Source organism: Rossellomorea sp. LjRoot5 (genome assembly GCF_964253455.1).
In the GTDB taxonomy this organism is placed as follows: domain Bacteria; phylum Bacillota; class Bacilli; order Bacillales; family Bacillaceae_B; genus Rossellomorea.
Window position 1 is genome coordinate 3,732,207 of record NZ_CAXUQN020000001.1, and the last position, 55,196, is coordinate 3,787,402.

Below are 55,196 nucleotides of genomic sequence, written 5' to 3' on the forward strand. Positions count from 1 at the left end.
CCGGCGAATCACTTCGTCAAATCCAAAGATGTCGGTTTTATTGCTTTGAGCCTGTTCAATCGCTTTTTTTATTTCTCCTTTAATCTCTTCCTCCACCTTTTGTTCCATCTGAGAAATCATCTTTCCATCCGTGATATCGACCGGCACCTCCATTTCACCTATGCTTCCTTCCACACGGGTATGAATCGAGATATGAGGCTGACCATTCTTCACTTCCCCGGACACGTTCGTCTTTTGCCGGTCCGTTTGATAGGCAATGACTTCTTTCTTTTCTTTCCAATCGATGTTGATGTCTGTGCCTTGGATCTCATCCCTGATCCATACAGTCCCCCTTGCCGTTTTCCCGTATGACCAATCCACTAATTTCCCATCTTTTATAATGGCGATCCCACTCGCTTGGAGTGTGGATTCAGGTTCACTTTCCTGAATGTTCTCAAGCTGGCTGGCATGCTTGGGATTGCCTACAATGCGGAATCCGGATACCACGGTTGCCCTATCAGATGACTGCAATCCTTTCATAACGTCCTGAATCGACGTCTTCACGTTCTGCCCCCATTTTTTCTGTGAAAATTCCAATGTTTTCAGTACTTTATTTGCTGGGATTTTATCAACCGGAGTTAAGGTTCTGAGCAAATCTTCTGCCGTTGAATGATTCGCAATCACCATGGTGGTCGTGATCCGGAATTCATGATCCCGGTCGATGGCATCAATTAACATCGTTACCCCTTCTTCTCTTGCAAAATCCTCCCCGACGACCACCAGATTGGTGTGAGCATAATATAATCTTCGGGAAATCTTGCTTGAGGCACGCCTGCTTGCTTCTACTAAATTATCCCCGGTAGACGAATAGATTGTAACAGGAGGGCTCTGTGTCCCTCCTCCACCTCCACGCATGCCCCCGGCCACGTTCCCGGGATTGATGATTTGCAGTGTCATGGTATATTTTCCATCCTCGGTCTTATCTACGCCCAAGGCTGCCACAATGGCAAGATCCGTTAGCTCTTTCTTACTCCAACACCCGGAAAGGAAAAGGGTCAAGCTCATCATTAAGATAATAAAAGTCACTTTACGATTCACGGTTGCCACCTTCTTTCCCCTCTGCAGTGACCATTGCCCTGGATGAAGGCGTCACGGGACCTTGGTTCGTTCCTTCCCGTATCGTATTCGCGCTTATGAGGCGTGGTCTTTGTCTGAGTGTCCACCATGGCAGCCGTACAAATGTATCCTTATTATTCACCGGTATAAACGGAGCAAACGGAGCCATATAAGGCACGCCAAATGAACGCAGACTGCATAAATGTACGACCATCATCAGGAAGATCAAAATGATTCCGTAAAATCCAAAGGTCGCTGCACCGATCATGAATAAGAATCGGATGAGCCGGGCAGAAATCGCCATATCAAACGATGGCGTGGCAAAACTCGCGATCGCCGTGATCGATACGATGATGACCATCGCCGGTGACACGATGCTCGCCTGAACGGCTGCCTGCCCAATGACAAGGGCCCCGACGATCGATACGGCAGAACCGATCGCTTTCGGCAGTCGTATTCCCGCTTCCCGCAAGATTTCAAACGTGATTTCCATCAGGAGGGCTTCCACGAATGCCGGGAAGGGGACCGCTTCCCTCTGTGCTGCAATCGCGACGATGAGCGTCGTCGGCACCATCTCCTGGTGAAAGGTGGTGACCGCCACAAAGGTTGCAGGGGCTATCAGCGAAATCGTGAACATCAATATTCTTAAAAGCCGGATCGATGTCGCAATATCGAATCGGGCGTAATAATCCTCTGCCGACTGGAAAAATTGAATGAACAGAGCAGGGGCAATCAAGACAAAGGGAGTTCCATCGACAAAGATGGCGATCCGCCCCTCAAACAGATTCCCTGCGACCACATCAGGTCGTTCGGTGTTAAAAATCGTCGGAAACGACGTCATCGTTTGATCTTCTATCAGTTGTTCGATATACCCCGATTCCAAAATGCTGTCGATGTCAATCTTCTTTAACCGCTGGCGTATTTCCTCGATCACTTCTTCATTGGCAATGCCATGTATGTACATAAGGGTCACATCGGTCTTCGTTACCCGGCCGATCTTCGTGGTCTCCATCCATAAATCAGGCGTCTTGATGATACGTCGGATCATCGACGTATTGGTTTCAATCGACTCTGTGAACGCCCCTTTTGGACCTCGGACCACCATTTGCGTCGTCGATTCTGAGATGGCACGCTTTTCCCCGCCTTTCGTGCAAGCACTCAAAGCCTTCCCGACCCCATCCACGAGGATAATGGTATCCCCTTCCATCAAGGATGAAAACAGCTCCTCCCATTTATCGAAAGAGGACACATTCCCAACCGTCATCATGTCATCCGAAATCAGATTCAACGCATCGTGCTTATTCAACTCTTCTTTATGATCATCCTTCATCATCGACTGCAGCAGGAACTCCTGAATCGATTGATTATCCACAATCCCTTCCACATAGACTATTGCCGTTTCAATGTCGGCATTCTTCCCCATTTTCAACCGGCGGACAACGACGTCAGAACTGTTCCCTGTTTTCTGGCGGATGATAGCAAGGTTGCCTGATAATGAATTCTGTATATGTTCTTTCGAAGTATCAGAAGCTTGTGATTCCGACTGTTGATCCTTCTTTGGTTTTCGACCTTTAAAGAACGAAGGCATAAATTCTGGCACCCTTCTCTTATTTTTTATTACTTTAACCATATGAGGGTTTTTTATGTAATTTTTAACAAAGGGAAGTGCTGCATGAACCAACACCTAAGAGAAGAACCTAAGAGGAGGAGCGTGATCAGCATGAAAATCATGGGTATTACCTTTTTAATGATGGGATGTTTAATGGCCTTTTCTTTAGGTCTCGATATTCTCCAGGGTTACGACCTATCAGATGCCTGGCAAAATGCCATCAGCCCCTTCCGCGTATTGGAAGTGGCAGAATTGGTTGTGCTCTTCTTTCTTCTCTTTCTCTTTTTTGGTGAAACGGCCTATAATTTTTTCAAAAAAAGAAAGAAAGGATCTACAAAACAATAAGCCCTCCCACGCAACTTCCCCTCCTTTCCCCTCTTCACAACCACGTATTATTCACTTCTTGTTAAAATTCACCATTCAAAGAAGATTCACGCTTTCAATAACCATTCCAATCTTTTATAATGATAATTAAGAATTATTATAATTATCACACTATTTATGTGGTAGTTGCTTTCCCCTAATTTTTTGGAACAGGAAGGTGAATCGTAATGGAAAAAGAGAATCGCCCTGATCAAAAGGATCACTCTGCAGCATCTGGAGAATGCCCCTTCACACATCACAAGGATAGCGCCATCACGACAACGACGGCTCCTGGAGGTATGACGAACAAAGAATGGTGGCCGAATATGCTGAACCTGAGCATCCTTCGCCAGCACGACCGGAAAGCGAATCCCATGGGAGAAGACTTCCACTATAAGGAAGAGTTCTCGAAGCTCGATTACGACGCCCTGAAGCAGGATCTTCACAATCTGATGACAGACAGTCAGGATTGGTGGCCCGCCGACTACGGTCACTACGGCCCCTTCTTCATCCGTATGTCTTGGCACGCAGCAGGTACATACCGCGAAACGGACGGTCGCGGAGGCGGTTCATCAGGCTCACAGCGCTTTGCGCCACTGAACAGCTGGCCGGATAACGTCAACCTCGATAAAGCCCGCCGCCTGTTATGGCCGATCAAGCAAAAGTATGGCAACATGATTTCGTGGGCTGACCTGCTCGTCCTGACGGGGAACGTCGCCCTTGAATCCATGGGCTTGAAGACCTTCGGATTCGGTGCCGGCCGCGAAGACATCTGGCATCCTGAAGAAGACGTCTATTGGGGAAATGAGAAAGAATGGCTGGCCGACAACCGTTACTCCGGTGACCGGGAGCTTGAGAATCCACTCGCTGCCGTGCAGATGGGTCTCATCTACGTGAACCCGGAAGGCCCGAACGGCGAACCGGATCCACTGGGAAGTGCCCGTGACATCCGCGACACATTCGGACGCATGGGGATGAACGACTACGAAACCGTCGCCCTGATCGCAGGCGGTCACACATTCGGGAAAGCCCACGGAGCGGGAGACGCTTCCCTTGTCGGAGATGATCCGGAAGCTGCCGACATTGAAAACCAGGGACTCGGCTGGCTCAGCTCATACGGCAGCGGAAAAGGACGTGACACGATTTCAAGCGGTGTCGATGGTGCCTGGACGTCGAATCCGACGAAGTGGGATAACGGCTACTTCGACCTTCTATTCGGCTACGAGTGGGAGAAAACGAAGAGTGCAGCCGGCGCTTCCCAATGGACACCGGTCGGCATGACCGAAGAACATATGGCACCTGATGCCGAGGATCCGTCCATTAAAGTGAAGACGATGATGACGACCGCCGATATGGCACTCCGCATGGATCCTGATTACGAAAAGATTTCCCGTCATTTCCATGAAAATCCGGAAGAATTCGCCGATGCCTTCTCCCGTGCCTGGTTCAAGCTTCTTCACCGCGATATGGGGCCGAAAGCACGCTATTGGGGTCCAGAGGTTCCGGACGAAGAATTGATCTGGCAGGACCCGGTTCCAGCCGTGGACTACGATCTTTCCGACAGTGAAGTCGCTTCGCTGAAACAACAGATCCTCGACACCGGCTTAACCGTAAGTGAGCTCGTGAAAACCGCCTGGGCCTCCGCCAGCACATACCGCGGTTCCGACATGCGCGGGGGCGCGAACGGTGCACGAATCCGTCTCGCTCCTCAGAAGGACTGGGAAGTGAACGAGCCCGCTCAGCTTGAGAAAGTCCTTGGTGTCTACGAAGATCTACAAAGCAAGCTCGATAAAAAAGTCAGCCTTGCGGATCTGATCGTATTAGGCGGAAACGCAGGCGTTGAAAAAGCCGCCCGTGACTCAGGCTTCGACGTAACCGTTCCATTCTCACCTGGACGCGGCGACGCAACGGCCGAGCAGACTGACCCCGACAGCTTCGGCGTTTTGGAGCCCGTTTCAGACGGCTTCCGCAACTACCAGAAGCAGGAATACGCCGTCAGCCCTGAAGAAATGCTTGTGGACAAATCACAGCTCTTAGGATTGACCGCTCCTGAAATGACCGTCTTGATCGGCGGCATGCGTTCATTAGGCGCCAACCACGGCGGAACGGAGCATGGCGTCTTTTCAGACCGCGTCGGTACCCTAAACAACGACTTCTTCGTCAACCTGTTGGACATGGGGATCGAATGGAAGCCGGCCGGATTCAATCAGTATGAAGGCCGCGACCGCAAGTCCGGTGAAGTCGTCAGAACGGCTACCCGCTTTGACCTTGTATTCGGTTCGAATTCTGTTCTGCGTGCACTGGCTGAAGTATACGCGCAGAATGATAATCAAGAAAAATTCGTCCGTGACTTTGTTACCGCGTGGGTGAAGGTGATGGATGCAGATCGGTTTGATTTGAGATAATGAGTAGTGGGCCTCTTCCTTGTTTGGAAGGGGCTTTTTTTGCACAGACCTCCTTCATCTCTCCCACAATTTCATTGACAAATCCCCACCTCTCCATTATTATCAATATCGATAACAATCACAAAAGGATGTAATCGAATGACCCAAATAGATACCGACCTATTCCTCCACCCGATCCGGATGCGGATCATACAGCATCTCTCCAAAGGAGCGGCGACGGTACACGAGCTGAAGGAATGGATGACAGATGTCCCCCAGGCCACCCTTTACCGGCATTTGAATCGACTGACCCAAAACAAGATCATTCATATCGTCGATGAACGGAAAATTCGGGGGGCCGTCGAGAAAACCTATGCCATGCAGGAAGACAGTCCTTATATGACCGTTGAAGAATTGGAGCAGCTGTCAGGGGAAGAACATCTTAAACTGTTCATGACCTTCCTATCCTCTGTGACAGGTCAGGCAAGGAACTATCTTCTGAACGACCCGGATCTTGCCCGGAATTTCTTCGGATATAACCAGCTGGACCTTCACCTGACACCCGTCGAGCTTAAGGAATTGACTGAAGGCATGAATGAGCTTCTGAGTAAATTCAAATCGAACCGACCGACGGATGAAAACGAAAAGATTTCCTTCATCCAAATGCTTATCCCAGAACCCAAAGGACGTGACCACATATGATCAGATCAAAATTTTACCGAAAAGTATTCGAACTGAACGGCCATCCCATCATCGCAAAAGGATTGCGCTCATTCGCCCAATCCAAGGTGAGCAAACCGTTTATCGCTTCTTTTGCCAAACTCTATAAACTGAACATGGAAGAAGCCACGCGCGGACTCCGTGACTACGGCACCCTTCATGACATTTTCACACGGGAGCTGAAAGCCGATGCGCGGCCGGTCTCAGGTTCTGAAGGTGCATTCGTCAGCCCGTGCGACGGCTATTTATCCGTCGTCGACGACTTGACTATGGAAAGCACGTTCACGGTCAAAGGTCAGGATTATACGGTGGAAGAACTGCTAGGGTCCCCGGTTAAGGCAGAAGCATATGCCGGCGGGAAGGTTCTCATCTTTTACTTAAGTCCGACCGATTATCACCGGGTCCACGTCCCGATCGATGCGACGGTCGAGGAAGTCTACACACTCGGTAGGCACGCAGATCCCGTCAACGAACTCGGACTCACGCACGGTGTCCGTCCCCTTACCCGGAATTACCGGCTCGTCTCCCGCTTTGATGTGGCAGGATCCCCTCTTGCCCACGTCATGGTCGGGGCGTTGAATGTGAACTCGATTGTGAGGACGAATATGAGTGACGTCGTTCACCGGGGAGATCCGTACGGGTACTTTTCATTCGGATCGACAGTCGTGGTTGGTGTGCCGGAAGGAAAGTTCAGCTTCACCCGGGAAAAAGGACCAGTGAAAATGGGTGAAGAAATTGGGAAGTGGCATTCTTAAAAAAGGTGACTGCTCCCCATTATGGTGGGTCTCACTTATCGGTTAGGAGATCAGGTTAAGCACCAGACCAGAGCGGATAAATAAACGGAATATCTCCGCTTAATTCATAATGAATAAGTTAAAAAGGCTGAAATAGACGGAAAAATTCCGCCTATTTTGTCAAAAAATACAATTAGGGGTGGCTTTTCTTGGTGTAAGCGGAATATTTCCGCTTATTCACCCCAAAAACAACTTCCATTCTAAATGTAACCGGAAAATCTCCGCTTATTTTTCTTTTTGCCGGTCCCTCTATATAGGGGGATTAGAAGATTATTCCTAAAAAATTCTTCAAATGTACAATCCTACTACAACCGTCATTTAAAAAGCGCCCGCTCCCCACAAGAGACAGGCGCTTTTCCTATGTGACCGGGCATCACGCCCCGAGACTCTCCCGTACTTCTTCCTCTTTCTCTTCCGTCCGCTTCTCCAACTTATACACAAGCACCCCACCAATCAACAACGCTATCCCAAGGAGCTTTTCCCAGGACAATGAGGACGGTTCAAACCCGAACCAGCCTCCCGTGTTGACGATGAACGCGATCGTGATCTGCGAAATAAGTGCGATGGAAATCGCATAGGCTGGGCCGATCAACGTGACTCCCCTCATGAGGAAGAATACGATCCCGACTCCGAACACTCCGCTGAAAAGGAACACGGGATTGACGCCGCTGAAGTCGAATAGACTCTTATCTTCCATTGTATAAAAAACCGGCAGTGAACAGACGAGACCGAGTCCGAGCACCAGGCTCGTCGTGGCCCATGGTCCAGTCTTTTCGCTGACCCGTGCATTGAATACGTTTTGTAAACTGATCAAAATACCTGCGATGATGGCTAATCCGACTCCGAACATGTGAGACCCTCCTTATTCATAGATGTTTCCTTTTGCAAGGGTGCTGAGTTTTTCCAGATCCTTGATGGTGATGGAGCCGTTGACCCGCTCGATGAGGTCATCCGTCGCCATCTTTTTCAGTACCCGGTTCAGGTGGCGGTAGCTCGTGCCGATCCATTCGGCGAGCTCCATAAGATTGGACGTATGCATCTCCTGATGAAACATGGTCCCTTCCCCCGCTTCCGAAATCGACAGCAAGTAGCTTGCCAGGCGCACTTCAACGGGATACAGCATGTGCATGCTTGTGATATGGGATTCCGTGTAAAACTTATGGGCCACCGTATCAAACAGAAAGCGCATGATCGCGGAATTCTCCTTCTCAAGAGCAGCCAAATCCTCGAAACACACCGAGAGGAACACCCCGTCCGTGACGGCTTCCACCGAATTGAGAACCGCTGTGCCCTTCGAATATTCCACATCCCCGATCAGGGCCAGGGGCCGCTTGAACCGGTTGATTAACAGCTTCCCTTCCGGCGTATGGGTGAAAATCTTGATTTTTCCTTCCATAAGGAAATACAGTTCGTCGAGCTCTTCCCCCGTTGAAAAAAGCACATCCCCTTTTTCAAAGGAATAGATTTTGATATGTTTTCTGAATTCAGCCGGAAATAAATCATCCAGCTCGAATTGAGTAATATAACGGTCTGGATTTGCACCTTGCATTTCTTTCATCATCCGACTCCTTTTCTACAGTTGAAACAAAATGACCCCTGCAAGCATCATCGTAAGTCCGACAACCTGTCGCGTTGTGACCGGGATTTTCTTTTCCCCGAACCACCCCTTCGATTCAATGAGGAAAGCCGTTCCGATCTGGGCCACAAGCAGGATGGCAATCGCCGCTGCCGGCCCGATGCTGTGGATCGCCGTCAGTTCCGAGAAGACGACAATCACGCCGAACGTACCTCCAATCAAGTACAGAAACGGCACCTCTCTGAAGCTTTTCCCTTTTCCATCCCTGGTTTTCATATATATCGTCATCGAAATCGCAAACGCCACCAGGTGGACCATCGACGTCGTATGCCACCCGCCGATCGTGTCACTCATCCGTGCATTGAATATTCCCTGCATCGTAATGCAAAGACCTCCAAACAGAGCAAATAAAGCACCTTTCATCGTTCATCCTCCTATTCTTTGTTCTATTAAATAGGAGGTTGTGGTTTTGCGAAAGGACATATGTCCTAAGGTTGTGCTGATGGGGGATTGGGTATGCGTTTTCATGTATGATTCCTGGCGCGCAGGGATCATTTATCGGCGAAATGTTGATTTTATCATAAGCGTAAAAAGATCCACACCTTCAAATGAAGATGCGGATCTTTTTACGCCATACGCGAAATTCTAGATATATCAGCGACTCTCACTTTATCAGCGATTGCCCATATAACGGTCACAGCCAATAAGCGCACCTGCCGTTCACGGAGAACCCGGAGGATTATACTTCGGCGGAACCCGCAGCCAGCCCCTTGATATCATCACGTTCTTTAATGGTGCGGCGATTTTCATCAGGTTGATCTGGATGGAAAAGAACATCAGTCCGACATCGGTCCGGACGGTCTTGGACATGGCCTGAGCGCAATAAGTGATGGATGCTGCCACCTTAACTGAGATGAGATTTGCAATCTCATCATCCGACAGCCTGACCCCTTCCGGCACGGCGCTTTGTTCCGACTGTGGTTTCTTTGGATTGACCAAGGGCAATGGGACCCCTTCTTTTAAAAGGAACTTCTCTATTTTTTTCGTATCCAGCATGCTTCCTTCCAATGCGCTTTCCAGTACATTTTGTAAATCCTTGTCCGTCGTGGTGTTCAGTCCCACCTGATAGAGGGCGTGGGCTTCGTGAAATGCCGTGAAGGCCGTCCAAAGGTCCATCACTTCACCGACATGGAGCGGGGGCTTGGGGGCTTCATCTGTGAAATTTTTTATGATAGCGGAAATCGCTTCGAATACATTGGTCATCATGTAACCTCCTGATGCTTGTTGCTATTATTATTCGCTATACATTCAGATTGGATACATGTTTAAAGGGCATAAAAAAAAACAGACCGTTGACCGGCCTGCTGAAGGGGATGAAACTTTGCTTCCAATGGGCTCTGGATTCCTCTCAACGGAAAATGAAACACACGCATACTTCCCCTACTCATCCAACACCCAATCCCCACTTCACATACCCCATCAACCACTCCGTCTGTTCCTTCAACTGAATCGTCTCAGAGTCCAGAATCGCATGGTCCATCGCCATCCCATCGATATGGGAGATGATCCCCTTGGCAATGACTTCAGGTTCAAACCGGGGTGAGAATTCCCCTGCCTTAACGCCTTCTTCGATGATGTTGACGGTCATTTGGTAGGCCTGCAGGAATCGTTTCCTCGCGTGCTTCTTCCTGCTTTCATCATTGCGACCAGTGATGAAGTATTCCAGCTTGGAAGGGGCCAGGGCGTCCATGTCATTGGTTGCATGCTTGCTTTCCCCGAGGAAGCTCATGAGCAGGACATCCCAATAAGAACCCTGCTGCTTCCTCATCTCCTGAATGGATCCTTCTACAACCTCCATCAGCTCATCTTCAATCAAGGCTTCAAAGAGATCCTCTTTATTTTCAAAATATTGATACAATCCTCCCCTGCTTACGCCGGCCCGTTCCATGACGTGCTTCATGGTGGTGTTTTCATAGCCGTGCTCGCAGAAGACTTCCCGTGCGGCTTTCAATAAGTTAGAGCGGCGTTGCTCCTTGTGCTCCTGACTGACTTTCGGTGACATCCGTCTCCTCCTCTACTTTATGTCTTACTGCAATCGATACGAAGAATAATGCGATCAATAATGAACCGGTGATGATGAAAGACGGGATGATCCCTATCACGGTGGCAAGGGCTCCCCCTGCGAGCGGTCCGATGATCGTGGCCGTCGTCGTGGTGCTGTTGACGACACCGAATACCCTGCCCGTCATATGAACCGGCGTTTTCTCCTGGGTCGCTGCCTGGAACGGGATGAAGACGAGGCCGGCAGATGCCCCGGCCATCAATCCAAGAGCGGGGACCCACAGCATGGATAGACTCAGATCATAATGCGTCAGGACCCCCATCAAACCGAATCCCAACCCGATTCCGAATACCCCGACACACATATAGACGAATGCGTTATAATCGGTCTTTTTCGAAAGATAGATGCCTGTGATCAGCATTCCGACACCTGCACTTGCCACCAGGTACCCCAGAAGATTGGGTGAGACATCCGTCAACTGGCGCAACAGTACGATGAACTGAGAATCCGATAGTTGGAGGATCAGTAAGCTAATCCCCAGCAAGAATAATCCATATAATAAGAAACGGCTTTTCTTAATGAATGAGAATCCGACTTTGATCTCTTCCTTGAAGGAAGGTCCGTCCCTCTTCTCCACTTCGACTTTCACTTCTTTCACGGCTTTTGGCAAAAGGAAGATGAAGATCGCCGACAGGAAGAAGGTGGCGGAGTCTAAATAGAAGACGTTGTACGTTCCAATCAGGGAAACGAGGATCCCGCTCACGAGGGGCCCGATGACCTTCGTGCCCGAATCGATGGTGGACGAAAGCGACATGGCTCCCTTGATGTTCTCATCTGCCACAAGTTCCTTCAACTTCCCATTCTTCGCCGGAATGAACACAGAAGAGAAGATCCCCGTCAGGAACAAACAGCCGTACACCATCCACACATTCGTGGCCAGCGTCAGGAGCAGAATCAGCACACCCCTCACCACATCGGAAAACACCATCAGCGTCTTCCTCTCCATCCGGTCCGCAATCGTTCCCGTGATTGGTCCGAATAAAGCCATCGGCAGCGCAAGACTCAAGATGATCAACGACATCTGCATCGGTGTTGCTTCCCATTTTAACCCAACCAGCGTAATGATCGCCACAATACTCAACCAATCCCCAATCCCCGAAATCGCCTGCGCCGTCATCAACGTGATGAACCCCTTATTTTTCCGTAAAGAAGATCCCATTTCCCATCGCCCCTTTATTAAAAATGACATTAGTATCGTTTTATTAATCTTAGTATATCGACACGAGTGTCATTTTGCAACCGGCTTTTTAAATTTTTTAAAAAATAGGTATACTTATCTTATAAGAAAAGGGGGTTCACATATGCCTAAGCCGGTAAATCTTGATATGTTGATTGGAGAAATGGAATCGCAGTTTGAGGGATTTCACTATTATTTTCACCTCGAGACGGGGTCGGTCGTCATGGTGTCTACTGAGATTCTAAGTCAAGCGGAAGAAGAAGAGCCGATTGACGGGCTTGAGGAGTGGGAACAGACTGAATATGCCCAGGCTGTGGATATTCTTGAGCATCCTTCCCACTATCTGGACCTGCCTGACAGGGAAGAAATCAATGAGTATCGCATGATGGAAAATTTCTGTTATTCCCTGGACGAGGGTCACGAGAAACAACGGTTGATCTCAGCCATACAAGGACGGGGAGCGTTTAGGAGATTCAAGGATCAGGTGGATCAGTTGGGGTTGAGGGAAGAATGGTTTTCGTTCAGGAGGGAGTGTTACAGGGAGGAAGCTAGGGATTGGTGTGAGGTTCATGGGGTGGAGTATGAACAACGATAAAGCTTGCCGTAGATAGAAAGGTCGGTTCCTTAGCTCTAAAATGAAGTGCGAAGGAACCGACCGACTTTAGTGGTATGATTTGAGGAAACATTTGACAGATAATCTAAATGAATTGAAGAGGCAATAACTTATCAGATTCTGATTTGTTATAGTTCTCGTTTTTTATTACTTCTCCTACCACCTTGATTTTGACTTTAAGTTGGGGAATTGCATTAAAGTCTATTTTTGTAATCTTTGCCAAGTATGCATAACCTTCATCCAAAATGTCTGTCATAAATTCACTATAAAATGCCGGTACATATCCCAGGAGATGTTGATCCATGGTTTTAACCATAACGGCAAAAGAATCATATGAATTCGAAGCTTCACTTTCAAATATTACTTGAGTATCTTCAGCTAAAAGATTAAGATTTTCTTCACCATCATGATATCTTCATCCAGCTACATAGAAATTGAAATTAAAATGATCATCTTCAATATAAACAGGATCTACAAATTAACGAGTTTTCCCCTTCTATCATCGTGAACCGGTACCTCCCATTTCCCTTTCCTGGATGACAGATTTTGTCGCTGCAAGGATATGTAGTGGAATCAATGTTACCATTACTGTGATTAAGACTAGTTTTTTCAACATGGAATTCTCCCCTTCCTAAACCTCGATCTTTTCCCTTGACAAAAAAACGCATTTATATAATAATGAATATCGAATTAGAATTATTACAATCTGTTAATGATTCTCAATCACATACCACTACTAGGAGGAATTTACACTATGTCATTAATCGGTTCACAAGTCGTACCATTTAAAGCAGAAGCATTCAAAGACGGTGAGTTCATCACTGTTACAGACGAAAGCCTGAAAGGTCAATGGAGCATTTTCTGCTTCTACCCTGCAGACTTCACATTTGTATGCCCGACAGAACTTGAAGATCTTCAAAATAACTATGAAACTCTTAAAGAGCTTGGCGTAGAAGTGTACTCAGTTTCTACGGACACTCACTTTACACATAAAGGCTGGCATGACAGCTCAGAAAAAATCGGTAAAATCAAATACGCAATGATCGGTGATCCGTCACAACGCATCACTCGCGGTTTCGATGTATTAAATGAAGAAGATGGTCTTGCTGACCGCGGAACATTCATCATCGACCCGGATGGCGTCATCCAAGCAGTTGAAATCAACGCTGGCGGAATCGGCCGTGATGCAGATATTCTAGTAAGCAAAATCAAGGCGGCACAATATGTGCGCAACAACCCAGGCGAAGTTTGCCCGGCTAAATGGCAGGAAGGTTCTGAAACACTTAAGCCAAGCCTTGATCTAGTTGGTAAATTATAAGGAGTGCTAAAACATGCTCGAAGCAGATATTAAAGCACAATTAGAACAATACCTGCAAATGATGGAAGGCGACATCGTTCTGAAAGTCAGTGCAGGTGACGATGACACGTCGAAGGAGATGCTCTCTCTTGTTGAAGAGCTCTCTTCCATGTCATCCCGCATCTCAGTGGAAACAGCAGAACTGACAAGAACACCAAGCTTCAGCGTGAATCGTCCTGGTGAGGAGACCGGCATCACTTTTGCCGGGATTCCTCTTGGACATGAATTCACTTCCCTGGTCCTTGCCCTCCTGCAAGTGAGCGGCAGAGCGCCGAAAGTGGATCAAAGCGTCATCGATCAGATCAAGAGTGTCAAAGGTGAACATCACTTCGAGACGTATGTCAGCCTAAGCTGTCATAACTGTCCTGACGTGGTGCAGGCACTGAACATTATGAGTGTCCTGAACCCGAACATCACACATACGATGATCGACGGAGCTGCGTTCAAGGAAGAAGTGGAACGCAAGAACGTCATGGCCGTTCCTGCAGTCTACCTGAATGCGGAATTCTTCAACGGCGGACGTACGACGTTAGAAGAAATCCTATCTAAAATCGTGGAAGGTCCCGGTGCGGATGAGCTAACGGATAAAGATCCGTATGACGTCCTTGTCGTCGGTGGCGGACCAGCGGGAGCAAGTGCCGCGATCTACGCTGCACGTAAAGGAATCCGTACAGGAATCGTTGCAGAACGCTTCGGTGGTCAGGTCCTTGACACGATGAGCATCGAGAACTTCATCAGCGTGAAGCAGACGGAAGGTCCGAAACTTGTGGCGAGTCTTGAAGAGCATGTGAAGGATTACGGCATCGATGTCATGAACCTTCAGCGTGCAAAACGCCTCGAGAAGAAAGATCTTGTGGAGCTTGAGCTTGAAAACGGTGCAGTCCTGAAGAGTAAGAGTCTGATCATCTCGACAGGTGCTCGCTGGCGCAACATCAACGTTCCTGGTGAACAGGAGTTCAAGAACAAAGGAGTGGCATACTGCCCTCACTGTGACGGACCACTGTTCGAAGGCAAAGATGTCGCTGTCATCGGTGGAGGAAACTCCGGAATCGAAGCAGCCATCGACCTTGCAGGAATCGTCAAGCACGTCACGGTCCTTGAGTTTAACTCAGAACTGAAAGCTGACGACGTGTTACAGAAACGTCTATTCAGCCTGCCGAACGTGACCGTGATCACGAACGCACAAACCCAAGAAATCACCGGTACGGATAAGGTGAACGGCATTACCTACACCGACCGTGATACTCATGAAGAGAAACACATCGAACTGCAAGGCGTATTCGTGCAAATCGGTCTCGTGCCAAACACAGACTGGCTCGGCGACCTTGTTGAACGCACGAAATTCGGTGAAATCATCGTGGACAAACACGGTGCTACCAACGTCCCTGGCGTATTCGCCGCAGGAGACTGCACAGACAACGCCTACAACCAAATCATCATCTCCATGGGATCAGGAGCCACCGCCTCACTCGGCGCATTCGACTACCTGATTCGTAACTAAGATGATTTCTTACTGAGGTCCGTCCCTCGATTTGAGGGACGGACCTCTTTATGTTTTTATGCCCCTCACTTCTCGTTTTAAAGCGGCAGTCCTAGCATCATCTATTTTCCTTCGTTATCAATCTACGAAATTTTAATATATACATTCTACCATTGCCTGCTAACACGGGAGGGACGGACCCTCTGTTTCACTGAAACAGAGGGTCCGTCCCTCCCGCAAAGTTTATGAAGACTTTTACATCTGTTAAAGCCCTTATACAATATGTTCATTGCTTAATCCGTTAATACTTTGAAACTAGTTGATGGTAACCCCTGCACTCGCGTAGCCTATTACGGTACCTACGAGTGTAATTCCTGTTACAGTAGCAGAGAACACCATTAATAGCCTGTCCCCCTGATTAACAGTGACAGCTAGATTCGATAGTGCTCCTCTACTGACATCACCAAGGGTAATAGGGGCAGTAATAGTTGGATTTAAGGAAACAAGAGTCTCGGGGATCGGATCGAATGTATTCGTGGAAGGATCGGCTGAACGATATAACTGAGCTATGATAGTGGTATCGCCCACAAGGGCTACGGAGGCAGTCGCACTAAAGAATGCAGACATGGAAGTGATGGTCCCATCCCTGGGAACTGAGAAGGCAAAGTTTAGTAGCGTTCCTCCAGCTCCGGTAAGGTCAATTTGTCCACTTTCAAGAAGTGTCACTCCGGTAATACTGTTACCAAAACCTACAAGACTTGTCGTACCTACCAATCCTCCTGCAATGGTGGTCAATGCAACTGGAAGTCCAGAAGCATAGGGAATAATAGAGCCCGCGCCTGGGAGTCCTGTATCTCCAGTGGCTCCGGTTTGACCTGTTTCACCTTGGGGTCCTTGGGGTCCTTGGGGTCCTTGTGGCCCTGTGGCTCCTGTTGGACCAGGAGGACAATTGCATTCATATGGAAAGATATCGCAACTCTCAGGAAAGAAACTTGCGCTTGCTGGAAAATTAGTCCCTCTCCTTAACCTCGGTAATCCATTTCTAAATTGTTCTCTCAATTCTTTCACTCCTATTTGAAAAGATTTATTAAACTTCAAGATTTACTCTTTCCCAGCCCACCCTTTCTTTATTAGTATTGAAAAAAACACTTGTGCACTTACACCCCATCCTGATAATTGATAACACATTTTTGGTGGTATTTTCTTAACCACCTTTCTCTATTACTCTATCCTATGTAACGGAAATAGAAAAAACCGTCATATCGTCTATATAACGGTGCCCATTTTCAAATCTATTCCATTTTAACAATCCTAATCAATTAATTCCTACTTTATAAATAGGAAGACTAGGGACAGACCTCCATTCTCCCGAGAGGAAAATCTTCGAGAGTCTGTTTGGAGATCCGTCCCTCAAACCAGTCCCTTAACTAGAGTTCGAAGTCTATGATTATGCTTGCTTTGTCGTCACTTTTTTTGAATCTGGGGTATGTAATGCATTCGGGGTCTGATTCTTCGAGGTCAATCAGGTCGGCAGCATATTCCCCTATACCTTTTTCAAGAATACTGGACGCTATGAATTCCCAATACGATTCTCCCTCTGGTATCGATTCCGCCGGAAGGAATAATCCGTCGGTCAAGAGGATCAGATGCGTCAGCCCGACTTTGTTGAACTTCCCGTATTCAAAATACTTGACCGCTTCCGGCTTCCCGTTCAGAACTCCATATCCCCCTTCCGCATTACTCAGCTGCCTGTTCGCAATCAGTTGCTCCTTCACATGGGGCATGATTTCATCCTTCGTCCTGAACCCCTGTCGAATGCACTCCCTCCACATTTCAATCGCCGCCTCTTCCAGATGTTCCACCTGCAGCCTCGTTAAGGGACGGACCTCGCCGCTCTCATAGACGGCAAGTATCATACAATCCCCGGTCTGGATGAACTCGATCCCGTTATCCTGCACGCGGACTGCTGCAACAGCCGTCCCCCACAGCTCCTCTTTCCGATTACTGTCTATTTGGTATTCTGTCATTTTCATATGTAAATGTTCATTGATCCTAGTCAATGCTCCATATAGTGACTGACCCCCCGAATCCATGGATTCCAATGCATCCTTCACCGTATGGGAAGCGATGTAACCTCCTGAAAGATTCTCATTTGAGGCGAACGGAACGAGGGAAGATACCCCGTCGGCGACGCCGAATATGGACTGTTGATCATTGAAGATCAATGCATCTTCGTTAAGAGGTCCGTCCCCTTTTATGGTGATGTGGTGTAGTTTCATGTGAACACGTCCTTACTAGAAATATACTTCTGAGAAAATGACCCTCAGGAGTTACTTATCAGCGATACTTACAATATATCAGCGAATCTATGAATCAATCAGCGATTCCTAAATCCGAGTCACTTCGGGACCACATCCCGATACAAAAAGCGGTCCCGACCCGTCACCACGTCTGCAGTCACTCTTTCTTCCCCAAGCTCGTATCGGAGCGGAAACCCAAAGTTCGGACCTTCAAATACAAACGTATGGAATTCCCCATTCTCCCCACAGATATCGCAGTTCTCAGGATAATCACTTAGAAAATCCTCGTCATATACTCTCCCCGCAAACGAATGGTCCAGCTGATCCATGTCGATACAGGTGAGCACAGTCTTGAATCCACGATCGATAAATTCACGACCCAGTTCTCCAACCTCACGACCCCACAACGGAAAAATCGGCGTAATACCTGTCCCTTCAAGCATCTTCTCCCGATACGCCCGTACATCCTCCAGGTGAATATCCCCGAAGACCATATGCGTGACCTCGTCCTCCAGCATCCCGGAGACCGCTTTTCCCATCCGATCCTGATACACTTCATTCGGGCAATCCTGGGGTATCCATACCTCACGCAGCGGAATCCCGAGAGATTTCGACTGCCTCTTCAACATCTCATACCGGACTCCGTGGATCGATATTCGATCAAAGCCTTCCGTCAGCGTCACGAGGAGTGAATCCACCTCGTACTCAGGATTTTGCTGTATTTTATATAATGCCAGAGTGGAATCCTTTCCACCGCTGTATGCTATGACTGTTTTCATCTTGGCCTCCCTGTTTCCACAATGAATTTTCTCACTATTCATTATTCCAAACCTGGACGTGGAACTCAAACTTCTTGGCGTAAAAAAAAGAGGCTATTAAGCCCCTTTTAGTTGATGATCTTATTCTTAATATAAATCTCCCCTACTCCTCCCTATACTTATCCTTCACCACGCCAGAACCGAATCCCCCGCCCAGCATAAGAATCAGTGGACCGAAATTCCACAAAAATGAACCGCCATATAAAGCCGCATCCATCGAGGTGAAATGGTTCACCCCCAGGACGATCAATTTGATGACAAGTAATATGAGGCCTATTAAAAACAACACGTCGAACATAAATTTAACCCTCGGATAAGCGAGTTGTTTACTGTCTTGAATGACCTTCTCCGTCAATTCTTCATCACTCCTCAATAATTCATCGATCGTCACGCCGAACAAGTCGCTCAATCGGATAATGATTTCGATACTCGGATAATTCTGACCGTTCTCCCATTTCGAAACCGATTGTCTGCTGACAAACAATTGCTCTGCCAATTCACCCTGGGACCACCCTTTATTGGTTCTCTCCCTCTTTAACTTCTCACCGAAAACCATTCCATCAGTCACCTTTCGCTGTTGATAGTTTCATTGTTGCCCAACATCTTTTAAACGTAAAGAACGGGATCGTTGCACACACCCGCAACCCCACGTTGACATGGGGAAATCCCTGTTATATCAATGATATTGAGATCATTTTTCACAGAAAAAAAGCGGCCAAGATCACCTTCATTGGTGCCGGAAATCAAATTCCTCACCAGGAACATTCAGCGTTACTCCATTTATCACGACCGTATCCTTATCCGTCCACGAAATCTCGGCCGTCTCTTCCCGATAGTGCCAATAAATATTTTTCGTCTTGTTCTCTTTTTCGTTATCAACCAATTCGCCTCTAACCCCATAGGAAGTCGTTGCTCCCCCATTCGTGACATATGCCCGTAGCGTGTATTTCCCATCAGGAGATGCTTCTTCTGTCAGAAACTCTCCTTCCGGCAGCCTGTTCATATCATAAAATGCCCAATAGACTGCATAGATCCCAAATCCAATCACACAAATAGCAAAGAGACCCAAAACAGTAAAGACCACTTTCTTTTCAGTTTCAACACCGCGATTTGAACCCATCTTATGTACTCCTTATAAACTATTATTCTTTCATTTATCCGTTTCCCTCAGCAAAAATGCCGACTTCAGTAAAAACCATTGAGGGACGGACCTCAAATCTCCCCATTCCCCAACTCTCAGAGACCCATTTTGAGGTCCGTCCCTCTAACACGTACCCCAGTCTCAATATAACTCCTTACTAATTTCCAACCTTCTTCTCGTTTCTTAAAGGTGTTGAAGAACATGTTTCCGGTCTCCATGGGCTTTCCGTCCAAGACGATCGTGGCATAGAGGATCGCCATCCTTTCATCCTCTTTCAGAGGAATGACCGACATTTCGCGGATTGCCCATTCTGCCTGTTGCTCTTTCACGTAGGCAAATCCATGCTTCCAGCCTTCTACCGACTCCTCATATCCGAATGCCTCGATTTCTTCATCCCTGACTTCCCTTGCTTGATAATCGGCGGAAATGAATGTCTCCAATTCTATGAGTGATGAATTCTCCCATGCTCGTAAAAATGCGTCAAGAGCTACTCTAAATTGATTGTCCATTGTAACCTCCTACTCTTTGTCTCTACCAATTATTTCAAATCGCAGTCATAATCTCAATCCCCATAAAAGAGAGCTATTTCCAATTTTTTCTTAAAAAAAGAAAACGAATGTGCTGTCCACCGTTTATTGTGATTCTTATAGGGAAACACACTACCACAACCACAAAAGGAGGAATTCATTATCGCACACGATCCAAAACAAGCAGCGGCAAAAATGAATGAAGACAAAAAGGAAGATATTCTACAGCACTTCGATTCGTTCAAGGATTATTTGGGTAATCAGGTTCAGAAGGGTGAAAAGCTGGGTCTAGGGGAGGAAGCTCTTTCAAAGGGGGCTAAGCGCGTGGCCGATTATTTAGCCGAGCACGAGGAACCGCGTAACCGCGAGCAGAAGGTGCTAAATGAAATGTGGCATGTAGCCAATAAGGAAGAGCGTGAGCATATGGCTCATGTGTTAGTGAAACTTGCAGATCAAACCAATTAAGGAACACAGTTCCGAACCCCCAATAGAGTAATCGTTGGGGGCTTTTCCTATGATTAATTCTGTTCTTGTAAAATCATGCCGATTTGCGCCAGGGCCTCTTTCACGGTAGCCACTGTTGGAATCTTGGATAAATCGATCCCCACCTCGATCGCTTCAACGGCTAATTCCGGTCTTACTCCTGATATGATGGAACGTACACCGAGCAGAGATAAAACGTTGTTAATCTTGAAAAGATAATCGATAACCATACGATCAAGGGCATAAACACCGGAGAAATCAATGATTAAGCGATTGATGTTTTGTTCCTTTACTTTACCAGGGATTAATTCCAGGAGGGTCATGGCTTTCTCTTGACCTATTTTCCCTCTCAGTGGAAGCACGGCCACATCATCCAATAACGGAACAAGGGTCGCTGATAATTCATTGATTTCCTCATTCATGTCATGCTGATTCTTTTCCGTTTCCCTCCGTTTGGAGATATCCCAGACATATGTCTGAATGGCCTTAGTATCCCCGATTTTCACAGGATGACAATACAATTCGGCCACTACACTCGTTCCATCCATCCGGTAGACTGTTTCTTCAATGATATCTGCCGGCTTTCCATACGCCGACTGAATTCTCCGACTGATGGCTGCCTTTGAGCTTTCTTGGAAAATATCGAGGGGACTCGCACCGATCATGCTCTCTTTGTTGCTCCTGAAGAACTCTTCCGCTGCATGATTTATATACAGGACCTTATAGTCCGTGTGGATGATGAGTGGGTCCCGTGAATATTCCATCACTTCTATATAATCTACTTCTTCAATTGAAACATTCACATTGTCACTCCCTTTCCTTCTACGATACAGATTGTTTTACTATATAGCAAGAATGTTGGCAGCACTTGCCAATTTATTGAAAACGAGAAAAAAGCCAACGCTGCACGTTAGCCTTTCTACCCATTATGTTCACGACTCTGGATCCTTTTTTCTGAAAATATACTCCATCAATCCTCTGATCAAATAGGAAAGGACAAAATAGATCACAAATGACCACCACATTTTCCAGTGATAGGTCTCGTAAATATGCAACCATTCAAATAGCGTTTCTGCAATAAACGATGCTCCTCCCGAAAGAATGAGGGTGGCATAAAAGAACGGCTTACCCTTAGGAAAGTATGTATATAGCAACATGAAGGTGACCGGTATCAAGGCATAGTCGAATAAGTATGCTTTTGGAAGAATCGGAATCAGTTGTCCAGGGTATCCCCACATTCCGAGATCAAACCCAAACCCGTCTAAGTTTGCGGCGACGATGACCCATACAAGGCCCAGAAATAGAATTTTAGGCTTATTCGTTTCGTTTCTCGTTAAACGGACAAACACCACCCAGCTCAGTATAAAAAGTATGAGAATAAACCACCAGCGCGGAGAAAGAAAACAATACTCCAGCCAATAGTCGATATTCTCCCGGGTCACTTCCAAAGACTTTTCTCTTATTTGATCATATCGTTCTTGCATACACTATCCCCTTTTTAAAAAAAGCCCTCATAGATGGTCTAGGAGGACTCTTTAATGCAGGTTATATTCCGATTATAGTATTTGCCAATCAAGAGAGAATATTCTCTGTCATGATACAAATTCCCTATTCTCCACTATTTTCTAAATTTTTCGTTTAAACGATGAGAATTAGAGGTAGGGTATGTATGGAAAGGCTTACCGTCCTATTTTCGAGGGACGGACCTTGCGAAATGAAGAAAGGGGGATTCCATGAAGCGTCTTTGTTTCGGTATAATGCTTGCCGTATTGTTCCTCACCGGCTGCAGTTCCTTAAAGGTACTCGACCCGAAAGGAACGGTGGCCGAACTTCAATTGAACTTATTCCAAATTTCCATTGCGATTATGTTGTTCGTCTTTTTTGTCGTGTTTTCCATGTTCGTGTACTTCACATGGAAGTACCGAGAAACACCGGAGCGCCGACACCTCACCCCTTCATACATCAAAGGGAATAAGAAGCTTGAAGTGACGTGGACCGTCATTCCCATTCTCTTATTGGTGATCCTCGCCGTCCCTACCGTGAAAGGAACCTTTTCCCTCGCCGAATCGGATGAAAACAATGAAAACCCACTGAAGATTGTTGTTACGGGACACCAGTATTGGTGGGAAGTCCATTATCCCGATCAGGGCATCACCCTGACCAATGAAGCATACATACCAGTGGATCGTCCTGTCGTATTCAAGTTGAAATCCGACGATGTCATTCATTCCTTTTGGATGCCAAGGCTTGGTGGGAAAAAAGATCTGATACCAGGGAAGACGAATACTCTTACGTTGAATGCCTCAGAGGAAGGCGTCTACAAAGGACAATGTGCGGAGCTCTGCGGGGCTTCCCATTCCTATATGAGATTCCAGGTTCACGCAGTCGGGAAACAAAAGTTCAGTCAGTGGGTCGATCAAATGTCTCAGAAAAAGGAACCTGAAACCCTCGATCCGACAGCTGAAAAAGGAAAGAAACTATTTATCTCCAAATGCTTAACCTGTCATGCCGTATCACCTGCAGAAAGAAGCAAGGGACCGAATCTTTCCGGTTTTGCAGGTAAAGAGCGGGTCGGGAATGTCCTTTTGAACACAGACGAAAATGTACAGAAATGGATCAGGGACCCGTCCTCATTCAAACCGGATGTCAATATGCCTCCGTTTCCTGATCTGACAGAAGAAGACCTTAACGCATTAAGCTCGTATCTTTCACAATTAGAATAGGAGGTGGAGAATATGGATATCAAGTACACCTTTTTCGGACGGGAATTCGTATTCCCCTCTGATATCATTGCGGCAGACATCTCGATATTCCTCATGGCAGTGGCTGCCCTGTTCTTGTTGACACGTTATAAAAAGTGGAAGTGGGCATGGGAATGGGCTACCTCCACTCACCATCATAAAGTCGGAATCTTATATCTCGCGGCAGGAGGGGCCTTCTTCCTCCGCGGTGGTCTTGATGCCCTGATCATACGGCTTCAGCTCGCACTCCCGGAGAATCAGTTCTGGGTCTTCCAGGGTGAAAAATATAACCAAATGATGACCACCCATGGGACGACGATGATATTCTTCGTCGCAATGCCATTATTGATCGGCCTCATGAATGTCGCCGTCCCCCTTCAAATCGGGGCAAGGGACTTGGCATTCCCCCACCTCAACTTGTTGAGCTTTTGGCTGTTTCTCGTCGGAGGGGCATTGGTCAATATCAGCTTCGTGCTCGGTGGATCCCCTTCTGCAGGCTGGACGGGCTATGCTCCCTTAAGCCTGGATGTGTATACTCCTGGCCCCGGTCTCAATTATTATGCCATCGGAATCCAGATCGCCGGTGCCGGGACGATCATGTCCGCCATTAATTTCCTGGTGACCATCATACGGAAACGGGCTCCAGGGCTCACTTTTATGAGAATGCCGTTATTCACGTGGTCTGCATTTGTTACATCGATCTTGATATTATTCGCTTTTCCTGCCTTGACCGTCGCCCTGTTACTCATGACGATGGACCGGGTCTATGGGACGGCTTTTCTGACGGGGACAGAGGGAAACCCCATCATATGGCAGCATTTATTCTGGATCTTCGGTCATCCGGAAGTATATATTTTGATTTTGCCGGCGTTCGGCATTTTTTCTGATGTGATCACCACCTTCTCAAGAAGAAATCTGTTTGCCTATCCTGCCATGGTCTTTGCCCTGGTCCTGATTGGGTTTCTCGGATTCATGGTGTGGATCCATCACATGTTCACCGTGGGACTCGGGCCGATCTCCAACGCCATATTCGCCCTCTCGACCATGTCGATTGCGGTTCCGACGGGCATAAAAATTTTCAACTGGCTCTTCACACTCCGGGGAGGGGTCATCCGCTTTAAGACCGCCATGCTATTTTCACTGGCGTTCATCCCTACCTTTCTCATCGGCGGAGCCACCGGTGTCATGCTTTCATCGGCACCTGCCGACTATCAGTACCACGACAGTTATTTCGTCGTCGGACACTTTCACTATGTGATCGTCGGTGGGACTGTCCTCGGAATCTTTGCAGGAGTGTATTATTGGTGGCCGAAAATGTTCGGCTTCCTACTCAATGAAGCTTTGGGAAAATGGCATTTCTGGCTGTTCACCATCGGCTTTCATGTCACTTTTTTCCCGATGCATCTCATGGGATTGAACGGGATGCCCCGCCGTGTGTTTACGTATTTAAAAAGCGACGGATTAGGGACCTTGAATCTCATCAGTACAATCGGAGCCTTCCTCATGGCGCTGGCCGTGATGATCTTTCTTTGGAACATTTTCTGGAGTTACCGAAACGAAAAGCGTGACCTCACCGGTGACCCCTGGGAGGGACGGACACTTGAATGGTCGATTCCATCACCGCCTCCCCTGGGCAATTTCATCAAGCGCCCTCTCGTCACCACCATTGATCAGCTTTGGTATGAAAAGCAGGAAGGGAATGGAACCATTCGAACGGCAGAGGAAGAAGAAGAGATCATTTACGTATCGAATCCTACGGCACAGCCACTGATGCTCGCAGGAGCCCTTTTCCTCTCTTCCTTTGGATTCATCTTTGGTTTTCCACCCCTGCAATGGTTCGGTTTTGCCAGTGTAATTGCAATGCTGACGCTGCGCTCCTTCACCGCCGGACGCACATGGACGCCTTATACGCCTGATGAACTGCGGGCAGAAAGGAGGAAAGGGTCCCAATGAATCAACATGCTTTCGAAATCGAACAACAGCAGGACAAGAAGCTTGCCATGTGGTTCTTTATTGCGGCGGAGGTTGTCATCTTCGCCTCCCTGTTCGGGGTGTATTTAACCCTCAAATCCCATCTATCCGACGGTCCATCCAGTAAAGAAATGCTGGAGCTGAAGAGTGTCATGATCTCGACGGTCCTTCTTCTATCAAGCAGCTTCACCATCTATGCCTGTGTCAGCTCGAGTGAAAAGGGAAAAACGAGGCAGACCCTCCTCTTATTACTACTGACCCTTCTCCTGGGAGGCGTCTTTTTGATAATGGAATCAAGGGAGTTCATCCACTACTATGAAAAAGGATTTGAACTGGACACCAGTCCATTCCTATCCTCCTTCTATCTATTAGTCGGGACCCACGGAATGCATGTCCTGGCAGGTGTCATCTGGATGGGAATCCTACTCATACACTTTGGGGTGAAAGGAGTTTGCTGGGAAACATCCTCAAGACTTTCGGTGTTCTCCCTTTATTGGCACTTCGTGGACCTCGTATGGGTCTTGATCTTCACCCTTGTCTATCTGTTTGGAAAGGTGGGATAAGCGTGAAAAAAGCTGCGTTCTTCTTCCTTTATATCATTGTGATCGGTTCCGCCATCGGTGGATATGTACTCGTAGAATACAGCAGGGAACAATTTAATCGTTCAACCCTTCTCCTCCTGCTCTTATCCCTTGCCATTTTATCCATCAGCCTGCAGCTGACAGTATTGATGAAAACGAAAGCACCCCTGACAAAGTGGAAGTGGCTTTCTTTATCGAGCGGGCTGCTTATCGGGGGCCTGACTTTTGTTTATTTATTTCTTCTAAAATAAGTTAAAAAGGGAGCTGGCATGCTCCCTTTTCCATTTCACCCGTAACATTTCTTTCCCTTCCGCTATTAACATGTATGTAAAACATGACTTTTCGCCCTTCCCTACCTCTATCACTCATGTTAAAATAATCCAAAATCAGACAAATATTTTTCCCTTTATTGAAAGGAGATGTAGATAATGTCAGAAAATAATGAGCTGTACACCATTTTAAGGACACTTGAAACCTATTCCCAATGTGACATTACCCATTCATTTTCTGAACATGATACTGACCTCTTGAAGGTTTCTTATTCCCATGAATCAAAAGTGTTTGTCATCACCCAACACGACTCAGTGGAAACCTATCAGGATATACCTTCCGCTTTAGCCAGGTTAGAATCACTAATAGACGTTTTAAAAAGCCTTGCCCGTTAAAAAAGCATGCAATTCCACAAAAAAAAGACCCGTCGCTATCAATCGACAGGTCTTCTTTCGTTTCCGGAAACCACCTGGTGCTAGTTATTGTTGTTTGAATTGTTTGAGCGGCTTGAATTGCTTGAATTACTTGAATTGCTTGAGTTGCTTGAGTTGCTTGAGTTACCCGAGTTGCTTGAGTTACTGGACTGACTTCCGCCCTTCGCTCCGATTTCCTGATAAAATTTCTTATCGTGATTATCCGACGTGGCTTCTCCGCCTTTTTCACCAATCTCCTGGTAGAATTCCTTGTCATGATTCTTCGCTGTTTGTTCCCCGCCTTTACGGCCGGCTTCTTCGTAGCTCATTTTGTTGCTGTTGCTGCTGTTGCTACTGTTGCTGCTGTTGCTGTTGTTGTTGCTGTTGTTGCTGTTGTTGCTGTTGTTGCTGTTGTTGCTGTTGTTGCTGTTGTTGCTGTTGTTGCTGTTGTTGTTGTTGCTGCTGCTGTTGTTGCTGTTGTTGCTGTTGTTGTTGCTGTTCCTGCTGTTGCTATTATTGTTGTTGCTGTTATTGTTACCACTATTGTTATTGTTGTTGTTTGCCATAAATAAAATCCTCCTTAGTGTTAGTTGGTGGTGTTTTATGCTTGTACAGTGGTTATATACCTCGTTAGATGAGCGGTAAACGCTAATGGGGGTTTTTAACATTTCTGTAATTTAATTTATACCAGTGAGAATCCGGGAGAAGTGATGCCTCCCAATAGAAGTGCTTTGTAAAGAGGTGTATCATGGAGGGAGAATGATTACAAAAAGGAGTATTGTGACATGGAATACATCATGCGGGGAACCCAGGCGTTCAAGAATGCCAACCTGGCTTTGTTTGCAGGAGGCTTCAGTACGTTCGCGATTCTGTGGGGAACGCAGCCTCTGCTTCCGGAAATCGCCAGTGAGTTCAATGTCTCCCCGGCCACATCGAGTCTCAGCCAATCATCCACCACCATCGCCCTGGCAATCAGTCTGCTGATTGCGGGGTCGTTATCGGATGTGTACGGCCGGAAATCCGTGATGACCTTCTCGTTACTGGCTTCTTCCATCCTTGCCATCTGTACGGGATTTGCATCAGGCTTTCATATGCTCGTCATTGGCCGGATCCTCCAGGGGATTACGCTTGCAGGTCTTCCCGCCGTCGCCATGGCTTATCTGGGTGAAGAAATCGAAGCGAAGAGCCTCGGAATGGCCATGGGATTGTACATCAGCGGGAACTCCATCGGAGGCATGTCTGGCCGGATCATCAGCGGCGTCCTCACCGATTATTTCAGCTGGCATATTGCCTTGATGGGAATCGGGGTCATCAGCCTGTTTTCAAGCATCATCTTTATCATTCTGCTTCCGAGACCTGCCCATTTCGAACCCCAGAACTTTAAGCTCACGTCCCTGGCAGGTTCCCTGTTCAGTCAGTTCAAGGTCCCGGGACTCACGTATCTTTTCTCCATCGGATTTCTCTTGATGAGCGGATTCGTCTCACTCTACAATTACATCGGATTCGAGCTGATCGCACCACCCTACTCACTCAGCCAAACCGTCGTCGGCTTCATCTTCATCGTCTACATTGTCGGCACCTTCAGCTCGACGTGGATGGGAATGCTCGCAGATCAATATGGAAAAAAGAAAATCCTGCCTTTGTCGCTCGTCATCATGTTAACAGGCGTCGTAACGACACTGCACCCGAATCTATGGGTGAAAATCATCGGAATCGCCGTCTTCACATACGGATTCTTCGCCGGACATTCGATTGCCAGCAGCTGGGTCGGACGATTAGCCTTGCATGACAAAGCACAGGCATCTGCACTCTATTTATCTGCTTATTATGCCGGATCAAGTGTCGGTGGTACCGTTAGTGGAAGTTTCTATCATCAGTGGGACTGGCCAGGTGTCGTGTGGATGATTGTTGCCCTTTCTGTGATTTCGATTGGGATATCGTTTAAGTTGAGGAGGCGGGACCCAGTACGATCAATATAAAAGAGGACTTGCGATGAAGTCCTCTTTCTTAGGGGCGGGGTAGATATGATCCTCTTTCCAAATATATGAGCACTTTGTCGAAAAATCTTCACCGTAGAGTCACTCATCATTAAGCCTGGCGCATCCATGCTCAAAAATCGGCCTCCACCATTTCCCGATACGTCATGCCCAGATATTCATATTCGATCAACACACGCCGTACCTTCTCATCATGAAACACGTTGACGGCGTAAATCATGTCTTCCTTTGTAGCTGTCCCGGCATCTACACTATCCAATTGTTCCGCATTAGTGAGACCCGCTTTAATCGTTACTTCCTCTACATTTTTGAACCTGATGCCTTCCGGGAGCTTATCCCCCGGTCCATCGGTGATCGCATACCCCGTCAGGAGATTACTCACCTGCATCTTCACTTCACCAGGAACTTCATCATGATTGACGGTGACCCCTGTTACTTTCGCATCTTTCCATCCATGGTTGGTCACTTCCACGAGGACGGACGTCCCAGTCGCATTTTGAGCAACGACTCCAACCTCTATTGGTGGGTTCTTTTTTATCCAGAAATAGCCTCCTACCACCACAACTGCCACCATCAAAAACAGAATAGCCATCACAAAGCGCTTCTTCATCCATCTATCTCCTTAGGCTGCTCCTTATTTCCTGTGATAAGAGTTCGGAATTCCATCGCTATCAAAAAAACAGTTATTTCCTCATGTCCTTCTCCATTCATACCGAATATCCGGCAAATTCTCCTCGTTTTCATGACCTCTGCCGATCACGACAAACCCGTTCTTTTCATAAAACATCTGCGCATTTCGATTCACTTCAAAGGTGTATAGAGTCAAGCGCCCACCGGACTTCGCCTTTGCTTTTTCCAGTAACATCCGGCCGATTCCTCGTCCTTGATACTCTACGTGAATGTAAAGCTGACTGATTTCCGTTTCATTATATGCGCTCATCCCGACGACCTTTCCATCAAGCAGTGCCAAATCGATTTCAAACTCTTCATGCAGGATTTGGCTTAAAAAGTAGAGATGACTTTCCACGCTGTGCTTTTCTTTTTGGCCAATGGCACGTTCTTTGCTTTCCCGCCACATAGCCACCGTTTCTTCGGCATACTGCGGGTCGAAGGAAATGATGTCTGCTTTCATTCAAGCACCTCCAATGAGCCTTCCACCAATCGTTTCATCGTAGTCCACCTCAACCCTTCTTTTTCTCTTTTAAAATGTTTTTCTAATTATTTCAAATAATGGAATCTTTATCAATCTTTTTTTGAAGCAGAAAAAGAGCTTACCCGCCAAAGGTAAGCTCTCACATTTATTCTTTCCGTATGATCTTAAGCTTCTCCAACACATCGACCGTCACATTCTTTGCTTCTGTTCCGCTTCCAGCAAGATTGACGGCAAATACCCAGTCTCCCTTGTCCGTTTCCACATAGCCCGTGTACCAGCCGAGCCCATAATCCGTTAGCCGGGTGCCGGTTTTGCCGTGAATGGTATAATGATTCTGTTCGTCATTGATCATCATGCGCTTCACCGTTCTCATCTGCTGTTTATCATAGGGAAGGCTTTCTTCTACAAGATCTTCGAAAAAGTCGGTCTGTTCCCGGGCGGATATTTTCAAACTACTGTCGAGCCAGAAGGTGTCGATACCTCCTGAGATGTCTTCATTTCCGTAATCCATCAGCTTCAGATTTTCCTGCATTCTCTCTTCTCCGATGTCCCGCGCCATTGATTGATAGTACCAGATGACGGAGTATCTCATGCCGGATGCGAGACTATGGTCCCGGTTCCAGTCCGGAAACTCCCTCACCGTTCCGTCCCATCTTTTCACCTCATATTCATCCCTGACGGCTCCCGTCGACAATCCAATCAGTGCGTGAGGCACTTTATACGTCGACTCCGGGGTGAATCGCTGCTCACTCCGTTGCTTGTTATAGATGAACTCTTTATCCGTTTTCACATTACGGATGATGATCGTTGCGTCTTTTCCGTTCAGCATGTCGGTAATCTCTGTTTGAATATTTGTCTTGGCCTCGGCGTAATTTCCTCCCATGATGATCAGGGCAAAACTCAGTACTAGTGCAGCGATTCGTTTCATTGCAATCCACTCCTTATGGTTTACTAGAATGACAAGCCTATCGTTCTTGATTTTTAGTATACTGACAGAAACGAGATCGCCCAACGCCGTTTTTCATAGACTGTACCCTTACAGATAGGAGGAAACAATTAATGCCACCTGCTAAATTTGAAGAAATCATCCATTACATTGAGAAGCTGGCCGAAACCGGTCACCTCAAACCCGGCAGCCGCCTGCCATCGATCCGATCCCTTGCGAACGAGTTCTCCTGCAGCTTGAATACCGTTATCAAAGCGTACAAAGAATTGGAATTCAGCCATAAGATTTATGCGGTGAGTAAAAGCGGCTATTATCTGGTTGAAGATTTCCCTTATAAAAAACAACGTGATTCCGAGGCACCTGTCTATGACTTCCTATCCGCAGGTCCCGATAAACATGCAATGCCCTACCTCGATTACAAACACTGCATGAACCAGGCCATCGACCGGTATAAAGAAGATATGTTCACCTACTCGGAACTTCTCGGGCTATGCTCCCTGCGCGCAGAACTCGCCCGGCATCTGCGTGATCTCCAAGTGTTTACCACGCCGGAACGAATTGCAGTGACGACCGGATCCCAACAGGCTCTCCATCTATTGATCCGCCTACCATTTCCGAATGGAAAGCAGGTAATCCTGACCGAGCAGCCCGCCCATCCCAGTTTCATAGAGTCGGTGAAGGACCAGCCAAGTTTAGGTATCGAAATCGGGAGGGACGGACCTGACTTCCAGCGGCTCGAAACGCTTTTTAAATATGAAAATATAAAGTTCTTCTACATGGTATCGAGGTTCCATAATCCCACCGGGCACAGTTACACGAATGAAGAAAGAAGGAAAATCGTCGAACTGGCTGAACGGTATGATGTGTATATCGTAGAGGACGACTATATGGGCGATCTGGATCCCGATTTGAAGCAAGACCCCATGTTTGCTTATCAACCGAACGGGAGGGTCATTTATACAAAGAGCTTTTCTAAAACCCTATTGCCGGGTTTACGTCTCGGGCTTGCTGTTCTTCCTCCAGAGCTGATCGAAGGATTCACACGTGCCAAGTTTGCCGCAGACGTCCATACACCGGTCATCACTCAGGGGGCCTTGGAAATCTATTTAAAAAACGGGATGTTCGCTTCCCATATTGAAAAAATCCGGAAGCTATACCGACAAAAAGGTGAGGTGCTTCATGAGGCGTATCGAACGTTCATGCCGGAGGGGACGGTTTATACTTGCCCAGCCTCGGGGTTCTACTCTACGGTGAGGCTGCCTTCTCCATTAAAAGCAGGAGAGTTCATCCACCGGTTAAAGGAGAAAAATGTATTGGCTCAGAGTACGGAATCGATGTACCTTGACGATTTCATGAGACATGACGAGCTCCGGCTCAGTGTTTCCCACGTGGAAGATTACATGATTGGCGAAGGAATCGAGCGGATCGCAGAAACCATTCAGGAAATGATGAATGAGCGAAAAAAAGGGCTGTATTGGAGATGATCGGGGCTAGTTTTAATAGGGGTGGTCCCAAACTTATGCCAATTCCTAAAAAACGATTCTACTAAAATCAAAAGCCGGAAGACTCCCCTCTTCCGGCTTCACTCTCCATTATTTTATAATCGTGGATCCCTGCAACAGTTCCGGCTTCGCGCCAAGGATCAATAAGAATAATTTCGAGTCACTGATTTGTCTGTGCTTTTTCATGATGTCTTTCAGCTGAACGATATTCGGGTGTTCTTTCAGCTTCCGGACCTCATCCTGATAGAGTGAGAGGATGGAGTCCCGGACAAACTGTGGTTCGTAATCCGGCAACTCTTTGTCCCGTAACAAGGACCCCATATAGCCGTACTTCAGCTGCAGCTGTCGCGTCAGGCTGGTCACATGGACGAGCTGATCATTCAGTTCAGGGTAATCCTGTTTCAGGGCCTCTACATCTTTTTTTGCTTCGTGAAGTTCGTTCATTCCTGCTACCATCATGCTCATGATGCCTCCCCTCCCATGTTCCAAGGTTTTTCGAGTCCGATGATGTCATTCAGGATCTTACTCTGTTTGCGGCGGACCCTTCTTCTTTCCGCACGTTCTTTTCCTGATTCGAACAAGAATCTCTCTTCTTCCGTTTCCGGTACGATTTCCGGTACCTTGACGGGGTTTTTATTTTCATCAAGCGCGACAAAGGTTAGGAAAGCTGTCGCTGCCATTCGTCTTTCTCCTGTGATCATATCTTCTGCGATCACTTTGCAGAAGATTTCCATCGATTTATTCCCTACATAGGAGACGAAAGATTCGACACATACAGAATCACTTTGATGGATCGGATACAGGAAGTCGATGGAATCGGTTGACGCCGTTACACATTCCTTCACCCGTGCATGACGTCTAGCAGATAGCGTCGCATTATTATCAAGCTTCTTCATCAAAACCCCGCCGAACAGGGTGTTGTAGTTGTTTAAATCATTGATCATGACCTGGTCCGTACTGACGACCAGACTCTCTTTCGGATGCTTCTTGTTTGGCATGAAGAATAAGTCCCTTCTGTTTGTGTATTGGTATTTCAAACGTTTGATACCCAAAGTGTACGCCCCGAATCAGGATAAGTGAAATGAATGTTCCTTATCATCAGCATAGATACTGTCTATGCAATGGCTTACAATTGAATGGTATCAATACCCATTTTTCCTAAATCGGGGCAAAAAAAAGAGCATCCCTCAGTCAGAAATGCTCCCCATTAATCGTTCCTGGGTAAAGGTGAGCCACTCTTTCGTGGCATACGATAAGTATTGATTTTTCCTCCAAATGATGGCGAGGTCCCACTCGATGACAGGTTTAACGACACGGATGGAAACCAAATCCTCCTTCAACTGTTCATACACGCTGTAAGGCAGGATCGAAATTCCAAGCTTAGCCTCGATCATTTTCCCGATAAAGTCCCATTGGGAGCTTTCTGATACCACTTTCGGAAGAAATCCGGCTTCTTTGCATGCCTCACGGATTCGGTCATTCAACGCGAAGTCCTTGTTAAAAAGAATAAGTTGTTCATCTTCTAGCTCCATTAATTTCACTTGCTTCCTGCCCGCTAACCGGTGCGTCCTCGGCACTACAACCCGGAGTTCTTCCCTCATAAATGAAAAATGATGAAAATCCTCCTCAGCGGCAGGCAGCACCCCGACTCCGACATCCAATTGATCGGCAAGGATATCCTCTTCAATCCGCTTCGTCCCGTTCTCGATCAGCTGGAACGTGATGCCCGGATAGAGCGCATGGAACTCCCCGAGAACCTTGATGAACTGACCCGCATCCATGATGGGCGGCAGTCCAATTCGGATATGTCCCCGCTGGAGGCCGATCAGGTCATCTAGCTCATGTTGAACATTCTCGAACGCCTTATCGATCGTCTGTGCCTGTGTCAAAATCGCCCGCCCCGCATCCGTCAGAACAAGCTGTTTCCGGGAACGGTCGAACAGCTCCACTCCGAGCTCATCCTCTAAGTTCCGGATCATCTTGCTGATCGTCGGCTGCGTGACAAACAAATGATCCGCCGCACGGGTGAAACTTTTGAATCTCGTTACTTCTATAAAATATTTTAAGTGTCTGATGTCCACTTGAGCACCTTCTTTTCCGATATCCATTCCTTTATAATAATAACAAACTCATTATAAATGTTAAGGACGGCGAATTGATTGACGACCAAACTTTGACGAGTTACTTTCATACTTGTGATACTTTTCATCCTAATCTATTAAATAGATGAACCACCCAAAGGAAAATAAGCGGAGTTTTTCCGCTTACTTTCAGAATGGACCTTGTTTTTGGGGTGAATAAGCGGAATTTTTCCGCTTACGCACAGAAAAATCACCTATTTTTGTACTTTGAATCTTAATAGGCGGAATCTTTCCGTCTATTTCAGCCTTTTTTATCTAGTAATGACTAATTAAGCGGAATTATGAGACTGTCGATTAATTAAAATGTGAAACTTTTACTTGACCTCACTGAATCTCAACTGCTATTTTAATGCACTAGAGAGTCACGATCGTTTACAAAAATCCCCTTGAGACTTTAAATCGATTTTCAGACAGTTAAGGCTAAAAAAGGGGTCAAGATACTCTGGGTAATACTAAATTGATCATTGAAACCTAACGAAATTTTAAATTTTTATTTGTCTAAAATATGGAGCATTTATTAAAAGTAGTTAATCGACGGTCTCATTATTCCGTCTATTTGTCAGCCTTGTCTTATCTCCCAACCGATAAGTGCTGTCCCTCTTTTTAACTGGATTTCGCAAAAACCTTGATATATAAAGAAAAAGACGTATACTCATCATTCATACGTCAACTACTGTTTCGTATAATAACAAAGCATCCGTCTCGAAGCTTTTTTACTTCAACGATATTTCCTTTCTCTACTCTTTCTTCCAAACATATCTTTTCCCGACCAGTTCATATCTCGTATTCGAATTCGATCATAGTCTTGTATACCTTCGTACTGCCTATGTATGATCGACATATTTCCTCACCCCTCCCCTCTAAACCCCAACCCCTTCTCTCCAAGAACCTTCCGAAGCTTCGGTATCGAAGACGGTCCCATCCCGTGAAAAGCAAGAATCTCCTTCTCACTTAATCCAGCCAGTTCTTCAAGCGTCGTGATCCCGTTATTCTCCAACGCTCTTCTTGCCGGGCTTGAGAGAATCGATAGAAATCCTGTGTCAGGTTTCCGTTCTTTTTCGCAAACGGGACAAGTCGGGCAATCCCTTTTTTTCACATAGGTATGCCCGTTGTCGCATATCTTCACTTTTTCCTTAGAAGTCAAATCACTTCCCCCTCTTTTACCTTGTTCCTTGATCTCCACAGCCATGAAGTGAAAAGAAGAACCACCCCAACACATGTTGCAATCAGATGGTACACAAGTAGATCTCCCGTTTTTATATAAACAATCGCAAGTGTCCCACCAAAGATGACCATGATGGAAAACGACAGGCGTATAAGATACGCATTTATTTTCACATTTCCCCTCCTCACTTTCATTATTCCAAAATATGTTATTCTGTTCAATCCTTTCCTCATGGTAAAATAGAAAATATAACCAAAGGAGTCTGGTAATGTGAAATACATCATGATCGGGACGGCTTGTCTGATGGTCATCGGGATCATCGCAGGCACGTACTTTTTTGAAAAAGAGCCTAATGTAAGCAAACCGGAGACACCGGAAATAAGTGATCCCGGCCCCCCTCCACTTCAATCGGTGGATGAAACAGCACCTGTCGGATATTCGCTTCAACAGGATCAGCTGCAGATCACCTACAACAATGGAGCAAAGTGGATTCAAGTACCTGTGGAAAAAGATAATTTATTTCAAGGGGAGTATTCCGGGAGTGAAGATGAGCTGATAGAGGATAGTTATATTCTGACAGAAGATCTTGCTGCCTTCTTATATGCCGGTGATTATTCCGTCGATAAAAGCGTCCAATTACTTTTTTCAAAGGACAAAGGGGCGACATGGGAAGAGGCCAAGGTCACAGCTTCTTCTCCTCCACTCCGTTTCAGGAAAGTCGGCTTTCTCAATGAATCCTTCGGCTATGTGATCCTCTCTGCCGACCGGACGATGTCACAGGAAATGATCACCGTCTACTTATCGAAAGATGGCGGGAAGACCTGGAAGGAGATGCCCCGACCGGACATCACCCGACTCATTTACGACGGGGGCTTTATAGAAGAAGATACCGGCTTCCTCTCATTCGGCATCCTTAACCCGGAAGAACCGGACCTTCATGTCACACAAGACGGGGGAAAATCGTGGAGCAAGGCAACGATTGAGATTCCGGATCAGTATAAAAGGACCTTTGTCATAGCGGAAGTACCATTCAAAGAAGAAGATCACCTGGCCGTCTACGTCAATCAAGGTCCGAACGGTGATTATGAAGGCGGAAAGGTTAAAGGGAAATTCATCTCAGAAGATCAGGGACGGACCTGGTCATTCCAGAAGGAGGTTCGGCCTGATGAAACCAACTAAGAAGATAACCGGGCGTATGCTTTTCGTCTTATCCATCGTCTTATTCATTTTCCAGATGGGATACCTCTTCCTCCACGCGACATATGAATTGGAATACATCGATAATCGTCTATTCTATGCAATAAATATCCTAATCGTGGCGGGCATGGCTGCTTCTATCTTACTTCTCTTTTCCATTCCGAAAACGTGGAAGATCATCTCATACGTGATAGTGGGTATTCTTATCCTCCTTCAAGGGGGACTCATCCTGAACCATAGTCAGCAAACAAAGCAGATTGTAAGCTTTTCACCAGACATGAAAAATCAGTTCGTCTTAAAAGAAAACAGAAAAACGGGTGAAGCCGTCTATTACAGAACCTATTACCGGCTCTTCGCCCGACCGAAAGAAGTCCTTCCCTACGAAACACAAGGGAAATTCAAGCTGAAGTGGCTTGAAAATGACATTGCGGCGTTGACCTATCAAGCCGCTGACAAAAGCATTCACCAGTACATCGGCACATACGGCGCAAGAGATTCAGGCATTTCCTACACGTATGTCGGTCCGACGATTCAGGGTCAATGGGAAGGAAACGGTGCAAGAATCGAAAGCAGACCAGACGGAATCTCCGTCAACTACAATGGAAAATCCGGAGAGTATAGCTGGGACAATGTCGTCCAATTCGGAACTATTGCCATCGTTCTGATGCATAATGGGGAAGCGGAATGGACCATTGGATTAAATGAAAATTTCCAAAGTCATTCGAATGATCCGAAGCCTCCAGCAGGTGATATAACTCTATATCAAGTAACTATGAAATCTGTAAGGCCCATCAGACTTACGTATGTGGAATGAAAAAGGCAGTCGTGATCGTGTAGACGATTACGACTGCCTTATATCTTGGTTTACACCTCTGCCTTGGCAGAAACTCTCCTCGCAAGACCTTAATCCACCTCTACTTTTTCAGAAGGATCGGATTCCTTATCCTCAATGTTCACCGTAGTGATGTAATATGAATCTCCCTTTTCGGCTTCTTCATCAAAGAAGCTCTTTCGTTCATGTGCAGAAATACTTGCAATATGTTTGTACTCTTTCGCATCCACAGCCTTTTTATAGACTCTATATCCCATGACGGTATCACTTTTTACCGAATGCCATGAAACCGACCCTGTATCTACCTGAACAGTCGTTGGAGGTTCTGGCGCTTTCACTTCATTGACGTTTGTTTCAGAGATGAGTTCTGTATACACGACCAGCCGATCCGGATAGAGATGCTTGTCATGATTGAACGTACCTGTGCATGTAATGACATTCAGGTTCCGTTTATCCGATGGACCGAAGATTTTCTCGATTGGCGCTTCGTCACTCGGATAGCTTTCCTTTGATTTCACCTCAAACGTTCGCTTCATTCCTTCTTCATCTGTGACGATGACCTTTTCCCCTATCTCGATGTTCTTTAGATAAAAGAAGATTGCCGGTCCTTCTTTACTATCGACATGACCAGCAAGGACAGCATTCCCCTTGGCTCCGACCTTTACACCACGATCATACCAGCCAACGACATCCGTTTCTTCCGGAACTTCCATTTCCCCGTTCTCAAGTAGTCCGACTGGGATGACGTTCGTATCGATGTCCATGCTCGGGATCTGGACATGGGAAGGCGTAATTCCTTCTTCTTGAACCTTTACCTGCTCTTCAAGCTCTGTCTTCTTCTTCTTTAAAGAGTCAAGAAGAACAAATTCTTCTTCCTTGTGGGCGGTACCCACCCCGCTTTTGGTTTTTTCTTTGTTCACTGTCGGTTTCTCGACGGATTGGGCGGTGCTGGTATCTTTCTCAGGTTCATTTTTGGCGATTGCCTGAAAGCCCACTGCACCAATCATCAAGACTGCAATCAGTATGATAAGCATTCGTTTCTTCATCGTTTTCCCTCCACTTAAGAGAAGAGAGAAGAGCGTGATCCCGCTCTCCTCATGGCTCTATGTTTATTGTTGATCCGCAAACTTCTTCTTGATGATGATTCCGCCAGCCATCATTGCTACCGCTACAAATGTGATCCATGCGGCCATCGGCATTCCTTCATCGGCTGCTCCACCCATTCCGGTGTTTGGCATTTGTTCCGGCATGTCACTTGAAGCGAACTTCTCAGGATTCTGCTTCACAATCGCGTCCCCAAGAGCTTTCCCTACACCGAACATGAATGCATAACCTTCACGGAATGTATCGGTGCTTGCTTTATAATCTTCCGCTACATACGAGTCGAACGCTTTCACGACTTGATCTTCATGTGTTTTCAAAGAAGAGATGGCCGCGTCTTTCGGAAGATTTCCTTCTGTTGCCGTTGCCAGGAACGTACCGAATTCTTCTGTGAACATACCGAGGCTGTCTTTCGCTGCCTTCACCCCTTCATCGTCACCTGCCAGTGTCGCGCTCACAAGATCTGCCTGTGCATTGATGTGCTCACTTGTCCATAATTTCTTGAATTTTGCCGCACCTTCTTCACCATAAATGGATCCGATTGCTTTCGTCCAAGCTTCGGTGTTCATATCTTCTGCCCAAGTCGCTGTATCATAATCAGGCGCTTCGTTGACACCTTTTTGCATGCTCATCGCTGCCAGTGCAAAGTGTTCTGCAGCCAGATTATTGAGTGTAGAGCGTAATTCCGCTGCCGGTGCATCTACTTTCGTGTTGTTGAATTTATCCGGCATCTGCGTCACGATCGCTCCGGATAATGCTTTCGAGATATCGAACATTCTGTCGTACCCTTCTTTGAAGTTCGTTTGATATCCTTTGTAGTCTTCTTCTACATAGCTGTCAAATGCTTCGATGACATCCATTTCATGTGCTGTTAATACTTCTTTCGCTGCCGCTTCAGGAAGATTTCCTTCTGTTGCTGTTGAAAGAAAGCTTGAGAATTCGTTGACGAAATCTTTCACTTCGGCTTCAGCCGCTTTTCTCATATCTGCGTCGTCTGATTTTGCTGCTTCAACGAAATCCGGTGAGTATTCATTATGCCCTGCAAAAATTTCTTCGAATTTCTGAGCACCTTCTTTACCATAAATCGACTCAATCGCCGGTGTCATATCCAGTGCATTTTGATTAAGTGCTTCATATGCCTCTTTCTCATCCGGTGCATCCTTGTAATCCTTCACCATAGCGTTGACCGCTAATACATAGTGTTCAGATAGTAATTGATCCAGTGTGGAACGAAGATCGGAAGCCGGCGTCACCGCTGTCGGTGTTTCTGCCGCGAAACTTGCCGTTGGAGCGAGTAGAGATAATCCTAACATCGGTGCTGCGATTTTCTTAAGTAGTTTTGTTTTTTTCATTTTTTAAACTCTCCTTTTTCGTTTTGTTTTTTTATTCTGGTAAGATAACGCAGCGTATTTTGATATGGATCACTTTTTTATAAAAAAATTTTATACTGAATAGGAGAGTTTACTTTTTTAAAAAAGAACTCTGAATTACAGACAATTCACAAAAACCCAAGAACGCAATTAAGAACAAATACCCTCTTATTCCCAATATAATGGGTTGTCACACCCACCTACCGCTTGAGCCACCTACCCCATGAATAAAGAACTTTCCAGGTACAGAACCGTTCAGCACGTTCTCAATAACACGTCTTCATTACTGGAATTTTCGGAATACGGTAATCATTATTAACATACCAACCTTAAGACCGATAACTACTATATAAAATAGGAGGTGTTTTTTATTATTATTTTAGAAAACCAAATTGTTTCACCTTTATTACTAAAGACCGCAATTGATTTAAAGCTGCCGATCTACTACGATACGGACGGGCGACATCCGGCGATCCGTGAAGAGGATAAGGTGCTGACCAATTCTGAAAGCTGCTTGACCGTTTTGGAAAAAGAGGCTCCTTCCCATCCTTTTACCACCGCATCCAAGTTGGTGAAGAACAAGGCCCGCTTCCGTCAATTCTTATCAAGTGTGTACCCCGACTATTACTTTCGCCTCGTCTCACTTGAAGAGTTACTTCAGTTGAACAAGGAAAAAATCCCTTTCCCGGTCGTTATTAAACCGAATAAGGGATACTCGAGTATCGGTGTTTATATAATCGAAACGGAACAAGAGTGGGACCAGGCAGTGGAAGGCTTATATGCAGACCTGCTACTCACGAAAAATACATATTCCAATACGGTTGTTAACGGTGAAGAAATCATCATAGAAGAATGGATCGATGGAGACGAGTATGCCGTGGATTGTTATGTCACTCCTTCAGGTAAACCAGTGGTCCTGAACATTCTCAAAAGGACTTTCATAAATAACCGGGACACATCAGACAGGATATACTTTACGTCGAAACAAGTGATCAACGAGATCAAGGAAGAAATCGAGGACTTCCTCCATATGCTAAGTGAACGAATGGACGTAAAGAACTTCCCCTTCCACCTTGAGGTGAGAAAAAGCCGGAAAGGGATCAGAGCCATCGAACTGAATCCACTCCGGTTTGCAGGAGCTGGAACGACTGACTTGAGTCATCACGCATTCGGAATCAATGGCGCGGAACATTATTTTCAAAATAAAGAACCCGATTGGGAAGACCTTTTATCTCAAAAGGGAACTGAGGTTTACGGGTTCTTCTGTGCAGAGATCCCTTTGGAAATCAGTAAGCATTTTGTTGAATCGATTGACCATGAAGGGCTTATGGACAAATTCAGCCAAGTCCTTGAATACCGGGCTATTCAGGCGTCAAATGATCGGACTTTTGCCGTGATTTTCTTCCAAACGTCCGATATGGATGAATTGCAAGCGTTACTGCATCTGGATTTATCCACATTCATCAGGTTAAAACAAACAGAGGAGACCGCCGTATGATGAAGAATTTATTCAATCCGAAAAAATCGATTCAAGCGCAATTATTTTTAAGCTTCATTATCCCATTTTTTATTTTAGGCGCACTTATCTTTTTATTTATCCGTTTCTTGACTGGGTACATTTTTGAAGAGCACGTATTGCCTCAATTTGATCAGCTGTTGACGATAAATGGAGAAAATTTGGCTAGGTCAATCGATGAAACAGTCGTGAATGACATCATCCAAAATGAGGATAAAAGCAACGGAGCCATGGGAAATGAGTTAGACCAGTTTATTGAAGGAAAAGAAGGCATTGAGTATGTGTATGTTCTCACACAAAAAAACGGGAAGGATTTCATCGTAGGACTGAACGACAGCCCTGACACAATGGTCGAATCCCCCTTCACCGACGATCAGGCAAAGGCATTCTCCAACCGGGAGCCTGTCCTTTCATCGATTTATTCAGATGAGTGGGGAACGCATAAATCCTATTTCGTCCCACTTGAAGGAACGAATGCCATTGTCGGCATCGACATGAGTGCTCAATTTATATCAGACTTAAAAAGGAATATTACAATATTCCAATCCATCTTCATCGGGATTGCTCTTCTCCTCGGTGCAATCTTATCGTATATCATCGGCAGAAGAATGAAGAAAAACTTTGAACAGCTTTTGTCTTCCATGAGTAAGGTCACCAATGGCGACCTAACGGAAAGCATCACCACTGACCGGGCAGACGAAATCGGTACCCTGGCCGCCCGGTACGAAGAAATGAGAACGAGCTTGAAACAGGTGATTCACCATGTACAGGGCAACGCCAACCAGATCAATGACACAAGCGCCGTCCTATTGACAGCCTTTGATGAGTTAGCCGACGGTTCCAATCAAATTGCCATCGGAACAAGCGAAGAAGCCAATGCTACCGAAAGCCGTTCCGCCCATATTGATAAAATATCTAATGGTTCGACTCTCATGTCCAACAAAATTACCAGCGTAGCCAATCAAACAAAACAAATTGATCAATTCACACGAAGCACCGGTCAAATCGCCAAAGAAGGAACCGGAAAAATCAAGAAAATCCAAGACCAGATGAACAAAATCAGATCCAACGGGGAAATCAATTCCACTAAATTGACTCAACTTGATGGAAAGATTTCTCAAATCAACCGGGACATCGATCTCATTAAAGACGTCGCAGATCAAACAAATCTGCTTTCCCTCAATGCTTCCATAGAGGCTGCTCGTGCAGGAGAAGCAGGAAAAGGATTCTCCATCGTCGCCCAAGAAGTGCAGAAATTGGCGAGCCTTACCGATGAAAACGTCAAAACCATCAATGCTGTACTGAAAGACATCACGGACCAGACAAATGAAATGTTGCACGCTAATAAAGAAATCAACACAGATATCAAAGATGGTGCCGACCTTGTTTCAACAAGCGGAGAATTGTTCCAACAGATTTTCCAAGCCGTAGATTCCCTGACTGACCAGGTAGCTACCATGGTAGAAGATGTGGCGGACATACAAGACACCTCCCAAAGGACAGTCGAATCCATCCATGAAGTAGCCGCCATTTCCGAAGAAGGTGTCGCCACCATCCAGGAAATCTCAGCTGCCTCTCAACAACAACATTCCACCGTCAGCATGTTACGAAATCAAAATCAGGACCTTAAAGAATTGGCAGATTCCTTAAAGAAACTTGTCCAGAACTACAAGCTGTCATAATGAAAATAGAAAGCTCCCGGCAGATACAGTGTTGCCGGGAGCTTTTATGTCATTACACCAACTGTCCGCCTCCGTATCCCGAATACCATTCCCCAAACTTCTTCATCCCCGAATCCTCTTTCACCCGGTTGTATTCGATAAAATCACCTTCATCAAATTCAGCCATCGTTTTATGAAAATGGCGCGGAATAAAGATATACCAAAGATCGGACCAGCTATTCACATTCTCGGATCCCCTTATTTTTTCTGAGATGACACCCGGAGATTCACTCTCAAAGAATCTCATTTCCTCCCCGTCATAGTAAGCCAGACAGGACCTGAATTCACATGCTCTGTTCTCCTCCCCATGCATCAACTTTAAAATTCCCTCGATGCCGATCGTGTCCAGCATATGATTCACATATGCCCTCGGGAAACCATTCAATGCCGAGATGAAAAAGCCGGAATCCAGCGCTATGCATGGCTTTTTCACGATGGAGTATGCCTGCAACACTTTTTGTTTTGCGATTTCCTTGATGTCATCACTTCTCGGTTCACTTAATTCTGCCTCGATCGGCAACACCTTTATGTTCGCCAACTCCTTTTGGGCAGAAGCAATTTTCCCTTTGTTAGTGGTGACTAAGATGATTTCTTTCATGGTTTTCTCTTTCGTTGTTATCACATTTCCTCCTCCCGATCCTGAATGCTTTCATCCAGCTGTGAGTCGCTGACTTTTTTCAATTGAAGCTGATGATACCCTAAGACAATAGCTAACGCGCCCATCACAAATAAGATGCTTCCTCCCACCAAATAGGTATTGATATAGCCTTTTAAAATAACGTTATAATTTAGAGCGTCGCTTCCATTATTGAATAACTGTGCCTTCGCAGTGGCAGTCCCAAAATAAACATTAAAGAAAAACATGATAAAACCCACTATCGTTGACAAAATACCCAGGATGATGACAAGAGTCAAGTTATCCTTTGACATGGGCGTTTCCCCTTTCGTAATCCTCTATTGATCAATCCGCACCGGCACCTCCACCGCCTCCGCCATCAAAGCCGCCTCCACCACTGGAATATCCACCATCAGACGAACCCGATGATGCGCTCGGAGGAGGACCGCTCCACTTCCATGAATTCGTCAGAAACTCGTGAGGATTCTGGCCCGATAGGATAAGGGCTGTAAGGGGTGCTGCTGAAAACAATGTACTGTCTTCCATACCTGCACCCGATATTCTTTTCAGTTTCCTCTTTCGTTCAAACAAAAGGGTCCGGATCATCCACACATCTATTTCCTCGCTAGTCCCCTTAGGGTACCCTTCTCTCTTCACATGTTTTCGGAATCGGCGGATGCCCTCTTTTACATCAAGTGCCGGTCCTGATAACGTATGGCGTGGGACGAAGAATAAGAGAAATAAAGTTATGAAAAGGCATAAAAGCAGGAGAAAAATGGCGGTTTCATCCTTGAGTTGAGCAACCGCAAAAAATGAAATAACACCAAAAACGAGTACCGGCCACTTCTTTTCATTCTTCCACCATAATAAAACAATGGACCCACAACCAATAATTCCATAAAACCACATGGCAAACATCGATTGCATGTCAAAATAATATGCACATAAAGTTCCGACTACAACGGATAGAGGGGTAAGTTTCGTAATGAAGTGGAACCAGCGATCATGGAGGAGTCCCGCTTCCTTCGCTTCTTTCAACACTTCTGCAAACCACTCTCTTTCCTGTTCCTTCAGTGTCTTGACCTTCGTATGATACTTTTTCACATGGCGGCTGAGATCTTTCTCACTCTTTGTCGCCCCAGCAAGATCGGTCATAGCAAAGGATGCGGAACCGTTCTTTCCTCTTCTTTTAAAAATCCAGGACACCAGCTTTTCTTCCATCGTCGATAAGTGACTTTCAGAGGTTAAGGTAAAGAACAAGGTTTCATCCGGTGACCGGGCATCGCTGAGAAAACGGGTCGTCGTTTTCTGTCTGTGGACCGTTGCCTTCCCTCTTTCCACAAGGGAGTATAATCCTGCCATCAATGCTCCATGGGTGAACTTCCCCCGCCTATGGACCATATATAAAAGAAGGGGATCCGACTCCTGTACATCCCTCGTTCGCCCACTGCCTCTTATTCGGCCAAGCATGAATCCAAGCATCATGATGAATAAAACGGCACCTAGGGTGAGTGCGAGCCCACCCAGCACTTTATTGTATGTTTTCATTTGAGCTTCCCTGTGAGCGACAAGGGCCGCACGGTCTTCTTCTTCCTGGATGGCAGCTTCCAACGATTTTGGAGCCGCGATCTTTTCCTGCTCACTCATAACTGAAGAAGGGAAAAGCACACGGGTTTCCGTTAAGGAATACATATCGGAAACAGGGGTGGTAAAGCGCACCACCTCTGGCCCCTCCTCTTCCACCTTTCCCTTTGGACCGTGAAAGAAAGCGTGATACTCTGCCGGGTCGAGTTTTTCAGGAAAAACAAAATCAATCGTTACATTATGTAAATCAATATCATGATTGCTATCCGTTCCGAAAAAAGGAACCGTCACATCGCTATATGAATCATACGATTTCACGGCACCCTTCAACTCATACGCAAATAAAATGGTCTTCGTGGCGTCCTCCACGGGGAATGGTGAACGATACGTGCCATCCTCCCGTTTCACATCAAGCTGACGGAGATCCCCGTCCTCGATGAAGCCAAGCTCAGCCTCATCATTGATCAGTTCAGAGGCTTTAAACCACTGCACTCCCTCATGGTGATCCCCATGGATGGCCCTTCTGACACTCTTGTACTTTCCATCGAACGTGTACGTGAACAATTCATTGACCAGCAGATTCCCATTCGGCTGGATCCACGCACGGATTTGTACTTCATCAATACTATAGGACTTCGCATAAGCCGTCTGTCCAAAGGAGAAGAGCAGGATAAATAGGATGGCTAATTTCTTGAACATACGCTTTACTCCTCTTCATTAAAAAATCAGGACTTATGATAAAAAGAACCTTCTTACTTCATTCCAATTCTCCACGCGTACATATCCCGACTCATACCGGTTATGAGGAGCTGAAAATAATATCCCCTCTCCCTTAAAGTCTTTAAAATGCCTTGGGCTGTCGTCTATCAAATAGTCTGCATGAATAATGCTTTTGTTACCGCAGAAAACAAATTGTAAGTCTGATAGAAACGGGAAATGTTCTTTTAACCATTCGTATTTTGCCGTAAAAGAAGTAGGATGCTCCATTGCCGCAGTCGTGATGTAAATGTCATAGAATTCACTCAGCTCTTTGATCACTTCCTGACTCCCTTCCATTACTTCTAAATCCCTAAAGAAAGTCGGGTCATCAATATGCGAAAGGATGTCATCGGCATCATGGGGACGGATCTTCCAAAGTCTTGTCCCCAATAAGTCCTCTGGAGTCAAACTCTCGTTATATTTCTCATTAAATATATTCAGGTGCTTTTTATGTAAATCAGCGATTACTTCATCCATATCAATGGCTATCCTTTTCATACGTCCCCTTCCCTCTGGAGAAGATATTCTTCACGCAGAAGCCCATACACCGCACAATCCTTATATTGATCCTTAGCATTGCGGATCATATGCCAGATGACGCCTTCCTGCTTCATTCCGGCTTTTTCCATGATCCTGCCTGAAGCGGGATTATCCGTATTATGGGCGGCGGATAATTTGTGTACATTCATGTGGATAAAAGCAAATTCCACCACGGCTTTCAACGCCTCGGTCCCATACCCCTTATTCCACCAATCATATCCAATGGAATAACTGACCTCACAATTTCCTGTAGATGAATCAAAATCATATAAATCAATCTCTCCGATCAAGCCAGGGGAATCCTTGAGTTCGATTCCCCAGTGACAAAACTCTTTTGCAATGTACCCATCCACAGTCTTCTCCATTCGCTTATGTGTTTCAGCAATGGTCTTGTGCGCCGGACTAACACGTTGATCGGAAATCCGTTCATCAGATAACCATCGATCAAAGGCTCTCTGCGTATCGTCCATACACATCCTTCGAAGATTCAGTCGATCAGTTTCTAATGCAGGTGTACCGATAAATCGAAACATGCCTTCACTCCAATCCCATATAGACGCTCGTTAAAAATAAGTCACCATCATCACAACAAAACTAATAACCGTAAACAATAGGACACCATAAAACACGGAACCTACATTGGATTTCAGCTCATTATCCTTCTGAATCTTCCACCCTGCCTGACTTGCTCCAAGCGTAGCGTTTTTGGATAACGCACCGCCACTGCTATTAAAAAAGAAAAGTCCCACTGTTAATCCAAGACCGATGAAAAAGCTCCATTCGCCGAAAGAAAATGAGAACAGAAGACTTCCGATCCAAATCGCAACGGCAAGGATCACGGCCGTCACTAAAGATGTTCTTGTGAAGAATTTTTTCATGTCAATTCCCCCTTGTATTATTTATACTTACGTTCGGGGATTGTAAAAAGTTTCAAATTCCAGTCAAAACGAAGTCACTGACTAGTGGATTAGATAACTTCCCAATACTCTTCACGATTCAAATTCTCCACACACCACTGATAATGGCCATCCTCACACGTTGGAGAATAAAGATTCGCGGTCATCAAACTGTAGAGTAAGACATAGAAATATAACTCTCTCCGTATCCCTTCTCCCAAGGTGGAAACAATGATTTCCAGATATCTTTCGCGAAGATTGGCATTCAGCTGATTATACATGTCCAGGCACACCCATCCGATCGCCACATCAAACAAATAATCCCCATACATGGTCAGCATTCCAAAATCAATCAGCCCTGTTACCTCATGTTTTTCATTGATTAAGATATTCCCAGGGTAGAAGTCTCCATGGATGATGGAATAATCCCCTTCATATCCCGCTGCCAGTCTTTCCATAATGAGAGTAAGCTTTCCCTCATAATCCCGGACATCCCTCTCAAAATAAGGTTTCAACTCAGACTGCTTCAGCTTTATCGTTTCACTTAATAGATCATACCAATTATCCATCCTGCCTAATGACAAACGGTGGTCATGAAATAGTTGGAATCCTTCCATCGTTGAGCTTCCTTGAAGGGATTGCAGTTCCACACTTGCCTGAAGATACGTTTTCATCATGTTTGTCTGCTCGTCATGGGTCATCCCCGCAAGCCTGTTTTGCATATCGCTTCCCTGTATCCTCTTTTCAATCGTCACTAACGTTCCATTCTCTACTAAGATTTCGTGAATATAGGGAAGCTCATAGCTCAGGTGATCCGCCTTTAGTCCGGAATAGAAATCTCTTAGCCTCTTTTGCTTCGCTGCATCGGACAAATCATTATATACTTTCAACACTTTTTCATCATTTAAAGCATATACTTCCGCTTCCATACCGGAACCAAGAAAATCGGCACCGGAAATACTGAACCTGGCAAAGAGGTTAGATTTCATGGTGTCTTTATTCATTTTTGTCACCTCTCTACTATGAATGTCTTTGAAGGCAGCTCTGTAAGCCCCTCTATTGTCCATTCACTATTATCATTCATATACCACTCAATCAGGTGATAGCCTAATGAATATCCTCCCCAAAAAGGGAGTTGCATTTCTTTATCCCCAAACATGTAGGAACCTGTTATGTTCCCTCTATCATGGATATGATGCCTAAACGTTGTGTCCCACAGTTGTTGTGCTTCCTTTTCTGAGAGCACACTTTTATAAGGACCCAGGAAAGCATCACCCAATTCAATCCTTACAAAATGCTCTGCCAATCCTTCTAAAACCAATCGGTCCAGCAGCGTCTCATTTCCTTCTGTCATATTGAGTTTACTCATTCTCCAGTGATGATGGTACTCGTGAAAAATCACCGACTTCAATGTGTCTCTCACACCTTCATCGGCTTCCACGATAAAACACATATGACCGTCCCATTCGGTAAAGGCAGAAACCCCGCCAAGCTTTTTTTTCACAAACTCATCATGCTGGTCTAAGATCAACAACTCAAATTGAATTGGTTTTCCTGACGGATATGTTGCTTGTAAACTTGTCAATTCGTTTTGAATATAAGACTCATAATCACATAGACTTATTCTATTTAATTGCCGCTGTAAAAAATCCGCATCTGAATGAAGATCAAACATTCCGAAAAATAATCTGGTATCAAGTTCATCTTTTTGAAGTTGGAACGTTTCCAGGAATAGCTTTTCTCTATCTCTTGTCACATCTACGTTTATTTGGTCAAGGAATCGTTGCATCTGAGTTAACATTGATATTTTTTCAACTGAACTCACTTTAAGTTCCCCTTACTTTAGGTAATATCCGACGTTTTCTAAAATTCCACAAAAAACGGATGCTGCCCCTCATCCAAACAGTACTCAATCCGCTCTCTGAAATTTGAATGCGTCACCATTTTGAGCGCCTCATGGATCGGGAAAAATGCTACCTCCAGACTCTCAGGTGAAGTAGTTGGCACTCCTCCAACGGGCTTTGCGAGAAATAGGGTATTACAGATGGACCGTTTCACATTCTGAAATACCCCGCAAAAAGCCAACACCTCTATATCAATGCCTGTCTCCTCTTTCGTCTCCCTGATCGCCGCATCCTTTAACGACTCTCCTTCTTCCACCTGACCGCCGGGCATTTCCCAACCACGTCTTGGTCCCTTTATTAATAAGATCTCCCGGTTTTCATTAATAACAATCGTAGCCGCTGAAACGATATGTTTTGGCGGTGTATATGTTTGTTGTGTCATAATGCTTCCCCCTTCATTTTAAAAGGAGCTTACCTTTCACGATAAACTCCCAATACTTATTGTTTTATATAGGCTGACCTCTTTCAACAGTCGTGAAAAATGCCCCTTTCACATAAACCGTATAGATCAAGACAATCACCGAAAAAACAACATTCCCTATGAAAGGTTGCTGAGGCTGGTTCGTTGCGATAACCGAACTGATCAGACCAAACAGCACTGAATACGAGACGAATAACCAGAATCCCCATCTTTTCAACTTCATGTACCCATACACCATCAATAGAGAAAACAGTGCCAAGACGATTCTCATCATCCTTTCAGGCAGGATCGATACACCAAAGCGTTCCGAAATGCTGATGGCGTCAGCATCAGCCTGATAAAAAATGGCGGTGAATAATAACACCACTGCTCCAAAAATATAGAAATATCCTATAAGGGATACACCTAAAGGTCTCTTCAACTCTTCCGCCACCCCATCGTTTAATCGTATATTCCATCACTACCAATTATGTCAAAATAAACCATTATACTCAATTACTATTTCATTTTTAAATCATTCTTCTTTAGACCAAATTCTTCTCCACCCAATACCCCTCATCCGAATTCCTCACCACCACATCAAAGAGTTCACTCTTCGGATGCATAAATACTTCATATTGAACCCTCCGCTCGTCATGGGTTTTCCGCAAATATCCTACTTCCATCCCTCTTTCGTTCACATCACGGATGCCCCTTCTCATGAGCTCTGTCTCCCCATCTGTGTAGAAATAGATTTTCAGATCGTATAAATCCGGTTTGCTGAACGCGACGGACATCCCTTCTACAATCGTCAGGTTGTTGTGGGAAGAGATGAGCCGGCTTGGATCATAGGGTACGTCCAACGTATAGAAATCCATTCCCTCCCTCACCATCCGGATGTCCCGGTCAAGGGCGAATAAATGATGAGCGTCCGGATGACATGCGGTCATTTTGGACTGATGCTTTTCATTTCTGTATTCATATTCTATAAAGGAGTGCCTCCTGACAGCCGAACTCACGATATACGGATCGGTGTTGATATAATTGGCTTCTCCTAGCAGCTTCAGCAGTTTCTTCGCAAATGTCGTTTTACCCGAAGCACCGTGCCCTGAGATGCCAATAACCATTTTTCCTTCCTGCTTCGTCAAGCGATCTGCTATGGTATGTAAGATTTTATCCATGGTTTTACTCCTTCTCTCAACTAATAGTCTTCTCCGCTGATATCGATCTCAGTATCGTCTTCACCCACACCGTCCGGATGCCTCATTTCATACATCTGCCCACGCATCCTGAATTGTTTGATCATCAAGGCCAGGGAGACGCCGAGCAACGATAGATAAACGAAGAAATCGAGGGAAGCGCTATGAGTAGCTGAAGCTTCTTCATTGTGACCCTGCTTCATGACGAGTTCTTCTGCCGACATACTTCCCCTAATCCCAGAGATTCGCCCTCGTAATCCCACCTGTTCGCAAATAATCCAATAACTGACCGGCGTGAACGGATTCGTGATAAGCGATTCTCATCAGCATATCGCCCATTTCTCTCACATATCCTACATCGGAACGATCAATCTTAACTGCAGATAAAGACTCTTCGTTCAATTCCGAAACATACTCCAGAAAACTTTTTCTGAACGGCTCGGCAAGCTCCAACTCGTTTTCCACTGAAATGTACGGCTTACCTGCAAAGGGTGATTCGAATTCACTTAAACTCCCTCCATTGATTAACGCCAAGTGATAATAATGTTCACTTTCCAACACATGACGAACCATCTCGATACAAGACATGGCCTCACCATCTGGCTTCCAGTGTAAAAAGTCCTTTGGAATGCCCGACCAAAGCTTTACGCTTCTCCGTCTTACTTCTTCCAAATTGAGTGTGATTAATTGAATTGCATTCATCTAATAACCCCCTAACAAACGTATGTTCTAATTTTACCTTATTTTCTACTATCTTCCAAATTTTATTTGTCCTAAAATTCAAAATAAACTATACTTTGTTCATACTACTGAATCGGAGGATCATATTCATGCCAACCATCACTTTAGCACTGTATAAACAATCATACGAACGTAACCTGAGCGATTTTCACCTCCCTGAGGACCAGCGCCAATTCACGAGCCTGCCCCTCGATAAAATCCATAATCCCACCATCTCCAAAGACACTCGTCACATAGTGATACTGAGTGATGACGCACCTGTCGGTTATTTCGCGTTGGAGAACGGGGATAAGCTTCGTAAATATTCGACTAACCCTAAAGCAAGACTCTTAACCTCTTTTTCTATCGATGTAAGACACCAGGGACAAGGCATCGCCAAGGAAGGGCTTAACCAACTGCCAAACTTCATCAGGGAACATCTTCCCGATACGGATGAAGTGGTCCTCGGCGTCAACAAACGGAACCAGGCAGCCATCAGTCTCTACCTGAAGACTGGCTTCACTGACGATGACGAAGTATATGTGGGGCCTAAAGGACCTCAGCATGTTCTTCATTTGAAAATATAAAAACAGGAATGCCCTTTAGCCTGGGCATTCCTGTTTCATTATCCCGTACAGATCATCACCCGATTTCCATCGGGATCCTGAATGACGAAAAAGGAAAAATCATCAAATCTTGTGATCTCCGAGACAACCTCATACTTCAACCGTTCCACGTACGAATAGGCTTCTTCAATATTTTCAGTGTGAAAATTAAAAAGAGGATGTTTACTCTGATTAGCTTCTTTCATGACACCCGCTGGCCCTGCATCCAGGGTCAATCCGGTAAAATGATTGATGGCCAGGTTATAGACGGGCTCTTCCACCTGCTCGAGATTATACACCTGACCCAGTAACTCGGAGTACCATCGGACGGATTCCTTCAGATTGCTAACATGGACGAACACCGTATTGATTTGATTTAAAATCGGACTTTTCATTGAACTCACTCTCCTTTAGTGTTTTTGTAGAATTAATAAGAAATGCCTTTAGACGAATTCCTTTGCACACCTCTACCACCTGAAAGAATCGTAGATCTTCTTCTTAGGTAATCCCCATCCATAAGGGAACGAATGCCGTTTGTCACCAGGGTCAGTGACACAATCAGAAGGGTCAGCATGAGGACCGGGAAGAAAACAATCCATGGAGACAGCATCAATTCATAGTAGTTGCTTCCGATGAATGCCGTCCATCCAGGAATATAAAAACCAAGGATCGACACGTGCATCATCAGTGTCAGCACAGCAATCATTTGACCGCTGACCATCAACAGGAACTTCCCTCTCACACTCGGGAGGACATGCTTTACAAGAATGTGAAGATGTCTGCCTCCCAGCACCCGGGCACCCTGGATGAATTCCTGTTGCATGGCCAGAAAGGTTTCTTTTCCGATCAGCTGGGATAATGAAGGGATACCGACTCCGATCAAGATCCACGTGGTCATGGTCCACCTGAAGTCAGGATAATCCATAAATAGATTAAAATCCATTAATCTCATACTGTAGAGTAATAGAAAGGCGAGAAGCGTAGTCGGGACAAAATGAAACCCTTCTATGAAAACATCCAACCATTTCAGCCATCGATAAAGGAGTCCGTAAAGAAGTCCCAATACCAGGGAAATAAGCATTCTCCCACCTGTCACAACAAGGGCAAACTTCAGAGTCGTCATAGTTTGACCTAAAGTTGCGTCAAACATATCCATCCCTCCGGTCGAAGTGCCAAAAGGATGTTCCCATGTGGGAGGGGCAGGCTTTTTGTTATTGTAATCTTCTTGCGAAATCTTCCCTATATCTTCTTTAAAGAAGTGAGTATTCACATAGCTTGTCCCTAACAGGAGGACCAGTAACACAAGACCCGCTATAAGGCTTCCATGCTTACATAGCCTTCTGATCATCATACATCACTCCTTTCGGCAGAAATGATTGAATCAAGAAAAAGACGATCGACAAAGGGAGTGTGAGTAAGATCAAGCCGGCCGATATGATTTCGTAGCTCGGATGATTAGTCATGAATTGTAAAATGCCGTAGATGTTATACATGTATTCGAGGATGATCATGTTGGATAGAAGCAGTAGATACATGTATTTCAAGTTATAAAAAAATGAATAAAGCACGTTGGGGAAAACATGTCGGATCAAGATGTACAGCTTCCCCATCCCCTTTGCCACCCCAAGCTCGACATAAGGTTTACCGAGTTCATTCTCATACATCAAAATCGTATTTTTATAGAGATAAATCATGGGAATCAAGGATAGCGTGAGTATCGGCAGAAAATAGATCTTTTGTCCGGATAATGAATAGGGCTCTGTCACAAGTAGATTCGTATGTTTAAATACCCAAATGGCCCCCAACTGCAAGGAGAAAATCACAAATACATCGGGTAGCGCCTCTAGAACCGTAAGGATGGTTTTTACTGCTTCCTGCATCTTTCGGGGTAAATAAAACGTACCCGTCGTAAAAATAACAGCGAATACTAAGGCAATGAAGAGTGAGACAAAAAGCAGAAGAAGTGAATAGACATAGGATTCCAGTATGTATGGAAAAATCGTCCTCTCGACATTGGTCCCCTGTGCCACATAGCTTATCTCCTTAAAGTGCAACAGCTCACTAAACGTTTTCTTTAATTCAATGAAGTAGTTCCCAGGAAAAAAACCTAATTCTTTTGTTACCATCGCAAAAGGTTGATCAGCCGGTGGCGGAATGTCTTTAAACAGAAGTGCTGGAATATGGCAAATACAGATGACGCTTAATGTAATGGCTACTAAAACAATCAAAAAACGAGCGAATTTATGCACCATTCAATCCCCCCTGACACTTATGGAAAACAAATCCAATTTATTATCATGTTAATACAAAGTTTAAGGTGATGACAACCTCTTTCCGAAAAATCAAAGGAGGGAATTCCCCTAACCGTCTTGAAATAGTTAATGATGAAACCAAAGGAGATGAGACAATGAACGTCCAAGACGTGCTTGAACAATACAAAGATGCGATTCACGAAAGAGATATTGAAGGCTTCCTATCCATCTATGATCCCGCTGTCCATATCTATGACTGCTGGGGGAAATGGGAGTGTATCGGACTCGCTTCATGGCAGGAGAATGTGACGGAATGGTTCATCGGGTTAAAGGCTGATGGAGAAATTCTGAAAGTCGACTTTCAAGACGTGGTGATGGAGGAAAATACCAGTCTCGCTTTTGCCCACTGTGCCGTAACATTCGCTGCCCACAAAGAAGAATCCGGGGAGAAACTTCGCCAGATGACGAACCGCTTTACATTCTGTATGGAAAAAGTAAAGGATACATGGCTGATCACTCACGAACATTCTTCATTGCCGATCAGT

The 55,196-nt window shown here is 45.7% G+C and carries 64 protein-coding genes and 2 pseudogenes (2 of these 66 cut by a window edge); 22 read left to right on the plus strand and 44 right to left on the minus strand.

Annotated elements, in window-relative coordinates; genetic code table 11:
• Together ACSQ2E_RS19120 and ACSQ2E_RS19125 are read right to left on the minus strand one after the other, a co-directional pair.
• A protein-coding gene (locus ACSQ2E_RS19120) for a Ger(x)C family spore germination protein (RefSeq protein ID WP_435993175.1) crosses the window boundary here: on the minus strand, positions 1-1,077 show its 5' portion. It extends 147 nt beyond the left edge of the window; the window shows 1,077 of its 1,224 coding nt (coding positions 1-1,077); it begins with the start codon at positions 1,075-1,077; its stop codon lies off the left edge, out of view.
• A complete protein-coding gene (locus ACSQ2E_RS19125; RefSeq protein WP_435993177.1) occupies positions 1,067-2,683 on the minus strand; it encodes a spore germination protein in 1,617 nt (538 codons plus the stop codon). The genes ACSQ2E_RS19120 and ACSQ2E_RS19125 overlap by 11 nt, the downstream gene beginning before the upstream one ends.
• A 132-nt stretch (positions 2,684-2,815) precedes the next feature.
• Between ACSQ2E_RS19125 and ACSQ2E_RS19130 the strand changes: the two genes are divergently transcribed.
• The 4 genes from ACSQ2E_RS19130 to ACSQ2E_RS19145 all read left to right on the plus strand — a co-directional run bounded on the left by ACSQ2E_RS19130 (position 2,816) and on the right by ACSQ2E_RS19145 (position 6,926).
• Positions 2,816-3,049, plus strand: a complete 234-nt coding sequence (locus tag ACSQ2E_RS19130; RefSeq protein WP_435994649.1) for a hypothetical protein — start codon at positions 2,816-2,818, stop codon at positions 3,047-3,049.
• A gap of 206 nt (positions 3,050-3,255) precedes the next feature.
• On the plus strand, positions 3,256-5,472 hold the full coding sequence (gene katG, locus ACSQ2E_RS19135; RefSeq protein WP_435993179.1) for a catalase/peroxidase HPI: 2,217 nt from the start codon (positions 3,256-3,258) through the stop codon (positions 5,470-5,472).
• A 138-nt stretch (positions 5,473-5,610) separates the two neighbouring features.
• Positions 5,611-6,153 carry a helix-turn-helix domain-containing protein gene (locus ACSQ2E_RS19140; RefSeq protein ID WP_435993181.1) on the plus strand — a complete coding sequence of 181 codons (543 nt, stop codon included), beginning with the start codon at positions 5,611-5,613 and terminating at the stop codon, positions 6,151-6,153.
• Positions 6,150-6,926, plus strand: coding sequence for a phosphatidylserine decarboxylase (locus ACSQ2E_RS19145; RefSeq protein WP_435993183.1), 777 nt, complete (start codon positions 6,150-6,152; stop codon positions 6,924-6,926). The genes ACSQ2E_RS19140 and ACSQ2E_RS19145 overlap by 4 nt, the downstream gene beginning before the upstream one ends.
• A 412-nt stretch (positions 6,927-7,338) precedes the next feature.
• On the opposite strand, the gene ACSQ2E_RS19150 is transcribed toward ACSQ2E_RS19145, so the two are convergent.
• From ACSQ2E_RS19150 to ACSQ2E_RS19175, 6 genes are all read right to left on the minus strand, one after another.
• Complete coding sequence (locus tag ACSQ2E_RS19150; RefSeq protein WP_435993185.1) at positions 7,339-7,815, minus strand: DMT family transporter; 477 nt, start codon at positions 7,813-7,815, stop codon at positions 7,339-7,341.
• Positions 7,816-7,827: 12 nt separating this feature from the next.
• On the minus strand, positions 7,828-8,526 hold the full coding sequence (locus ACSQ2E_RS19155) for a Crp/Fnr family transcriptional regulator (RefSeq protein ID WP_435993187.1): 699 nt from the start codon (positions 8,524-8,526) through the stop codon (positions 7,828-7,830).
• Between the two features lie 12 nt (positions 8,527-8,538).
• A complete protein-coding gene (locus ACSQ2E_RS19160; RefSeq protein ID WP_435993189.1) occupies positions 8,539-8,964 on the minus strand; it encodes a DMT family transporter in 426 nt (141 codons plus the stop codon).
• Between the two features lie 297 nt (positions 8,965-9,261).
• Complete coding sequence (locus ACSQ2E_RS19165; RefSeq protein ID WP_435993191.1) at positions 9,262-9,807, minus strand: DUF3231 family protein; 546 nt, start codon at positions 9,805-9,807, stop codon at positions 9,262-9,264.
• Positions 9,808-9,985: 178 nt separating this feature from the next.
• On the minus strand, positions 9,986-10,603 hold the full coding sequence (locus ACSQ2E_RS19170) for a TetR/AcrR family transcriptional regulator (protein WP_435993193.1): 618 nt from the start codon (positions 10,601-10,603) through the stop codon (positions 9,986-9,988).
• On the minus strand, positions 10,557-11,822 hold the full coding sequence (locus tag ACSQ2E_RS19175) for an MFS transporter (protein ID WP_435993195.1): 1,266 nt from the start codon (positions 11,820-11,822) through the stop codon (positions 10,557-10,559). The genes ACSQ2E_RS19170 and ACSQ2E_RS19175 overlap by 47 nt, the downstream gene beginning before the upstream one ends.
• Before the next feature lie 142 nt (positions 11,823-11,964).
• On the opposite strand from ACSQ2E_RS19175, the gene ACSQ2E_RS19180 reads away from it, so the two are divergent.
• Positions 11,965-12,435: a UPF0158 family protein gene (locus tag ACSQ2E_RS19180; RefSeq protein ID WP_435993197.1), complete on the plus strand. Its 471-nt coding sequence runs from the start codon at positions 11,965-11,967 to the stop codon at positions 12,433-12,435.
• Between the two features lie 103 nt (positions 12,436-12,538).
• On the opposite strand, the pseudogene ACSQ2E_RS19185 reads toward ACSQ2E_RS19180, so the two are convergent.
• Positions 12,539-12,856: pseudogene (locus ACSQ2E_RS19185) on the minus strand (HIRAN domain-containing protein); the annotation flags it as partial.
• Positions 12,857-13,207: 351 nt separating this feature from the next.
• Here ACSQ2E_RS19185 and ahpC point away from each other — a divergent pair.
• Together ahpC and ahpF are read left to right on the plus strand one after the other, a co-directional pair.
• Positions 13,208-13,771, plus strand: a complete 564-nt coding sequence (gene ahpC / locus ACSQ2E_RS19190) for an alkyl hydroperoxide reductase subunit C (RefSeq protein ID WP_034761584.1) — start codon at positions 13,208-13,210, stop codon at positions 13,769-13,771.
• A 13-nt stretch (positions 13,772-13,784) separates the two neighbouring features.
• Positions 13,785-15,311 (plus strand): alkyl hydroperoxide reductase subunit F, encoded by a 1,527-nt coding sequence (gene ahpF, locus ACSQ2E_RS19195; RefSeq protein WP_435993199.1) that lies wholly within the window; start codon positions 13,785-13,787, stop codon positions 15,309-15,311.
• A 294-nt stretch (positions 15,312-15,605) separates the two neighbouring features.
• Here the strand turns inward: ahpF and ACSQ2E_RS19200 are convergent, their stop codons facing one another.
• The 6 genes from ACSQ2E_RS19200 to ACSQ2E_RS19225 all read right to left on the minus strand — a co-directional run bounded on the left by ACSQ2E_RS19200 (position 15,606) and on the right by ACSQ2E_RS19225 (position 20,058).
• Positions 15,606-16,349 carry an exosporium glycoprotein BclB-related protein gene (locus tag ACSQ2E_RS19200; protein WP_435993201.1) on the minus strand — a complete coding sequence of 248 codons (744 nt, stop codon included), beginning with the start codon at positions 16,347-16,349 and terminating at the stop codon, positions 15,606-15,608.
• Between the two features lie 368 nt (positions 16,350-16,717).
• Positions 16,718-17,569: a protein phosphatase 2C domain-containing protein gene (locus tag ACSQ2E_RS19205; RefSeq protein WP_435993203.1), complete on the minus strand. Its 852-nt coding sequence runs from the start codon at positions 17,567-17,569 to the stop codon at positions 16,718-16,720.
• A 119-nt stretch (positions 17,570-17,688) separates the two neighbouring features.
• Positions 17,689-18,369: a hypothetical protein gene (locus tag ACSQ2E_RS19210; RefSeq protein ID WP_435993205.1), complete on the minus strand. Its 681-nt coding sequence runs from the start codon at positions 18,367-18,369 to the stop codon at positions 17,689-17,691.
• A 142-nt stretch (positions 18,370-18,511) separates the two neighbouring features.
• Entirely contained in the window at positions 18,512-18,964 is a 453-nt protein-coding gene (locus ACSQ2E_RS19215) for a helix-turn-helix domain-containing protein (protein ID WP_435993207.1), read from the minus strand.
• Positions 18,965-19,135: 171 nt separating this feature from the next.
• On the minus strand, positions 19,136-19,528 hold the full coding sequence (locus ACSQ2E_RS19220; RefSeq protein ID WP_435993209.1) for a DUF5412 domain-containing protein: 393 nt from the start codon (positions 19,526-19,528) through the stop codon (positions 19,136-19,138).
• A 116-nt stretch (positions 19,529-19,644) separates the two neighbouring features.
• The gene (locus tag ACSQ2E_RS19225) at positions 19,645-20,058 is read right to left on the minus strand and encodes a flavoprotein (protein ID WP_435993211.1); all 414 of its coding nucleotides are present in this window, start codon (positions 20,056-20,058) and stop codon (positions 19,645-19,647) included.
• Positions 20,059-20,271: 213 nt separating this feature from the next.
• Here ACSQ2E_RS19225 and ACSQ2E_RS19230 point away from each other — a divergent pair, with 213 nt between their 5' ends.
• Positions 20,272-20,541 (plus strand): DUF3243 domain-containing protein, encoded by a 270-nt coding sequence (locus ACSQ2E_RS19230; RefSeq protein WP_061809084.1) that lies wholly within the window; start codon positions 20,272-20,274, stop codon positions 20,539-20,541.
• 53 nt (positions 20,542-20,594) lie between these two features.
• Here ACSQ2E_RS19230 and ACSQ2E_RS19235 read toward each other — a convergent pair whose 3' ends face one another.
• Together ACSQ2E_RS19235 and ACSQ2E_RS19240 are read right to left on the minus strand one after the other, a co-directional pair.
• Complete coding sequence (locus ACSQ2E_RS19235; RefSeq protein ID WP_435993213.1) at positions 20,595-21,362, minus strand: PAS domain S-box protein; 768 nt, start codon at positions 21,360-21,362, stop codon at positions 20,595-20,597.
• 129 nt (positions 21,363-21,491) lie between these two features.
• The gene (locus ACSQ2E_RS19240) at positions 21,492-22,043 is read right to left on the minus strand and encodes a CBO0543 family protein (protein WP_435993215.1); all 552 of its coding nucleotides are present in this window, start codon (positions 22,041-22,043) and stop codon (positions 21,492-21,494) included.
• Positions 22,044-22,292: 249 nt separating this feature from the next.
• On the opposite strand from ACSQ2E_RS19240, the gene coxB reads away from it, so the two are divergent.
• The 5 genes from coxB (at position 22,293) to ACSQ2E_RS19265 (ending at position 26,517) form a co-directional block, all read left to right on the plus strand.
• Positions 22,293-23,282, plus strand: a complete 990-nt coding sequence (gene coxB, locus ACSQ2E_RS19245; RefSeq protein ID WP_435993217.1) for a cytochrome c oxidase subunit II — start codon at positions 22,293-22,295, stop codon at positions 23,280-23,282.
• A 93-nt stretch (positions 23,283-23,375) separates the two neighbouring features.
• Positions 23,376-25,253, plus strand: coding sequence for a cytochrome c oxidase subunit I (locus ACSQ2E_RS19250; RefSeq protein WP_435994651.1), 1,878 nt, complete (start codon positions 23,376-23,378; stop codon positions 25,251-25,253).
• Positions 25,250-25,834: a cytochrome c oxidase subunit 3 gene (locus tag ACSQ2E_RS19255; protein WP_435993219.1), complete on the plus strand. Its 585-nt coding sequence runs from the start codon at positions 25,250-25,252 to the stop codon at positions 25,832-25,834. Before ACSQ2E_RS19250 ends, ACSQ2E_RS19255 begins: the two co-directional genes overlap by 4 nt.
• Positions 25,835-25,836: 2 nt before the next feature.
• A complete protein-coding gene (locus tag ACSQ2E_RS19260) occupies positions 25,837-26,103 on the plus strand; it encodes a hypothetical protein (RefSeq protein WP_435993221.1) in 267 nt (88 codons plus the stop codon).
• A gap of 177 nt (positions 26,104-26,280) precedes the next feature.
• Positions 26,281-26,517 (plus strand): hypothetical protein, encoded by a 237-nt coding sequence (locus ACSQ2E_RS19265; RefSeq protein WP_435993223.1) that lies wholly within the window; start codon positions 26,281-26,283, stop codon positions 26,515-26,517.
• A 187-nt stretch (positions 26,518-26,704) separates the two neighbouring features.
• Here the strand turns inward: ACSQ2E_RS19265 and ACSQ2E_RS19270 are convergent.
• Positions 26,705-26,864, minus strand: a pseudogene (locus ACSQ2E_RS19270) (KGG domain-containing protein); the annotation flags it as partial.
• Between ACSQ2E_RS19270 and ACSQ2E_RS19275 the strand changes: the two are divergent.
• Together ACSQ2E_RS19275 and ACSQ2E_RS19280 are read left to right on the plus strand one after the other, a co-directional pair.
• Positions 26,826-27,107 carry a hypothetical protein gene (locus ACSQ2E_RS19275; RefSeq protein ID WP_435993225.1) on the plus strand — a complete coding sequence of 94 codons (282 nt, stop codon included), beginning with the start codon at positions 26,826-26,828 and terminating at the stop codon, positions 27,105-27,107. The pseudogene ACSQ2E_RS19270 and the gene ACSQ2E_RS19275 overlap by 39 nt on opposite strands.
• A 213-nt stretch (positions 27,108-27,320) precedes the next feature.
• The gene (locus ACSQ2E_RS19280) at positions 27,321-28,514 is read left to right on the plus strand and encodes an MFS transporter (protein WP_435993227.1); all 1,194 of its coding nucleotides are present in this window, start codon (positions 27,321-27,323) and stop codon (positions 28,512-28,514) included.
• Between the two features lie 130 nt (positions 28,515-28,644).
• Here the strand turns inward: ACSQ2E_RS19280 and ACSQ2E_RS19285 are convergent, their stop codons facing one another.
• The 3 genes from ACSQ2E_RS19285 to blaOXA form a co-directional block, all read right to left on the minus strand.
• Positions 28,645-29,142 carry a hypothetical protein gene (locus tag ACSQ2E_RS19285; RefSeq protein WP_435993229.1) on the minus strand — a complete coding sequence of 166 codons (498 nt, stop codon included), beginning with the start codon at positions 29,140-29,142 and terminating at the stop codon, positions 28,645-28,647.
• Between the two features lie 81 nt (positions 29,143-29,223).
• Positions 29,224-29,664: an N-acetyltransferase family protein gene (locus tag ACSQ2E_RS19290; protein WP_435993231.1), complete on the minus strand. Its 441-nt coding sequence runs from the start codon at positions 29,662-29,664 to the stop codon at positions 29,224-29,226.
• 166 nt (positions 29,665-29,830) lie between these two features.
• Positions 29,831-30,613, minus strand: a complete 783-nt coding sequence (blaOXA, locus tag ACSQ2E_RS19295; protein WP_435993233.1) for a class D beta-lactamase — start codon at positions 30,611-30,613, stop codon at positions 29,831-29,833.
• Between the two features lie 131 nt (positions 30,614-30,744).
• Between blaOXA and ACSQ2E_RS19300 the strand changes: the two genes are divergently transcribed.
• Positions 30,745-32,115, plus strand: coding sequence for a PLP-dependent aminotransferase family protein (locus ACSQ2E_RS19300; protein WP_435993235.1), 1,371 nt, complete (start codon positions 30,745-30,747; stop codon positions 32,113-32,115).
• A 108-nt stretch (positions 32,116-32,223) separates the two neighbouring features.
• Here the strand turns inward: ACSQ2E_RS19300 and ACSQ2E_RS19305 are convergent, their stop codons facing one another.
• The 5 genes from ACSQ2E_RS19305 to ACSQ2E_RS19325 all read right to left on the minus strand — a co-directional run bounded on the left by ACSQ2E_RS19305 (position 32,224) and on the right by ACSQ2E_RS19325 (position 35,612).
• The gene (locus tag ACSQ2E_RS19305) at positions 32,224-32,598 is read right to left on the minus strand and encodes a hypothetical protein (protein ID WP_435993237.1); all 375 of its coding nucleotides are present in this window, start codon (positions 32,596-32,598) and stop codon (positions 32,224-32,226) included.
• Positions 32,595-33,131 (minus strand): acyl-CoA thioesterase, encoded by a 537-nt coding sequence (locus ACSQ2E_RS19310; RefSeq protein ID WP_034761531.1) that lies wholly within the window; start codon positions 33,129-33,131, stop codon positions 32,595-32,597. Before ACSQ2E_RS19310 ends, ACSQ2E_RS19305 begins: the two co-directional genes overlap by 4 nt.
• A 189-nt stretch (positions 33,132-33,320) precedes the next feature.
• Positions 33,321-34,214 (minus strand): cidABC operon transcriptional activator CidR, encoded by an 894-nt coding sequence (gene cidR, locus ACSQ2E_RS19315; RefSeq protein WP_435993239.1) that lies wholly within the window; start codon positions 34,212-34,214, stop codon positions 33,321-33,323.
• Positions 34,215-35,121: 907 nt separating this feature from the next.
• On the minus strand, positions 35,122-35,418 hold the full coding sequence (locus tag ACSQ2E_RS19320; protein WP_435993241.1) for an RNA polymerase alpha subunit C-terminal domain-containing protein: 297 nt from the start codon (positions 35,416-35,418) through the stop codon (positions 35,122-35,124).
• Complete coding sequence (locus tag ACSQ2E_RS19325; RefSeq protein WP_435993243.1) at positions 35,415-35,612, minus strand: hypothetical protein; 198 nt, start codon at positions 35,610-35,612, stop codon at positions 35,415-35,417. The genes ACSQ2E_RS19320 and ACSQ2E_RS19325 overlap by 4 nt, the downstream gene beginning before the upstream one ends.
• A 97-nt stretch (positions 35,613-35,709) precedes the next feature.
• Here ACSQ2E_RS19325 and ACSQ2E_RS19330 point away from each other — a divergent pair, with 97 nt between their 5' ends.
• Both ACSQ2E_RS19330 and ACSQ2E_RS19335 read left to right on the plus strand, forming a co-directional pair.
• A complete protein-coding gene (locus tag ACSQ2E_RS19330; protein WP_435993245.1) occupies positions 35,710-36,618 on the plus strand; it encodes a WD40/YVTN/BNR-like repeat-containing protein in 909 nt (302 codons plus the stop codon).
• Positions 36,605-37,450 carry a hypothetical protein gene (locus ACSQ2E_RS19335; RefSeq protein WP_435993247.1) on the plus strand — a complete coding sequence of 282 codons (846 nt, stop codon included), beginning with the start codon at positions 36,605-36,607 and terminating at the stop codon, positions 37,448-37,450. Before ACSQ2E_RS19330 ends, ACSQ2E_RS19335 begins: the two co-directional genes overlap by 14 nt.
• Before the next feature lie 89 nt (positions 37,451-37,539).
• On the opposite strand, the gene ACSQ2E_RS19340 is transcribed toward ACSQ2E_RS19335, so the two are convergent.
• Together ACSQ2E_RS19340 and ACSQ2E_RS19345 are read right to left on the minus strand one after the other, a co-directional pair.
• A complete protein-coding gene (locus ACSQ2E_RS19340) occupies positions 37,540-38,514 on the minus strand; it encodes a sortase domain-containing protein (protein ID WP_435993249.1) in 975 nt (324 codons plus the stop codon).
• A gap of 63 nt (positions 38,515-38,577) precedes the next feature.
• Positions 38,578-39,921, minus strand: coding sequence for a copper amine oxidase (locus ACSQ2E_RS19345; protein WP_435993251.1), 1,344 nt, complete (start codon positions 39,919-39,921; stop codon positions 38,578-38,580).
• Between the two features lie 379 nt (positions 39,922-40,300).
• Between ACSQ2E_RS19345 and ACSQ2E_RS19350 the strand changes: the two genes are divergently transcribed.
• Positions 40,301-41,437 (plus strand): ATP-grasp domain-containing protein, encoded by a 1,137-nt coding sequence (locus ACSQ2E_RS19350; RefSeq protein WP_435993253.1) that lies wholly within the window; start codon positions 40,301-40,303, stop codon positions 41,435-41,437.
• Entirely contained in the window at positions 41,434-43,137 is a 1,704-nt protein-coding gene (locus ACSQ2E_RS19355; protein WP_435993255.1) for a methyl-accepting chemotaxis protein, read from the plus strand. Before ACSQ2E_RS19350 ends, ACSQ2E_RS19355 begins: the two co-directional genes overlap by 4 nt.
• 52 nt (positions 43,138-43,189) lie before the next feature.
• Here ACSQ2E_RS19355 and ACSQ2E_RS19360 read toward each other — a convergent pair whose 3' ends face one another.
• The 13 genes from ACSQ2E_RS19360 to ACSQ2E_RS19420 form a co-directional block, all read right to left on the minus strand.
• Positions 43,190-43,798, minus strand: coding sequence for a non-canonical purine NTP pyrophosphatase (locus ACSQ2E_RS19360; RefSeq protein ID WP_435993257.1), 609 nt, complete (start codon positions 43,796-43,798; stop codon positions 43,190-43,192).
• Positions 43,795-44,106: a hypothetical protein gene (locus ACSQ2E_RS19365; protein WP_435993259.1), complete on the minus strand. Its 312-nt coding sequence runs from the start codon at positions 44,104-44,106 to the stop codon at positions 43,795-43,797. The genes ACSQ2E_RS19360 and ACSQ2E_RS19365 overlap by 4 nt, the downstream gene beginning before the upstream one ends.
• A gap of 31 nt (positions 44,107-44,137) precedes the next feature.
• Entirely contained in the window at positions 44,138-46,075 is a 1,938-nt protein-coding gene (locus ACSQ2E_RS19370) for a DUF2207 domain-containing protein (protein WP_435993261.1), read from the minus strand.
• Positions 46,076-46,108: 33 nt separating this feature from the next.
• Positions 46,109-46,633: a 5' nucleotidase, NT5C type gene (locus ACSQ2E_RS19375; RefSeq protein WP_435993263.1), complete on the minus strand. Its 525-nt coding sequence runs from the start codon at positions 46,631-46,633 to the stop codon at positions 46,109-46,111.
• Entirely contained in the window at positions 46,630-47,208 is a 579-nt protein-coding gene (locus ACSQ2E_RS19380) for a GNAT family N-acetyltransferase (RefSeq protein ID WP_435993265.1), read from the minus strand. Before ACSQ2E_RS19380 ends, ACSQ2E_RS19375 begins: the two co-directional genes overlap by 4 nt.
• Positions 47,209-47,238: 30 nt before the next feature.
• Positions 47,239-47,553 carry a hypothetical protein gene (locus tag ACSQ2E_RS19385; RefSeq protein WP_430338804.1) on the minus strand — a complete coding sequence of 105 codons (315 nt, stop codon included), beginning with the start codon at positions 47,551-47,553 and terminating at the stop codon, positions 47,239-47,241.
• Positions 47,554-47,642: 89 nt separating this feature from the next.
• Entirely contained in the window at positions 47,643-48,575 is a 933-nt protein-coding gene (locus ACSQ2E_RS19390) for an aminoglycoside phosphotransferase family protein (RefSeq protein ID WP_435993267.1), read from the minus strand.
• A 5-nt stretch (positions 48,576-48,580) separates the two neighbouring features.
• Positions 48,581-49,396, minus strand: a complete 816-nt coding sequence (locus tag ACSQ2E_RS19395; RefSeq protein ID WP_435993269.1) for a DUF2268 domain-containing putative Zn-dependent protease — start codon at positions 49,394-49,396, stop codon at positions 48,581-48,583.
• A gap of 38 nt (positions 49,397-49,434) precedes the next feature.
• Positions 49,435-49,857, minus strand: a complete 423-nt coding sequence (locus ACSQ2E_RS19400; protein ID WP_435993271.1) for an NUDIX hydrolase — start codon at positions 49,855-49,857, stop codon at positions 49,435-49,437.
• Between the two features lie 64 nt (positions 49,858-49,921).
• On the minus strand, positions 49,922-50,317 hold the full coding sequence (locus tag ACSQ2E_RS19405; protein ID WP_435993273.1) for a hypothetical protein: 396 nt from the start codon (positions 50,315-50,317) through the stop codon (positions 49,922-49,924).
• 103 nt (positions 50,318-50,420) lie between these two features.
• A complete protein-coding gene (locus tag ACSQ2E_RS19410) occupies positions 50,421-51,056 on the minus strand; it encodes a uridine kinase family protein (RefSeq protein WP_435993275.1) in 636 nt (211 codons plus the stop codon).
• A 20-nt stretch (positions 51,057-51,076) separates the two neighbouring features.
• Positions 51,077-51,298 carry a hypothetical protein gene (locus tag ACSQ2E_RS19415; protein ID WP_435993277.1) on the minus strand — a complete coding sequence of 74 codons (222 nt, stop codon included), beginning with the start codon at positions 51,296-51,298 and terminating at the stop codon, positions 51,077-51,079.
• Between the two features lie 7 nt (positions 51,299-51,305).
• Positions 51,306-51,776 (minus strand): DinB family protein, encoded by a 471-nt coding sequence (locus ACSQ2E_RS19420; protein WP_435993279.1) that lies wholly within the window; start codon positions 51,774-51,776, stop codon positions 51,306-51,308.
• Between the two features lie 128 nt (positions 51,777-51,904).
• Here ACSQ2E_RS19420 and ACSQ2E_RS19425 point away from each other — a divergent pair, with 128 nt between their 5' ends.
• Positions 51,905-52,381, plus strand: a complete 477-nt coding sequence (locus ACSQ2E_RS19425; protein ID WP_435993281.1) for a GNAT family N-acetyltransferase — start codon at positions 51,905-51,907, stop codon at positions 52,379-52,381.
• A 38-nt stretch (positions 52,382-52,419) separates the two neighbouring features.
• Here the strand turns inward: ACSQ2E_RS19425 and ACSQ2E_RS19430 are convergent, their stop codons facing one another.
• The 3 genes from ACSQ2E_RS19430 to ACSQ2E_RS19440 are packed head-to-tail and all read right to left on the minus strand — an operon-like array spanning position 52,420 to position 54,651.
• Positions 52,420-52,794: a VOC family protein gene (locus tag ACSQ2E_RS19430; protein WP_435993283.1), complete on the minus strand. Its 375-nt coding sequence runs from the start codon at positions 52,792-52,794 to the stop codon at positions 52,420-52,422.
• A 32-nt stretch (positions 52,795-52,826) separates the two neighbouring features.
• A complete protein-coding gene (locus tag ACSQ2E_RS19435) occupies positions 52,827-53,750 on the minus strand; it encodes an ABC transporter permease subunit (RefSeq protein ID WP_435993285.1) in 924 nt (307 codons plus the stop codon).
• Positions 53,728-54,651 carry an ABC transporter permease subunit gene (locus ACSQ2E_RS19440; RefSeq protein ID WP_435993287.1) on the minus strand — a complete coding sequence of 308 codons (924 nt, stop codon included), beginning with the start codon at positions 54,649-54,651 and terminating at the stop codon, positions 53,728-53,730. Before ACSQ2E_RS19440 ends, ACSQ2E_RS19435 begins: the two co-directional genes overlap by 23 nt.
• 155 nt (positions 54,652-54,806) lie before the next feature.
• Here ACSQ2E_RS19440 and ACSQ2E_RS19445 point away from each other — a divergent pair, with 155 nt between their 5' ends.
• Positions 54,807-55,196, plus strand: the 5' portion of a protein-coding gene (locus ACSQ2E_RS19445; protein WP_435993289.1) for a YybH family protein. The gene runs 36 nt beyond the window's last position; 390 of the gene's 426 nt are visible here — the first part of the coding sequence; it begins with the start codon at positions 54,807-54,809; the stop codon falls past the right edge of the window.

Excerpts from the sequence above, each read along its gene's own strand:
- ACSQ2E_RS19155 (WP_435993187.1), bottom strand. The coding sequence starts at position 8,526 with ATGATGAAAGAAATGCAAGGTGCAAATCCAGACCGTTATATTACTCAA.
- ACSQ2E_RS19170 (WP_435993193.1), bottom strand. The coding sequence starts at position 10,603 with ATGTCACCGAAAGTCAGTCAGGAGCACAAGGAGCAACGCCGCTCTAAC.
- ACSQ2E_RS19390 (WP_435993267.1), bottom strand. The coding sequence starts at position 48,575 with ATGAATAAAGACACCATGAAATCTAACCTCTTTGCCAGGTTCAGTATT.
- ACSQ2E_RS19380 (WP_435993265.1), bottom strand. The coding sequence starts at position 47,208 with ATGTTTCGATTTATCGGTACACCTGCATTAGAAACTGATCGACTGAAT.
- ACSQ2E_RS19300 (WP_435993235.1), top strand. The coding sequence starts at position 30,745 with ATGCCACCTGCTAAATTTGAAGAAATCATCCATTACATTGAGAAGCTG.
- ACSQ2E_RS19140 (WP_435993181.1), top strand. The coding sequence starts at position 5,611 with ATGACCCAAATAGATACCGACCTATTCCTCCACCCGATCCGGATGCGG.
- ahpF (WP_435993199.1), top strand. The coding sequence starts at position 13,785 with ATGCTCGAAGCAGATATTAAAGCACAATTAGAACAATACCTGCAAATG.
- ACSQ2E_RS19370 (WP_435993261.1), bottom strand. The coding sequence starts at position 46,075 with ATGTTCAAGAAATTAGCCATCCTATTTATCCTGCTCTTCTCCTTTGGA.
- ACSQ2E_RS19435 (WP_435993285.1), bottom strand. The coding sequence starts at position 53,750 with ATGATGATCAGAAGGCTATGTAAGCATGGAAGCCTTATAGCGGGTCTT.
- ACSQ2E_RS19210 (WP_435993205.1), bottom strand. The coding sequence starts at position 18,369 with ATGAAAACAGTCATAGCATACAGCGGTGGAAAGGATTCCACTCTGGCA.
- ACSQ2E_RS19145 (WP_435993183.1), top strand. The coding sequence starts at position 6,150 with ATGATCAGATCAAAATTTTACCGAAAAGTATTCGAACTGAACGGCCAT.
- ACSQ2E_RS19345 (WP_435993251.1), bottom strand. The coding sequence starts at position 39,921 with ATGAAAAAAACAAAACTACTTAAGAAAATCGCAGCACCGATGTTAGGA.
- ACSQ2E_RS19205 (WP_435993203.1), bottom strand. The coding sequence starts at position 17,569 with ATGAAACTACACCACATCACCATAAAAGGGGACGGACCTCTTAACGAA.
- ACSQ2E_RS19175 (WP_435993195.1), bottom strand. The coding sequence starts at position 11,822 with ATGGGATCTTCTTTACGGAAAAATAAGGGGTTCATCACGTTGATGACG.
- ACSQ2E_RS19280 (WP_435993227.1), top strand. The coding sequence starts at position 27,321 with ATGGAATACATCATGCGGGGAACCCAGGCGTTCAAGAATGCCAACCTG.
- ACSQ2E_RS19125 (WP_435993177.1), bottom strand. The coding sequence starts at position 2,683 with ATGCCTTCGTTCTTTAAAGGTCGAAAACCAAAGAAGGATCAACAGTCG.
- ACSQ2E_RS19310 (WP_034761531.1), bottom strand. The coding sequence starts at position 33,131 with ATGCCAAACAAGAAGCATCCGAAAGAGAGTCTGGTCGTCAGTACGGAC.
- katG (WP_435993179.1), top strand. The coding sequence starts at position 3,256 with ATGGAAAAAGAGAATCGCCCTGATCAAAAGGATCACTCTGCAGCATCT.
- ACSQ2E_RS19285 (WP_435993229.1), bottom strand. The coding sequence starts at position 29,142 with ATGAAGAAGCGCTTTGTGATGGCTATTCTGTTTTTGATGGTGGCAGTT.
- ACSQ2E_RS19400 (WP_435993271.1), bottom strand. The coding sequence starts at position 49,857 with ATGACACAACAAACATATACACCGCCAAAACATATCGTTTCAGCGGCT.
- ACSQ2E_RS19215 (WP_435993207.1), bottom strand. The coding sequence starts at position 18,964 with ATGGTTTTCGGTGAGAAGTTAAAGAGGGAGAGAACCAATAAAGGGTGG.
- ACSQ2E_RS19305 (WP_435993237.1), bottom strand. The coding sequence starts at position 32,598 with ATGAGCATGATGGTAGCAGGAATGAACGAACTTCACGAAGCAAAAAAA.
- blaOXA (WP_435993233.1), bottom strand. The coding sequence starts at position 30,613 with ATGAAACGAATCGCTGCACTAGTACTGAGTTTTGCCCTGATCATCATG.
- ACSQ2E_RS19230 (WP_061809084.1), top strand. The coding sequence starts at position 20,272 with ATGAATGAAGACAAAAAGGAAGATATTCTACAGCACTTCGATTCGTTC.
- ACSQ2E_RS19265 (WP_435993223.1), top strand. The coding sequence starts at position 26,281 with ATGTCAGAAAATAATGAGCTGTACACCATTTTAAGGACACTTGAAACC.
- ACSQ2E_RS19290 (WP_435993231.1), bottom strand. The coding sequence starts at position 29,664 with ATGAAAGCAGACATCATTTCCTTCGACCCGCAGTATGCCGAAGAAACG.
- ACSQ2E_RS19150 (WP_435993185.1), bottom strand. The coding sequence starts at position 7,815 with ATGTTCGGAGTCGGATTAGCCATCATCGCAGGTATTTTGATCAGTTTA.
- ACSQ2E_RS19375 (WP_435993263.1), bottom strand. The coding sequence starts at position 46,633 with ATGAAAAGGATAGCCATTGATATGGATGAAGTAATCGCTGATTTACAT.
- ACSQ2E_RS19165 (WP_435993191.1), bottom strand. The coding sequence starts at position 9,807 with ATGATGACCAATGTATTCGAAGCGATTTCCGCTATCATAAAAAATTTC.
- ACSQ2E_RS19440 (WP_435993287.1), bottom strand. The coding sequence starts at position 54,651 with ATGGTGCATAAATTCGCTCGTTTTTTGATTGTTTTAGTAGCCATTACA.
- ACSQ2E_RS19425 (WP_435993281.1), top strand. The coding sequence starts at position 51,905 with ATGCCAACCATCACTTTAGCACTGTATAAACAATCATACGAACGTAAC.
- ahpC (WP_034761584.1), top strand. The coding sequence starts at position 13,208 with ATGTCATTAATCGGTTCACAAGTCGTACCATTTAAAGCAGAAGCATTC.
- ACSQ2E_RS19410 (WP_435993275.1), bottom strand. The coding sequence starts at position 51,056 with ATGGATAAAATCTTACATACCATAGCAGATCGCTTGACGAAGCAGGAA.
- ACSQ2E_RS19240 (WP_435993215.1), bottom strand. The coding sequence starts at position 22,043 with ATGCAAGAACGATATGATCAAATAAGAGAAAAGTCTTTGGAAGTGACC.
- ACSQ2E_RS19420 (WP_435993279.1), bottom strand. The coding sequence starts at position 51,776 with ATGAATGCAATTCAATTAATCACACTCAATTTGGAAGAAGTAAGACGG.
- ACSQ2E_RS19355 (WP_435993255.1), top strand. The coding sequence starts at position 41,434 with ATGATGAAGAATTTATTCAATCCGAAAAAATCGATTCAAGCGCAATTA.
- ACSQ2E_RS19220 (WP_435993209.1), bottom strand. The coding sequence starts at position 19,528 with ATGGGTTCAAATCGCGGTGTTGAAACTGAAAAGAAAGTGGTCTTTACT.
- ACSQ2E_RS19255 (WP_435993219.1), top strand. The coding sequence starts at position 25,250 with ATGAATCAACATGCTTTCGAAATCGAACAACAGCAGGACAAGAAGCTT.
- ACSQ2E_RS19430 (WP_435993283.1), bottom strand. The coding sequence starts at position 52,794 with ATGAAAAGTCCGATTTTAAATCAAATCAATACGGTGTTCGTCCATGTT.
- ACSQ2E_RS19365 (WP_435993259.1), bottom strand. The coding sequence starts at position 44,106 with ATGTCAAAGGATAACTTGACTCTTGTCATCATCCTGGGTATTTTGTCA.
- ACSQ2E_RS19130 (WP_435994649.1), top strand. The coding sequence starts at position 2,816 with ATGAAAATCATGGGTATTACCTTTTTAATGATGGGATGTTTAATGGCC.
- ACSQ2E_RS19180 (WP_435993197.1), top strand. The coding sequence starts at position 11,965 with ATGCCTAAGCCGGTAAATCTTGATATGTTGATTGGAGAAATGGAATCG.
- ACSQ2E_RS19340 (WP_435993249.1), bottom strand. The coding sequence starts at position 38,514 with ATGAAGAAACGAATGCTTATCATACTGATTGCAGTCTTGATGATTGGT.
- ACSQ2E_RS19225 (WP_435993211.1), bottom strand. The coding sequence starts at position 20,058 with ATGGACAATCAATTTAGAGTAGCTCTTGACGCATTTTTACGAGCATGG.
- ACSQ2E_RS19415 (WP_435993277.1), bottom strand. The coding sequence starts at position 51,298 with ATGTCGGCAGAAGAACTCGTCATGAAGCAGGGTCACAATGAAGAAGCT.
- ACSQ2E_RS19335 (WP_435993247.1), top strand. The coding sequence starts at position 36,605 with ATGAAACCAACTAAGAAGATAACCGGGCGTATGCTTTTCGTCTTATCC.
- ACSQ2E_RS19385 (WP_430338804.1), bottom strand. The coding sequence starts at position 47,553 with ATGAAAAAATTCTTCACAAGAACATCTTTAGTGACGGCCGTGATCCTT.
- ACSQ2E_RS19250 (WP_435994651.1), top strand. The coding sequence starts at position 23,376 with ATGGCAGTGGCTGCCCTGTTCTTGTTGACACGTTATAAAAAGTGGAAG.
- ACSQ2E_RS19160 (WP_435993189.1), bottom strand. The coding sequence starts at position 8,964 with ATGAAAGGTGCTTTATTTGCTCTGTTTGGAGGTCTTTGCATTACGATG.
- coxB (WP_435993217.1), top strand. The coding sequence starts at position 22,293 with ATGAAGCGTCTTTGTTTCGGTATAATGCTTGCCGTATTGTTCCTCACC.